The 55,963-nt window shown below is 66.7% G+C and carries 52 protein-coding genes and 1 tRNA gene (1 of these 53 running past the window's edge); 35 read left to right on the top strand and 18 right to left on the bottom strand.

Features of this window, described 5'->3' with window-relative positions; translation table 11 throughout:
• Window positions 1-169 precede the first annotated feature (169 nt).
• Complete coding sequence (gene clpB, locus ABH900_RS07495; RefSeq protein ID WP_429622254.1) at window positions 170-2,755, top strand: ATP-dependent chaperone ClpB; 2,586 nt, start codon at window positions 170-172, stop codon at window positions 2,753-2,755.
• Between the two features lie 73 nt (window positions 2,756-2,828).
• Here the strand turns inward: clpB and ABH900_RS07500 are convergent, their stop codons facing one another.
• From ABH900_RS07500 to ABH900_RS07510, 3 genes are all read right to left on the bottom strand, one after another.
• Window positions 2,829-3,629 (bottom strand): MipA/OmpV family protein, encoded by an 801-nt coding sequence (locus tag ABH900_RS07500; protein WP_429622255.1) that lies wholly within the window; start codon window positions 3,627-3,629, stop codon window positions 2,829-2,831.
• Window positions 3,630-3,769: 140 nt separating this feature from the next.
• Window positions 3,770-5,065, bottom strand: a complete 1,296-nt coding sequence (locus ABH900_RS07505; protein ID WP_429622256.1) for an ATP-binding protein — start codon at window positions 5,063-5,065, stop codon at window positions 3,770-3,772.
• Window positions 5,062-5,799, bottom strand: coding sequence for a winged helix-turn-helix domain-containing protein (locus ABH900_RS07510; RefSeq protein ID WP_429622257.1), 738 nt, complete (start codon window positions 5,797-5,799; stop codon window positions 5,062-5,064). Before ABH900_RS07510 ends, ABH900_RS07505 begins: the two co-directional genes overlap by 4 nt.
• A gap of 180 nt (window positions 5,800-5,979) precedes the next feature.
• Here ABH900_RS07510 and ABH900_RS07515 point away from each other — a divergent pair, with 180 nt between their 5' ends.
• Both ABH900_RS07515 and ABH900_RS07520 read left to right on the top strand, forming a co-directional pair.
• Window positions 5,980-7,266 (top strand): O-acetylhomoserine aminocarboxypropyltransferase/cysteine synthase family protein, encoded by a 1,287-nt coding sequence (locus tag ABH900_RS07515; RefSeq protein WP_429622258.1) that lies wholly within the window; start codon window positions 5,980-5,982, stop codon window positions 7,264-7,266.
• An 85-nt stretch (window positions 7,267-7,351) separates the two neighbouring features.
• Window positions 7,352-8,239, top strand: a complete 888-nt coding sequence (locus tag ABH900_RS07520; RefSeq protein WP_429622260.1) for an AraC family transcriptional regulator — start codon at window positions 7,352-7,354, stop codon at window positions 8,237-8,239.
• A gap of 618 nt (window positions 8,240-8,857) precedes the next feature.
• On the opposite strand, the gene ybaL is transcribed toward ABH900_RS07520, so the two are convergent.
• Entirely contained in the window at window positions 8,858-10,558 is a 1,701-nt protein-coding gene (ybaL, locus tag ABH900_RS07525; protein ID WP_429622261.1) for a YbaL family putative K(+) efflux transporter, read from the bottom strand.
• A 182-nt stretch (window positions 10,559-10,740) separates the two neighbouring features.
• Window positions 10,741-13,128 carry a TonB-dependent receptor plug domain-containing protein gene (locus ABH900_RS07530; RefSeq protein ID WP_429622262.1) on the bottom strand — a complete coding sequence of 796 codons (2,388 nt, stop codon included), beginning with the start codon at window positions 13,126-13,128 and terminating at the stop codon, window positions 10,741-10,743.
• Window positions 13,129-13,463: 335 nt separating this feature from the next.
• Between ABH900_RS07530 and ABH900_RS07535 the strand changes: the two genes are divergently transcribed.
• Window positions 13,464-15,329, top strand: a complete 1,866-nt coding sequence (locus ABH900_RS07535) for an ABC-F family ATP-binding cassette domain-containing protein (protein ID WP_429622263.1) — start codon at window positions 13,464-13,466, stop codon at window positions 15,327-15,329.
• A 95-nt stretch (window positions 15,330-15,424) separates the two neighbouring features.
• Here ABH900_RS07535 and ampR read toward each other — a convergent pair whose 3' ends face one another.
• The gene (gene ampR / locus ABH900_RS07540; protein WP_429622264.1) at window positions 15,425-16,288 is read right to left on the bottom strand and encodes a LysR family transcriptional regulator AmpR; all 864 of its coding nucleotides are present in this window, start codon (window positions 16,286-16,288) and stop codon (window positions 15,425-15,427) included.
• 175 nt (window positions 16,289-16,463) lie between these two features.
• Here ampR and blaL2 point away from each other — a divergent pair, with 175 nt between their 5' ends.
• From blaL2 to ABH900_RS07560, 4 genes are all read left to right on the top strand, one after another.
• Window positions 16,464-17,375 carry a L2 family extended-spectrum class A beta-lactamase gene (gene blaL2 / locus ABH900_RS07545; protein WP_429622265.1) on the top strand — a complete coding sequence of 304 codons (912 nt, stop codon included), beginning with the start codon at window positions 16,464-16,466 and terminating at the stop codon, window positions 17,373-17,375.
• An 86-nt stretch (window positions 17,376-17,461) separates the two neighbouring features.
• Window positions 17,462-18,691 (top strand): cation:proton antiporter, encoded by a 1,230-nt coding sequence (locus tag ABH900_RS07550; protein WP_429622266.1) that lies wholly within the window; start codon window positions 17,462-17,464, stop codon window positions 18,689-18,691.
• A 104-nt stretch (window positions 18,692-18,795) separates the two neighbouring features.
• Window positions 18,796-20,352: an ArnT family glycosyltransferase gene (locus ABH900_RS07555; RefSeq protein WP_429622267.1), complete on the top strand. Its 1,557-nt coding sequence runs from the start codon at window positions 18,796-18,798 to the stop codon at window positions 20,350-20,352.
• Window positions 20,353-20,412: 60 nt separating this feature from the next.
• The gene (locus ABH900_RS07560) at window positions 20,413-21,051 is read left to right on the top strand and encodes a hypothetical protein (protein ID WP_429622268.1); all 639 of its coding nucleotides are present in this window, start codon (window positions 20,413-20,415) and stop codon (window positions 21,049-21,051) included.
• Between the two features lie 112 nt (window positions 21,052-21,163).
• On the opposite strand, the gene ABH900_RS07565 is transcribed toward ABH900_RS07560, so the two are convergent.
• Complete coding sequence (locus ABH900_RS07565) at window positions 21,164-21,910, bottom strand: DUF3011 domain-containing protein (protein WP_429622269.1); 747 nt, start codon at window positions 21,908-21,910, stop codon at window positions 21,164-21,166.
• A gap of 159 nt (window positions 21,911-22,069) precedes the next feature.
• On the opposite strand from ABH900_RS07565, the gene aspS reads away from it, so the two are divergent.
• From aspS to queC, 18 genes are all read left to right on the top strand, one after another.
• A complete protein-coding gene (aspS, locus tag ABH900_RS07570; RefSeq protein WP_429622270.1) occupies window positions 22,070-23,821 on the top strand; it encodes an aspartate--tRNA ligase in 1,752 nt (583 codons plus the stop codon).
• A gap of 16 nt (window positions 23,822-23,837) precedes the next feature.
• Window positions 23,838-24,164 (top strand): DNA primase, encoded by a 327-nt coding sequence (locus ABH900_RS07575; protein WP_429622271.1) that lies wholly within the window; start codon window positions 23,838-23,840, stop codon window positions 24,162-24,164.
• Window positions 24,165-24,195: 31 nt separating this feature from the next.
• On the top strand, window positions 24,196-24,717 hold the full coding sequence (locus tag ABH900_RS07580; protein ID WP_429622272.1) for an N-acetyltransferase family protein: 522 nt from the start codon (window positions 24,196-24,198) through the stop codon (window positions 24,715-24,717).
• 75 nt (window positions 24,718-24,792) lie between these two features.
• Window positions 24,793-25,425 (top strand): esterase/lipase family protein, encoded by a 633-nt coding sequence (locus ABH900_RS07585; RefSeq protein ID WP_429622273.1) that lies wholly within the window; start codon window positions 24,793-24,795, stop codon window positions 25,423-25,425.
• A 216-nt stretch (window positions 25,426-25,641) separates the two neighbouring features.
• Window positions 25,642-26,373: a YebC/PmpR family DNA-binding transcriptional regulator gene (locus ABH900_RS07590; RefSeq protein WP_429622274.1), complete on the top strand. Its 732-nt coding sequence runs from the start codon at window positions 25,642-25,644 to the stop codon at window positions 26,371-26,373.
• 105 nt (window positions 26,374-26,478) lie between these two features.
• Window positions 26,479-27,000 (top strand): crossover junction endodeoxyribonuclease RuvC, encoded by a 522-nt coding sequence (gene ruvC / locus ABH900_RS07595; RefSeq protein ID WP_429622275.1) that lies wholly within the window; start codon window positions 26,479-26,481, stop codon window positions 26,998-27,000.
• Between the two features lie 13 nt (window positions 27,001-27,013).
• Window positions 27,014-27,607, top strand: a complete 594-nt coding sequence (gene ruvA / locus ABH900_RS07600; protein ID WP_429622276.1) for a Holliday junction branch migration protein RuvA — start codon at window positions 27,014-27,016, stop codon at window positions 27,605-27,607.
• A 49-nt stretch (window positions 27,608-27,656) separates the two neighbouring features.
• The gene (locus ABH900_RS07605; RefSeq protein WP_429622277.1) at window positions 27,657-29,576 is read left to right on the top strand and encodes a potassium transporter Kup; all 1,920 of its coding nucleotides are present in this window, start codon (window positions 27,657-27,659) and stop codon (window positions 29,574-29,576) included.
• A gap of 209 nt (window positions 29,577-29,785) precedes the next feature.
• Window positions 29,786-30,826: a Holliday junction branch migration DNA helicase RuvB gene (gene ruvB / locus ABH900_RS07610; protein ID WP_100440323.1), complete on the top strand. Its 1,041-nt coding sequence runs from the start codon at window positions 29,786-29,788 to the stop codon at window positions 30,824-30,826.
• Complete coding sequence (gene ybgC / locus ABH900_RS07615; protein ID WP_429622278.1) at window positions 30,816-31,247, top strand: tol-pal system-associated acyl-CoA thioesterase; 432 nt, start codon at window positions 30,816-30,818, stop codon at window positions 31,245-31,247. Before ruvB ends, ybgC begins: the two co-directional genes overlap by 11 nt.
• A 10-nt stretch (window positions 31,248-31,257) precedes the next feature.
• Window positions 31,258-32,037 carry a protein TolQ gene (gene tolQ, locus ABH900_RS07620; protein WP_429622279.1) on the top strand — a complete coding sequence of 260 codons (780 nt, stop codon included), beginning with the start codon at window positions 31,258-31,260 and terminating at the stop codon, window positions 32,035-32,037.
• A 24-nt stretch (window positions 32,038-32,061) separates the two neighbouring features.
• On the top strand, window positions 32,062-32,490 hold the full coding sequence (gene tolR / locus ABH900_RS07625; RefSeq protein ID WP_429622280.1) for a protein TolR: 429 nt from the start codon (window positions 32,062-32,064) through the stop codon (window positions 32,488-32,490).
• Complete coding sequence (tolA, locus tag ABH900_RS07630) at window positions 32,480-33,532, top strand: cell envelope integrity protein TolA (RefSeq protein WP_429622281.1); 1,053 nt, start codon at window positions 32,480-32,482, stop codon at window positions 33,530-33,532. Before tolR ends, tolA begins: the two co-directional genes overlap by 11 nt.
• Before the next feature lie 283 nt (window positions 33,533-33,815).
• Entirely contained in the window at window positions 33,816-35,135 is a 1,320-nt protein-coding gene (tolB, locus tag ABH900_RS07635) for a Tol-Pal system beta propeller repeat protein TolB (RefSeq protein ID WP_429622282.1), read from the top strand.
• A gap of 66 nt (window positions 35,136-35,201) precedes the next feature.
• Entirely contained in the window at window positions 35,202-35,720 is a 519-nt protein-coding gene (gene pal, locus ABH900_RS07640; RefSeq protein ID WP_053495572.1) for a peptidoglycan-associated lipoprotein Pal, read from the top strand.
• 3 nt (window positions 35,721-35,723) lie between these two features.
• Entirely contained in the window at window positions 35,724-36,542 is an 819-nt protein-coding gene (gene ybgF / locus ABH900_RS07645; protein WP_429622283.1) for a tol-pal system protein YbgF, read from the top strand.
• Between the two features lie 186 nt (window positions 36,543-36,728).
• Entirely contained in the window at window positions 36,729-37,430 is a 702-nt protein-coding gene (gene queE / locus ABH900_RS07650) for a 7-carboxy-7-deazaguanine synthase QueE (protein WP_429622284.1), read from the top strand.
• Between the two features lie 78 nt (window positions 37,431-37,508).
• Window positions 37,509-38,174 (top strand): 7-cyano-7-deazaguanine synthase QueC, encoded by a 666-nt coding sequence (gene queC / locus ABH900_RS07655; protein WP_429622285.1) that lies wholly within the window; start codon window positions 37,509-37,511, stop codon window positions 38,172-38,174.
• Window positions 38,175-38,237: 63 nt separating this feature from the next.
• Here queC and ABH900_RS07660 read toward each other — a convergent pair whose 3' ends face one another.
• Window positions 38,238-39,194, bottom strand: a complete 957-nt coding sequence (locus tag ABH900_RS07660) for a DUF2268 domain-containing putative Zn-dependent protease (protein WP_429622286.1) — start codon at window positions 39,192-39,194, stop codon at window positions 38,238-38,240.
• 179 nt (window positions 39,195-39,373) lie between these two features.
• On the opposite strand from ABH900_RS07660, the gene ABH900_RS07665 reads away from it, so the two are divergent.
• Window positions 39,374-39,449: transfer RNA gene (locus tag ABH900_RS07665), tRNA-Lys, on the top strand.
• 288 nt (window positions 39,450-39,737) lie between these two features.
• Here the strand turns inward: ABH900_RS07665 and ABH900_RS07670 are convergent.
• Complete coding sequence (locus tag ABH900_RS07670) at window positions 39,738-40,106, bottom strand: hypothetical protein (RefSeq protein WP_429622287.1); 369 nt, start codon at window positions 40,104-40,106, stop codon at window positions 39,738-39,740.
• On the bottom strand, window positions 40,060-40,566 hold the full coding sequence (locus ABH900_RS07675; protein WP_429622288.1) for a hypothetical protein: 507 nt from the start codon (window positions 40,564-40,566) through the stop codon (window positions 40,060-40,062). Before ABH900_RS07675 ends, ABH900_RS07670 begins: the two co-directional genes overlap by 47 nt.
• A 335-nt stretch (window positions 40,567-40,901) precedes the next feature.
• Here ABH900_RS07675 and ABH900_RS07680 point away from each other — a divergent pair, with 335 nt between their 5' ends.
• The 6 genes from ABH900_RS07680 to ABH900_RS07705 all read left to right on the top strand — a co-directional run bounded on the left by ABH900_RS07680 (window position 40,902) and on the right by ABH900_RS07705 (window position 44,595).
• Window positions 40,902-41,330 (top strand): hypothetical protein, encoded by a 429-nt coding sequence (locus ABH900_RS07680; protein WP_429622289.1) that lies wholly within the window; start codon window positions 40,902-40,904, stop codon window positions 41,328-41,330.
• Window positions 41,331-41,456: 126 nt separating this feature from the next.
• The gene (locus ABH900_RS07685) at window positions 41,457-41,654 is read left to right on the top strand and encodes a hypothetical protein (protein WP_429622290.1); all 198 of its coding nucleotides are present in this window, start codon (window positions 41,457-41,459) and stop codon (window positions 41,652-41,654) included.
• Entirely contained in the window at window positions 41,651-42,187 is a 537-nt protein-coding gene (locus ABH900_RS07690) for a glycoside hydrolase family protein (RefSeq protein WP_429622291.1), read from the top strand. Before ABH900_RS07685 ends, ABH900_RS07690 begins: the two co-directional genes overlap by 4 nt.
• 3 nt (window positions 42,188-42,190) lie before the next feature.
• Window positions 42,191-42,655: a lysozyme gene (locus tag ABH900_RS07695; RefSeq protein WP_429622292.1), complete on the top strand. Its 465-nt coding sequence runs from the start codon at window positions 42,191-42,193 to the stop codon at window positions 42,653-42,655.
• Window positions 42,656-42,705: 50 nt separating this feature from the next.
• Complete coding sequence (locus tag ABH900_RS07700; protein WP_429622293.1) at window positions 42,706-43,569, top strand: alpha/beta hydrolase; 864 nt, start codon at window positions 42,706-42,708, stop codon at window positions 43,567-43,569.
• Between the two features lie 87 nt (window positions 43,570-43,656).
• A complete protein-coding gene (locus ABH900_RS07705) occupies window positions 43,657-44,595 on the top strand; it encodes an alpha/beta hydrolase (RefSeq protein WP_429622294.1) in 939 nt (312 codons plus the stop codon).
• A gap of 123 nt (window positions 44,596-44,718) precedes the next feature.
• Here ABH900_RS07705 and ABH900_RS07710 read toward each other — a convergent pair whose 3' ends face one another.
• Window positions 44,719-45,144: a response regulator gene (locus tag ABH900_RS07710; protein WP_010481704.1), complete on the bottom strand. Its 426-nt coding sequence runs from the start codon at window positions 45,142-45,144 to the stop codon at window positions 44,719-44,721.
• A gap of 94 nt (window positions 45,145-45,238) precedes the next feature.
• Window positions 45,239-46,006 carry a CPBP family glutamic-type intramembrane protease gene (locus tag ABH900_RS07715; RefSeq protein WP_429622295.1) on the bottom strand — a complete coding sequence of 256 codons (768 nt, stop codon included), beginning with the start codon at window positions 46,004-46,006 and terminating at the stop codon, window positions 45,239-45,241.
• Window positions 46,007-46,155: 149 nt separating this feature from the next.
• On the opposite strand from ABH900_RS07715, the gene ABH900_RS07720 reads away from it, so the two are divergent.
• Entirely contained in the window at window positions 46,156-46,470 is a 315-nt protein-coding gene (locus ABH900_RS07720; protein WP_429622296.1) for a zf-TFIIB domain-containing protein, read from the top strand.
• A 6-nt stretch (window positions 46,471-46,476) separates the two neighbouring features.
• Here the strand turns inward: ABH900_RS07720 and ABH900_RS07725 are convergent, their stop codons facing one another.
• From ABH900_RS07725 to ABH900_RS07750, 6 genes are all read right to left on the bottom strand, one after another.
• Complete coding sequence (locus ABH900_RS07725) at window positions 46,477-46,989, bottom strand: N-acetyltransferase family protein (protein ID WP_429622297.1); 513 nt, start codon at window positions 46,987-46,989, stop codon at window positions 46,477-46,479.
• 81 nt (window positions 46,990-47,070) lie between these two features.
• On the bottom strand, window positions 47,071-48,081 hold the full coding sequence (locus tag ABH900_RS07730; protein WP_429622298.1) for a copper resistance protein B: 1,011 nt from the start codon (window positions 48,079-48,081) through the stop codon (window positions 47,071-47,073).
• Window positions 48,078-49,904, bottom strand: a complete 1,827-nt coding sequence (locus tag ABH900_RS07735; protein ID WP_429622299.1) for a copper resistance system multicopper oxidase — start codon at window positions 49,902-49,904, stop codon at window positions 48,078-48,080. The genes ABH900_RS07730 and ABH900_RS07735 overlap by 4 nt, the downstream gene beginning before the upstream one ends.
• A 75-nt stretch (window positions 49,905-49,979) precedes the next feature.
• Complete coding sequence (locus ABH900_RS07740) at window positions 49,980-50,363, bottom strand: CopL family metal-binding regulatory protein (protein WP_429622300.1); 384 nt, start codon at window positions 50,361-50,363, stop codon at window positions 49,980-49,982.
• Window positions 50,364-50,463: 100 nt separating this feature from the next.
• The gene (recQ, locus tag ABH900_RS07745; RefSeq protein ID WP_429622301.1) at window positions 50,464-52,269 is read right to left on the bottom strand and encodes a DNA helicase RecQ; all 1,806 of its coding nucleotides are present in this window, start codon (window positions 52,267-52,269) and stop codon (window positions 50,464-50,466) included.
• A 551-nt stretch (window positions 52,270-52,820) separates the two neighbouring features.
• Entirely contained in the window at window positions 52,821-53,369 is a 549-nt protein-coding gene (locus tag ABH900_RS07750; RefSeq protein WP_006439098.1) for a Dps family protein, read from the bottom strand.
• 86 nt (window positions 53,370-53,455) lie between these two features.
• Between ABH900_RS07750 and hrpA the strand changes: the two genes are divergently transcribed.
• A protein-coding gene (gene hrpA, locus ABH900_RS07755; protein WP_429622302.1) for an ATP-dependent RNA helicase HrpA crosses the window boundary here: on the top strand, window positions 53,456-55,963 show its 5' portion. It continues 1,575 nt past the right edge of the window; only the first 2,508 of its 4,083 coding nucleotides appear in the window; it begins with the start codon at window positions 53,456-53,458; its stop codon lies beyond the right edge, outside the window.

A 55,963-nucleotide genomic window follows, 5' to 3' on the forward strand; every position in this document is an offset into this window, starting at 1 on the left:
CGCGGAACTGATCGGGATCAACGCGCTGACCACACCCGCTCCGGCATGCTGGCCGCAGGCTGACTGGCCTGGGGGTGCAGTCGCAGCCACCCTTGAAACCGGGTGGGGCAACCGCATCTTTCCAGCATCGCCGGCGCGGGCCGGCCCTGATGACCGATGAGGATTCGCAATGCGGATGGACAAGCTCACTTCGCGTTTCCAGCAGGCGCTGGCAGACGCACAGTCGCTGGCCGTGGGCCGCGACAACAGCATCATCGAACCGGTTCACCTGTTCACTGCGCTGCTGGACCAGCAGGGCGGCAGCACGCGCCCGCTGCTGGCCCAGGCCGGGGTGAACGTGCCGGTGCTGCGCGAGCGCCTGACCGAGGCGCTGGATGCACTGCCCAAGGTGTCCGGCCAGGCCGGTAATGTTTCGATGGGCAATGACCTGGGCCGGCTGCTGAACCAGACCGACAAGCTGGCCCAGCAGCACGGTGATGCCTTCATCGCCAGCGAGTGGTTCGTGCTCGCCGCGCTGGATGATGGCGGCACGCTGGGCATGGCGCTGCGCGCCGCCGGTGCCGACAAGACCCGCCTGCAGGCCGCGATCGACACGCTGCGTGGCGGCGAGAACGTGCAATCGGAGAACGCCGAGGAGCAGCGGCAGGCGCTGGAGAAATACACCATCGACCTGACCGCGCGCGCCGAAAGCGGCAAGCTCGATCCGGTGATCGGCCGCGATGAAGAGATCCGCCGCACCATCCAGGTGCTGCAGCGCCGGACCAAGAACAACCCGGTGCTGATCGGCGAACCCGGCGTGGGCAAGACCGCGATCGTGGAGGGCCTGGCCCAGCGCATCATCAACGACGAAGTGCCTGAAGGCCTCCGCGGCAAGCGCGTGCTGTCGCTGGACATGGGCGCGCTGATCGCCGGCGCCAAGTTCCGTGGTGAATTCGAGGAGCGCCTGAAGGGCGTGCTCAACGATCTGGCCAAGAGCGAAGGGCAGATCATCCTGTTCATCGACGAGCTGCACACGATGGTCGGTGCCGGCAAGGCCGATGGTGCGATGGACGCGGGCAACATGCTGAAGCCGGCGCTCGCCCGCGGCGAACTGCATTGCGTCGGTGCCACCACGCTGGACGAGTACCGCAAGTACATCGAGAAGGATGCCGCACTGGAACGCCGCTTCCAGAAGGTGTTCGTGGGCGAGCCGTCGGTGGAGGACACCATCGCGATCCTGCGCGGCCTGAAAGAGAAGTACGCGGTGCACCACGGGGTGGAGATCACCGATCCGGCCATCGTCGCCGCAGCCACGCTGTCCAATCGCTACATCACCGACCGTCAGCTGCCGGACAAGGCCATCGACCTGATGGACGAGGCCGCCTCGCGCCTGCGCATGGAGATCGACTCCAAGCCGGAGGAGCTGGACCGGCTGGAACGCCGGGTGATCCAGCTGAAGATCCAGCGCGAGATGCTGAAGAAGGAAAAGGACGAGGCCTCGCGCCAGCGCCTTGCCGACCTGGAGAACGACATCGAGGCGCTGGAGCGCGAGTTCTCCGACCTCAATGAAATCTGGAAGTCGGAGAAGGCCGCGCTGCAGGGCGCAACCAAGATCAAGGAGCAGGTCGAGCAGGCCAAGCTGGAACTGGAAGCCGCGCAGCGTCGCCAGGATTTCGCCCGCATGAGCGAGATTCAATATGGCGTTCTGCCGCAGCTGGAAAAGCAGCTGGCGGCTGCCCAGGAAGTGGAGAACCACGACTTCAAGCTGGTGCAGGACCGGGTGACCGACGAGGAAATCGCCGAGGTCGTTTCGCGCTGGACCGGTATTCCCGTCAACAAGATGCTTGAAGGCGAGCGTGACAAGCTGCTGCGCATGGAAGACGTGCTGCACAACCGCGTGGTCGGCCAGGAAGAGGCGATCAAGGTGGTGTCCGACGCGGTGCGCCGTTCGCGTGCGGGTCTGTCCGATCCGAATCGCCCGGCCGGTTCGTTCCTGTTCCTCGGCCCGACCGGTGTCGGCAAGACCGAGCTGTGCAAGTCGCTCGCCGAATTCCTGTTCGACAGTGCCGACGCAATGATCCGCATCGACATGAGCGAGTTCATGGAGAAGCACAGCGTCGCCCGCCTGATCGGTGCGCCTCCGGGCTATGTCGGTTACGAGGAAGGCGGCTACCTGACCGAGGCGGTGCGTCGTCGCCCGTATTCGCTGATCCTGCTCGATGAGGTGGAGAAGGCACACCCGGATGTGTTCAATATCCTGCTGCAGGTGCTGGACGATGGCCGCCTGACCGATGGCCAGGGCCGCACCGTGGACTTCCGCAACACCGTCATCGTGATGACCTCCAACCTGGGCTCACACCAGATCCAGGACATGAGTGGCGATGACAGCCCGGAGGCCTACACGCAGATGAAGGCGGCGGTGATGGGCGTGGTGCAGGCGCACTTCCGCCCGGAATTCATCAACCGGCTGGACGACATCGTCGTGTTCCACCCGCTGGACAAGCAGCAGATCAAGCAGATCGCACGCATCCAGATGCGTGGGTTGGAAAAGCGCCTGGCCGAGCGGGGCCTGAAGCTGGTGGTGTCCGATGCGGCATTCGATCTGCTCGGCAACGTGGGTTTCGATCCGGTCTACGGCGCGCGTCCGTTGAAGCGGGCGATCCAGGCACAGCTGGAAAACCCGCTGGCGCAGAAGATCCTGTCTGGCGCCTTCGTCAACGGCGACGTCATCGAAGTCGGCAACGACGGCGGTCACCTGGTGTTTGCCAAGGCGTGAATCACGGCGGGGCACTGCCTGGGCGCAGTGCCCCGTTTCCCGCGGGTAGCGCCGGGCCATGCCCGGCGACCCTTCAGAAGCGGTGCGTGTAACCGCTCATCAGCCCGAACTGGTTCGGCTTCTGCACGATCGGGCTGTCGGCGGCATCGCCAAGCAGGCGCGTGCCTTCGGCCGAGATGTACCAGCTGCCGTTGCGGCCCACGCGCTGGCTCCACTTCAGGCCGACGCCGGCACTGACCAGGCCGGCCTTCGGTTTGTGCTCAGCAAAGCCGGTACGCGTGGCCTGCTCCGGGCTGACGCCGTACCAGGTCTGCATGTAGCCGCGGTTGCCGTAGTCGGTGGAGACACTGCCACTGACCACGCCGCCGGCGAGGTCGAACAGCGGCATCATCAGGCTCAGGTGCATCTGCTGCGTGGCCAGGCCGTTGTCGCCCTTGTCTTCATCCTTGCGGGTGAACTGCCAGGTGCCACTCAGCACGGCCTCGCCCAGCGTATATCCAGCCGAGATGCCGACCAGGGGACGGGTATCGATATCACCCATGCCGCGCAGGAAGTCCGAACCACCCAGCAGCGAGTCCTTGTCCTTGCGGATGCCGCTGGCACCGACATACGCCCGCACGCGTGTATGGTCGCCGATGGCGGTGCCCCAGCCGATGCCACTGGTGCCCAGAAACCAGCCCCCCGGCGAGGTGACATCGAAGGACAGCGACGGCGTCGCACGGTACTCCTCGCTGCCGCTGTAGCGCGGCGTTACGCCACCACCGGCGGCGACTTCGAAGGTCCAGTGGTCATCCTTGGCATGGGCGATCGGTGCTGCAAGCAGCGGCAGCAGGGCCAGGCAGAGCAGGGCGGGGGAACGGCGAAGCTGGGACATGGAAACTCTCGGCAATGGGAGGAAAGCAGCACGCGCATCCGGCGGGTGCTGCAGGGTCGCTAGCGTGGCGATGCGCCAGCGACCGATCCGTCCGCAGTTGTGCGGGAGTTGTAAGCAACTGTAATCGCGCCCCGAGGCGTTCAGCTGGCAGCCAGTGGCCAGTGCACTTCCAGGCGTGCGCCACCGAGCGTGGCGCGGCCGATGCGCAGCTCGCCCTGATGTCGCGCAGCAATACGGCCGACGATCGCCAGGCCCAGGCCGAAGCCGCCGGTATCGCGGCTGCGGCTGTCATCAAGGCGGGTGAACGGGCGCACCACTTTTTCGCGGTCGGCCTCGGCGATGCCGGGGCCGTCGTCGTCCACCCGCAGGCAGGCTCGGTCGGCAACACCGACCAGCGACACTTCCACCTGCGCGCGCGCGTGGCGCAGTGCGTTGCCCACCAGATTGCTCAGCGCCAGCTGCAGCAGGCGCGGCTCAGCATCCACCCGTGGCAGCGCGCTGGGCTGCACGCGCAGCACCACGCCAGCGCGTTCGGCATCGCGCTGTGCGTCGGCCAGGCAGGCCTGCAGCCAGTCGTTGGCTTCGATGCGCTGCAGTGGCTCACCTTCGCTGGGGTGTTCCAGCCGCTCGTAGGCCAGCAGCTCGCTGACCAGCCGGTCGAGCTCGGCGAGGTCGCCGTGCAGGCCCTGCGCCAGGCGCGCGCGGCGCGCCGGGTCATCGCTGTCCTGCATCAGGTCCAGGCCGAAGGCCACGCGCGCGATGGGCGTGCGCAGTTCATGCGAGATCGCATGGGTCAGGTCGCGCTGGCGCTGCACCAGTTCGGCCACGCGCGCAGCCATGCGGTTGGAGTGTTCGACGATGACGCGGATCTGCGAGCGCGGTGACACCTGCGCGCGCGCCTGCAGGTCGCCGGCGCCGATGCGGTCGGCATGCACGCGCAGGGCGTCCAGATCGCGCCAGAGCAGGCGCGACCAGGCGTACAGGCACAGTCCGAACAGCGCCAGCATCACCGAGTATGCGACCAGCGTCAGGTACAGCGAGGTGGGAGGTTCACCGGGCAGATGCAGCTGCAGCCAGGGGCCGTCGGGGTGTGCAGGATCCAACGGCGCCCAGACGATCTCGAACTTCTGCCGGGCGATCATCCCGTTGCGTTGCAGCTGCTGCTGTTCTTCCGGTGTGATCGGCGGCGGTGCGGCCAGCAACGCCAACGCGATGCCGTAGTGCGGTTGCCACTGCGCCAACTGGTGTTGCTGTGCGGTTTCGTCCTTGCCCTGCAGCCCTTGACGCAGCGCGTAAAGTTGGCCGCGCACTTGTTCGGCGAAGATCTGTTGCTGGGTGGGGAGATAGATGCGGTTGAAGATCAGGTTGATCAGCAGCAGGGTAATCAGGAAGCTTGCGCCGACCAGCAGCCACAGGCGCAGGAACAGCCGCTTCATGCCGACCAGGCCGCTGGATTGAACTGGTAGCCGCGGCCCCACACGGTCTTGATCCGCCGCGGCTCGCGTGCATCGTCGCCGAGTTTGCGGCGCAGCTTGCCGATGCAGACGTCGACGCTGCGGTCCAGGCCGTCGAAGCCGATGCCACGCACCGCCTGCAGGATCTGGTCGCGCGACAGGATCTGTCCGGGTTGGCTGGCCAGCAGCCACAGGATCTCGAATTCGGTGGTGCCCAGTTCAACGGCGGCGCCGTGCAGATGTACTTCCCGCTGCATGCGGTCGATCAGCAGTTGCCCATGCATCAGCCGACAGGGCGTGCCGGTGTTGCTGCTGCCGTGGCGGCGGCGCAACAGGGCGCGCAGGCGGGCCAGCAGCAGGCGGGGCTCGACCGGCTTGTGCACGAAGTCGTCGGCGCCTGATTCCAGGCCCAGCACCTGCTCGATGTCGTCCTCGCAGGCGGTCAGCATCAGGATCGGCACGTCGGAGAAGCCGCGGATCTGCCGGCACACGTCGATGCCGCCGAGCCCGGGCAGCATCAGGTCCAGCACCACCAGTTCCGGCGCGTGCTGGCGGCAGGCGGCGCCGGCCTGATCGCCCCGGGCGACGTGCTGCACGGAAAAGCCATGCTCGTGCAGGTAGTCGCTGACCAGCTCGGCCAGGCGACGGTCGTCCTCGACCAACAGCACCGATGTGGGCGACGTGCTGGTGGTAGGGGTCCAAGGGGATGGCTGCATGCGTAGGGCCTCCGTGCCCGGGCAGGAGCGCCCGGCGGCGAAGCCTAGCAACGCCCCATGACGGCTGCCTGAATCGCGGCCAACCTGATAACCGCTGGTACGGATGTCATCGCCAGTGGCTTTCAGCGCCGGCCGCCGGCTCGCCTATGGTGGCGGTTTCCCCGGATGGAGCCTGGTGCAATGAGCGACCCGCAGTGGCAACTGGAAACCCTGGCCGTGCACGGCGGCTACCGTCCCGATCCGACCACCCGCGCGGTGGCGGTACCGATCTACCAGACGGTGGCGTATGCCTTCGATGACACCCAGCACGGGGCGGATCTGTTCGACCTGAAGGTGCCGGGCAACATCTACACGCGCATCATGAACCCCACCACCGATGTGCTGGAGCAACGCGTGGCTGCACTGGAAGGTGGCATTGGCGCACTGGCCCTGGCCTCGGGGCAGGCAGCGATCACCTATGCCATCCAGACCATTGCCGAGGCCGGCGACAACATCGTCGCTTCCAGTGCGTTGTACGGTGGCAGCCTGAATCTGCTGGCACACACGTTGCCGCAGTACGGCATCCAGGCGCGTTTTGCCGATCCGGCCGATCCTGCTGCGTTTGCCGCGCTCATCGATGACCGCACCAAGGCGGTGTTCGTCGAATCGATCGGCAACCCGCGCGGCAACGTCACCGACATTGCCGCGATCGCAGAGGTCGCGCATGCGGCAGGGGTGCCGTTGATCGTCGACAACACCGTGGCCACACCATTCCTGCTGCGCCCATTCGAGCACGGTGCCGACATCGTGGTGCATTCGCTCACCAAGTATCTGGGGGGCCACGGCACCAGTCTGGGCGGTGCCATCATCGATTCCGGCCGGTTCGACTGGGCGGCGCAGCCACAGCGCTTCGCCCGCCTCAACCAGCCCGATCCGAGCTACCACGGTGTGGTCTATACCGAAGCACTGGGCGCGGCTGCCTACATCGGTCGTGCGCGAGTGGTACCGCTGCGCAACACCGGTGCAGCGCTGTCGCCGTTCAATGCGTTCCTGATCCTGCAGGGCATCGAGACCCTGGCCCTGCGCATGGAGCGGATCAACGCCAATGCGCTGGCGGTCGCGCAGTTCCTGAAGGCACACGCGAAGGTGGCATGGGTGCGTTACGCGGGTCTGGCCGATGATCCCGAGCACGCGGGCGCGCAGCGCTACCTCGGTGGGCACGGCTCGGGGGTGCTGACTTTCGGCCTGCCCGGTGGCCGCGAGGCCGGCGCACGCTTCCTCGACGCGCTGCAGCTGTTCACCCGCCTGGTGAACCTGGGCGACGCCAAGTCGCTGGCCACCCATCCAGCGTCGACCACCCATCGCCAGCTGGACGCCGCCGAGCTGGCCAGGGCGGGGGTGAGCGAGGACACCGTACGGTTGTCGATCGGCATCGAGCACATCGGCGACCTGCGCGTGGACCTGGAGCAGGCCTTGGCCGCTGCCTGACAGGTGTGGCATCGAGCAGGATCGGTCACGCACCCCGCCATCCGATCAGGCACGATCGCAGCCATGTCCTTGAAGGGAGATGGTCATGAATCGGCTTGCGGGACTGCGCCAGGCGCAGGGAATCGAACGGGTCATCGACCACCTGCAGGGCTGCCTGCGCGCACAGCAGACGCTTCCGGACGTGGCGGCGCTGGCGTCGATCGCGCATCAGTCGCCGTACCATTTCCAGCGGCTGTACCGGGCGCTGACCGGTGAGAGCCCGGGCCAGACGCTGGATCGCCTGCGCCTGCTCAGTGCGCTGCAGGCACTGCAGCAGCCCGGGGCCAGCATCACCGATGCAGCGCTGGCGGCCGGCTACGAAAGCGCGCAGGCGCTGGCGCGGCGCTGCCGGCAGCGACTGGCGGCCACCCCCCGCACCCTGCGCGCAGATGCAGGACTGCGGCAACACTGGCAGCGGGTGCTGGCGCAGCCACCGGCCGACGACAATGAGGACAAGGCCACGCCGCTGAAGGTGGAAGTCCGGGCCCTGCAGCCGTTCGAGGTGGTGCTGCTGCGTGCACAGGGGGCGTTCGGTGATCTCGATGCCAGCTTCGGGCGCCTGTTCGAATGGGCGCAGACGCAGGGCCTGGCCAACGACCTGCTGCATCTGGTGGGCATCGCCATTGATGACCATCGTGACGTGCCGGCGCGCGCGCACCGCTTCGATTGCGGCATCGGATTCGCCACGGCGCTGCCATCGCTGCCGTCACCCCTGCGGCGGCAGGCGCTCGGTGCCGGCCCGCACGCCGTGGTCCGCCACGTGGGCCCTTACGAACAGCTGCAGGTGGTGAGTGATGTGCTGATGCGTGATTGGTGGCCCGGCAGTGGCCATGCACTGGCCGAGGCGCCGCTCTACTTCCATTTCCTCGACGATCCCGAACAGGTTCCGGCCGAACGCCTGCGTGCCGACGTCTGCCTGCCGCTGGCTGGCTGATAGCGCCTGGCTTGGTCGTCATCGCTACAGGCGATCACCACCGGCCGCACGATGCGCTAGGGTGGAAGTGCGTCTCCAAGGCGTGGCAACGTGGCGTTACCGATCCCCGGTCGATGCGGGTCGACCGGGGATTTTTATGGTTTCGGGGTCAGATCCGTTTTCCTGCGGGAAACAGATCTGACCTCATGCACTGATGGGCGCCATCAAACCTGGTAGATCCACGCCATGCGTGGATGGCTCACCATCGGAATCGAATATTCCGATAGTCCATCGAACAGCATCCACGCATGGCGTGGATCTACTGCAGATCGCAGAAATCCGTCGAAGGCGGGGTGGGTCCGGTTGCGGGAGTGTCCGCGGCATGGATGCCGCGGCCAAGCCCCCATGGGTGAGGGCGCTTTGCTTGCGAAGCACTGCTTCGCAAGCGCCCGAACGCACTGCCGCCAGCGGCTGGGCCGGACCGCGCAGCGGGGTTTACGGCGTCTCCCGCAACCGGACCCACCCCGCCATCCCACGGAATGCCAGCTTCTGCCGTTGCTGTTGCTGTTGAGGTTGAGGTTGCCGGCCAGCGGCCGGCACTACCGTGGGTGCAGGGCTGCAAGCCCTGCCGCATAACCCTCACACCACCGGAATGCTGTGCTGCCCCAGGTTCCGGTACGGTGGTGTGGACATGATCATTTCCGCCAGCGAGTAGGCCAGTTCGCGCTCAGCCATCACCGTGCCATCGGCACCATGTTCCAGCAGATGCTTCACTTCGGCATCGCTGTGCGCCCGCGCCAGCAGGGTCAGGTTGGGGTTGAGCGCGCGCAGCTTGGCCAGCGTCTCGCCGGCCTCCAACGGCTGTGGGATCGCCAGCACCGCGATCTTCGCGCGCTCGGGATGGGCCTCGGCCAGTACCTTGTCCGAAGCCGCGCTGCCGCGGATGCCGGGCAGTCCCGCGGCATGTGCTTCGGCCACGTGTTCCTTGTTGTCGTCGATGATCATCACCGGCACGCCACGGTCACGCAGTACCTGTGCCAGTGCGCTGCCGACGCGGCCGTAGCCGATGACGATGGCGTGGTCGTGCAGGTCCAGCGAGGGGCCTGGCGGCAGTTCCGTCTCGACCGCCGCCGGCGCGGTTTCCTTGTTCTTCAGCAGCCAGCGGTCGAGCAGGCCGAACACCAGCGGGTTGAGCATGATCGAGATCAGCGCACCGGCCAGCACCAGCGCCTGGCCGGTGGGCGGCAGGATCTTCAGGGTCACGCCAAGCCCGGCGATGATGAAGGCGAACTCACCGATCTGCGCCAGGCTGGCCGAGATGGTCAGCGCGGTGCCGGTAGGGTGGCCGAACGCGCGCACGATGAAGAACGCGGCGGCCGACTTGCCGAACATGATGATGGCCGCCGTGGCCAGCACCTGCCATGGGTGCTCGATCAGGATGCTCGGGTTGAACAGCATGCCCACCGAGACGAAGAACAGCACGGCGAATGCATCACGCAGCGGCAGTGAATCGCTGGCCGCCTTGTGGCTGAGTTCGGATTCATTGAGCAGCATGCCGGCGAAGAACGCGCCCAGTGCGAACGATACGCCGAACAGCATGGCCGAACCGAACGCCACGCCGAGCGCGATCGCCAGCACCGACAGCGTGAACAGCTCGCGCGAACCGGTACCGGCAATGCGTTCCAGGATCCATGGGATGACCCGGCGGCCGACCACCAGCATCACCGCCACGAACAGGCCCAGCTGCACGAAGGTCCAGCCGATGCTGGCCAGCACGCTGCCGATGGTGTGCTGTTCATTGGCCGCGTCCGGCCCGAACACGCCGGCCATCACCGGCATCATCACCAGTGCCAGCACGCAGGCCAGGTCTTCGACGATCAGCCAGCCGACGGCGATCTTGCCGCGCTGGGTTTCCAGCAGGCGCCGCTCTTCCATCGCGCGCAGCAGCACCACGGTACTGGCGGTGGCCAGCGCGAAGCCGAACACGATGCCGTGGATGACCGGCCAGCCCATCAACGCGGCCAGGCCCCAACCGAGCAGGGTGGCGACCAGGATCTGGCCGATGGCACCGGGGATGGCGATGGCTTTGACCGCCATCAGGTCCTTCAGCGAGAAGTGCAGGCCGACGCCGAACATCAGCAGCATCACGCCCAGTTCGGCCAGTTGGTTGGCCAGCGCCTGGTCGGCGACGAAGCCGGGGGTGAACGGTCCTACGCAGATGCCAGCAACCAGGTAACCGACCAGCGGAGACAAACGCAGCTTGTTGGCCAGCGCGCCGAAGATGAAGGCGAGCCCGAGGCCAACGGCAACGATGTTGATCAGGTCGGTGTCATGGTGCATCGGCTCTCGCAGGAAAACGGGGGGATGTCCCGATTTTCACCTAAGCGGCCTGATGCAGCAAACCCAGTGGGTGGAATGGAAGGTTGCGACGTGCAAGGAGCAGCGGGTAGTTCCTCTCCCGCAGGAGAGGAATCTGGCCCCGGAAGAAGCCGCCGGGCATCGCCCGGCGCTACCGATGTCGCTTACCAGGTGTACCTGATCCGCCCATACACATACGCGCCGTTGAAGCCGAACGGCGAGTAGTTGCTGTACGGCAGCATGCCGAAGGTGGAGTTCTGCAGGTCTTCGGTGCGGTCCGGGTACTTGTCCAGCAGGTTGTCCGCACCCACGGTCAGGGTCCAGTTGCTGCTCGGCTTGTAGCTGGCCGAGGCATCCACTACCCAGGCATCGCCATAGGTCTGGTCGCGCGCGGCGGTGGCCGAGTTGCGCACGGTGAACTTGCCGTAGCGGGTCGCGGCCAGGCCCAGTTCCCAGTGATCCGAACGCCAGGTGCCGCTCAGGATCGCCTTGTCGCGCGGGTAGCTGTCTTCGATGCGGCCGATTTCATCGCGGCCGATCAGCGACTGGTTCAGGCCCAGCGTGCCGAATACCGCCGGTGTGGCGCCGACGCGACGCACCTCGGTGTCGTTCAGGCTGTAGGCCGCGGTCAGTTCCAGGCTGCTGGCGCTGAACGGCACGGTGTAGCTGGAGACGAAATCGACACCACGGGTGCGCGTATCCAGGCCGTTGGTGAAGTACGAGAACGCCGTCACCTGCGGCAGGCCCAGGCCGGCCAACAGGGCACTGCTGGCCGCGTTGGTGGTGATGCTCGACGACAGCGCGATGCGGTCATCGATGTCGATCTGGTACGCATCGACGGTGATGTACAGGCGGTCGACCGGCTGCAGCACCAGGCCCACGCTGTAGGAGGTGGAGGTCTCGGCCTTCAGCGGCGAGGCGCCCAGCGCCTGCGCGGCCTGGCTGGTGGTCGGGAAGGTGCCGCGTTCGACGAACACGCCGTTGGTGAACTGGCTGGTCACCGCCTGGTAACCCTGCTGGGCCAGCGACGGTGCACGGAAGCCGCTGGACGCGGTTGCCCGCAGTGCGACCTTGTCGGTGAACGCATAGCGCGCCGACAGCTTGCCGGAGAAGCGGTCACCGAAGTCCGAGTAGTCTTCGTAGCGGCCGGTGATGCCAGCCGAGAACTTCTCGGTCAGATCCGCTTCCAGGCCCGCATAGACCGCGTAGTTGTGGCGGTCGGCATGCACTTCATTGGTCGGGGTGAAGCCGCCGAAGCCCTGCGCGCCGCTGCCGGTGTACGAGTTCAGCTCGCCCGGGTTCTGGTCCCACTTCTCCTTGCGGTATTCGCCACCGAAGGACAGCGTGACCGGGTAGGCCAGGCCCCAGTCCAACGACTTGGTCAGGTCGGCGTTGAAGATGTCCTGCTGGTACTTCAGCGTGCCGTCGTAGAACGAGCGCGGACTGGTGGCGCCCAGGCTGTAGTTGATGCTGTTGCGGGTGTGGAAGTCCAGGGTGTTCTCGCCGTGGTTCAGGCTCAGGTCCCAGGTCCAGCCGTTGTCGGTGCTGCCCTTGACCCCGGCTACCAGTGAACGGTCCTTGGAGTACTGGTTGATCTCCGGCACGAAGCCGTCCGGGTAGGTCTGCGCCAGCAGCGCGGTCTGCCCATTGTGGTTGCGCGACCGGTAGAACGCGAAGGAGGTGATGTCGCGGTTGCTGAGCAGCGCACTGGCATAGCCGGTCACACGGTCGCTGAAGTCGAAGCTGGCATTGACCGAGGCCGCGGTAGCGTCCACGCGCGGGTCGCCGACGATGAAGGTGGTCTGGCCGATGCTCGGGAAGTTGCCGGTGTTCGGGGTGGTGCCACGGTAAGGGCCGGCACGGTTGCTCTCGTCCTGTTGGCTGATCTGGCCGGCCACGTGCACGCGGCCCCGGCCATTGCCGAACTCGATACCGGTATCGCCGGACAGCTGGTACTTGTTGCCGTCGCCGGCCGAGTACTGGCCGTAATCCACGGCCAGACTGCCGCCACTGCCGCTGCCCTTGAGCACGATGTTGATCACGCCGGCGATGGCGTCCGAGCCGTACTGTGCCGACGCACCGTCACGCAGCACTTCCACGCGCTCGATGGCGGCGATCGGAATGGCATTGATGTCCACCGCCGATGAGCCACGCCCGATGCTGCCGTTGACGTTGATCATCGCCGAGGTGTGGCGGCGCTTGCCGTTGACCAGCACCAGCACCTGGTCCGGCGACAGGCCACGCAGCTGTGCCGGGCGCACGCCGCTGGTGCCGTCGGTCAGCGCCGGGCGCGGGAAGTTCAGCGAGGGCAGGGCGCGTGACAACGCGGTGGCCAGCTCGCTGGTGCCGGTGGACTGCAGGGCTTCGGGGGTGATGATGTCGATCGGCGACTGCGATTCGGCGACCGTGCGGTCGGCCACGCGGGTACCGGTGACGATCACCGTGTCCAGGGTATTGGCGGCGGTGCCGGTCTGCTGGGCAGTGGCGACGAACGGAGAGCCACCGAGTGCGACGGCGATGGCGGCGGCGATCAGGCGGGTCTTGCGGGTCATCGGGATGAGGCTCCGGTTGGCGGGGGTGGCACCGGAATCGACATCACGGGCGTGAGGCGGACGGCGGTTGTTGCGGTGCGCAATACAGGAATTAACGGGATATTCAGTGCCTGTCAAATGCCGGTCATCAGAAAAAACGTTGCAGCAGCAACCATTTAGCCTGGATCGGCACTTGCGGGGAGGGGGCCCGGGACGCGCGCGGACAGGACGTGGGAGAGAGGAACGCCGGCCGCTGCGCATCCCGGGGCGCGTCAAGTATTCGTTAACGCTAGAATTGCGTCGCAGGAACAGTGCTCACCAGCACATTCCATTCGGTTATATGGACCCCTCCCCCGATGATCTCCCTTCGTAATTTCGCCTTGCGCCGCGGCGAGCGGCTGCTGTTGTCCAATGTCGACCTGACCCTGCATGCCGGTTACCGGGTGGGTGTGGTCGGCCGCAACGGTGCTGGCAAGTCCAGCCTGTTCGCGGCAGTGAAGGGTGAACTGGAGGCCGACAAGGGTGACGTCGACCTGCCCGGCAAGATCCGCATTGCCAGCGTCGCCCAGGAAACACCGTCGCTGCCCGACCCCGCGCTGAGCTTCGTGCTGGGCGGCGACATCGAGGTGGCGGCAGTGCTGGCGGCCGAGGCCGAGGCCACCGCCCGCGAAGATTGGGAAGCGGTGGCCGAAGCCCACACGCGCATGGCCGAGCTCAATGCCTACGACGCCGAAGCGCGTGCCGGCAAGCTGCTGCACGGCCTTGGCTTCCCTGCGGAAACGCACCACCGCGCCGTGTCCTCGTTCTCCGGCGGCTGGCGCGTGCGCCTGAACCTGGCCCGCGCGCTGATGATGCCCAGCGACCTGCTGCTGCTCGACGAACCGACCAACCACCTGGATCTGGACGCGGTGTACTGGCTCGAACAGTGGCTGCTGAAGTACCCGGGCACCCTGCTGCTGATCTCGCATGACCGCGAGTTTCTCGACAACGTGGCCACCCACACCCTGCACCTGCACGGTGGCGGTGCCAAACTCTATCCGGGCGGCTACACCGACTTCGAGCGCCAGCGCGCCGAACAGCTGCGCCAGCAGCAGATCGCGCACGAGAAGGAGCAGGCCGAGCGCGCCCACCTGCAGAGCTTCATCGACCGCTTCAAGGCCCAGGCCAGCAAGGCCGCGCAGGCGCAGAGCCGGATGAAGCGCCTGGCCAAGCTGGCCGGTACCGAAGCGGTGCGCGCCGAGCGCGAGTTCCGCATCGAGTTCGCGCCGCCGGCCAAGCTGCCGTTCTCGCTGATCCGCCTGAACCACGTCGAGGCCGGCTATGGCAACGATTCGGTGATCCTGCACAACGTGGGCTTCGGCCTGGAAGCAGGTCAGCGCATCGGCCTGCTGGGCCCCAACGGTGCGGGTAAGACCACCCTGGTGAAGACCCTGGTGGGCGAGCTGGCACCGATCGCCGGCGAACGCGCCGCGCACCCGGACCTGCGCATTGGCTACTTCGCCCAGCACACGGTCGAATCGCTGCATGAAGGGCAGTCGCCGATGGAGCACTTCCGCGAAATCGCCCCGGACGCGCCGAACCAGTCGTTCCGCGATTTCCTCGGCAAGTGGAATTTCCCCGGCGACCGTGCCTTCGAGCCGGTCGATGGCTTCTCCGGTGGCGAGCGTGCCCGCCTGGCACTGGCGTTGATCGCCTGGCAGCAGCCGAACGTGCTGCTGCTGGACGAACCGACCAACCACCTTGACCTGGAAATGCGCGAGGCGCTGGCTGAAGCGCTGGCGGATTTCGACGGCGCGATCGTGATGGTCTCGCATGACCGCCATCTGATCGGTCTGGTCTGCGACACCTTCTGGCGCGTGGCCGATGGTGTGGTCGAGCCGTTCGACGGCGATCTCGATGCCTACGCCGCGTGGCTGCGTACCCGTCCGCAGGCACAGGGCACCAAGGCGCGCATGGAACAAGTCGAAGAGCCGGTGGTGGTCAAGACCACGCCGGTGGCGCAGGTGGTGCAGAAGAAGCCGGTGAACCCGCACAAGCTGGCCTCCGCCGAAGCCAGGGTGGCCGAACTGGAGGGCGCGCTGGCCGAACTGGACCGCCAGCTGGCCGACCCGGCCAACTATGCCGATGCCACCCGCATGGCCGTGCTCGGCCGCGACCGCGAGACCACCGCCGCGCAGCTGGAAAAGGCCGAAGCGGCCTGGATGGAACTGCTGGAGTCCTGACCGGTAGCGCCGGCCGCTGGCCGGCAACCGAAAAGGGGACGGAGGGGATTAAGTCGTTTGTGCCACCAACGACTTAATCCCCTCCGTCCCCTTTTTTATGCCTGCGCCTGCAGCCACTCGCGGAAACGCTTTGCTGGTTCACGCTCGGGGCGTGAGCGCAGCCGCGTCAGCCAATAACGCCCCAGCTCCAGCGTGGTGCTGAACGGTTGAAGCAAACGGCCCTCGGCCAGCTCCTGCTCGAACATGCGTAGCGGCAGCAACGCCACCCCGGCACCGCCGGCGGCAGCCATCGCCACCGTCAACGACGAATCGAACACTGGCCCGCGCGCTTCCACGCCGTTGATGCCGGCTGTCTGCAGCCAGCGCGGCCATTCGTCGCTGCGGTAGGAGCGCAGCAATGGCACCGCGCCCAGGTCCCGTGGCTGTTTCAACCGCCGCGCCAGAGCCGGTGCGCACAGTGGCGCGAACGGCGCATCGAGGATCGCCGTGCAGGACTGGCCCTGCCAGTCGCCGTCACCGAAGCGGATCGCCAGGTCCAGGCCTTCGCCGGCCAGATCGATGCGGTTGTTGTGGGTCTGCAGGCGCAGCTCGATGTCCGGGTGTGCGGCCTCGAACGCGGCCAGCCGTGGCAGCAGCCAACCCGTGGCGAACGTGCCAACCACACCCAGCGTCAGCACCTCGCGTGCCGGGCCGCCGGTGTAGCGCGCGATGCTGGCCGAGATGCGCTCGAACGATTCATTGAGCACCGGGTACAGCGCAGCACCTTCATCGGTGAGGGCGACACCGCGCGGCAGGCGGTGGAACAGGCGGATCCCGAGGCGGTCTTCCAGGCCTCGGATCTGATGACTCAGCGCGGCCTGGCTGACGCACAGCTCCAATGCGGCGCGGGTGAAGTTCTGGTGGCGGGCAGCCGCCTCGAAAGCGCGTAGCGCGTTCAGCGGCAGGGTAGGGTGCAGCATCGGAAAGCCGTGAGCCAGGGTGATGACTGATCCTACCTGTTTGACGGGGTATTCGCCTTGAATCGGGCGTTTGAATGCTCAAGGCATGAGAATAATTGATGGCTGTCGCTGAAATTTCGCGCTGGTCGCCTCCGCAGGGGGCGCCAATAATCGGGCGGTTCCCAGGAGAACCCGCATGCTTGCCCGACGCCGATTCCTGCAGTTCAGTGGTGCTGCCGTTGCTTCCTCGCTGGTCCTGCCGTCGTTGACGCGCGCGGCGGGTGTGAAGACCGCCACCTCCCCGACCGATGCCACCATCAACGCCGCTACCGACTTCGCCGCGCTGGAAAAGGCGTGCGCCGGCCGTTTGGGCGTGACCCTGCTCGACACCGCCAGCGGTCGCCGCGTCGGCCATCGCCAGAAGGAGCGTTTCCCGATGTGCAGCACCTTCAAGAGCATGCTGGCCGCCACCGTGCTCAGCCAGGCCGAACGCACGCCCACGTTGCTGGACAAGCGCGTGCCGGTACGCACCGCCGATCTGCTCTCGCATGCACCGGTGACCCGCCGCCACGCCGGCAAGGACATGACCGTGCGCGATCTGTGCCGGGCCACGATCATCACCAGTGACAACACCGCCGCCAACCTGCTGTTCGGCGTGGTCGGTGGGCCGCCGGCGGTGACGGCCTTCCTGCGTGCCAGCGGGGATGCGGTGAGCCGCAGCGATCGTCTGGAGCCGGAACTGAACAGCTTTGCCGAGGGCGATCCGCGCGACACCACAACGCCGGCAGCGATGGCGGCGAGCCTGCGGCGGGTGGTGCTGGGCGAGGTGCTGCAGCCGGCCTCGCGGCAGCAGTTGGCCGACTGGTTGATCGACAACGAAACCGGCGATGCCTGCCTGCGCGCGGGCCTGGGCAAGCGCTGGCGGGTGGGCGACAAGACCGGCAGCAACGGCGAGGACGCGCGCAACGACATTGCCGTGCTGTGGCCGGTCGCCGCAGGCACGCCATGGGTGCTCACCGCCTACCTGCAGGCCGGGGCGATCAGCAACGAACAGCGCGCGGCCGTGCTGGCACAGGTGGGTCGGATTGCCGATGGGATGATCGGATGAGGTAACCGGGAGTCATCCAGAAACGGCTTGCCGGATCGATTCGGCGCGCGCATCCTGCGCGCGTTCGAACCCCACGGAAGACCCCCATGAGTCATGAATTGATCTACCTGCTGCTGATCTTCGCGCTGCTGGTGATCCCACGTGCGCTGCAGCGTTTCAGCCTGCCTGCGCCGCTGACCTGCCTGCTGTTCGGCATCATCGGCATGCTCTGGCTGGGTGACCAGGCACACGATGCGGTGATCGGCTTGCTGGCCACGCTGGGTATCTCTTCACTGTTCCTGTTCGCCGGCCTGGAAGTTGACCTGCAGGCATTACGTCGCGGGATGTGGCCGCTGCTGGCGCACCTGGTCATCCGCAGTGCGACGTTGTTCGGGGTTGGCTGGTTGGCCTGGCGCTATGCCGGACTGCCGTGGCAGGCCGCGGGCCTGTTGGCGTTGGCACTGCTGACGCCTTCAACGGGCTTCATCATGGATTCGCTGTCGCGGCTGGGTTTGAGTGAGGATGAGCGGTTCTGGGTGACCAGCAAGGCCATTGCCGGTGAGTTGCTGGCGCTGGCAGCGTTGTTCATCGTGCTGCAGGCCGGTGATCCGGGCCATATGGCGCTGTCCAGCCTGGCCCTGCTGGCGATGATGATCGGCCTGCCGCTGCTGTTCATCGCGCTCGGCCGCTGGGTGGCGCCGCATGCGCCGGGTTCGGAGTTCTCGCTGCTGGTGATGGTGGGCATGGTGGCCGCCTACATCACCTACCTGCTGGGCGTGTACTACCTGGTCGGTGCGTTCATCGCCGGGCTGGTCGCGCGGCTGCTGCACCAGCGCATGCCGCTGCTGGCCTCGCACGAAAACCTGCACGCGCTGCGCCTGTTCGCCTCGTTCTTCGTGCCGTTCTACTTCTTCAATGCCGGCACCAAGGTGCCCAGCGAAGCGCTCAGCTTCGAGGCGCTGGGGCTGGGCATCGTGATCACCCTGGTGGTGCTGCCGCTGCGCATCGGCGTGGTCTGGCTGCAGCGCCGGGTGATGTTCGGCGAGAGCTTCCGCAGCAGCCTGCGCGTCTCGCTGGCGCTGGCCCCGACGCTGATCTTCACCCTGGTGTTGGCGGCGATCATGCGCGAGCGCTTCCAGATCCCGGCGGTGCTGTTCGGCGCATTGCTGCTGTATGCCGCGCTGACCACGCTGCTGCCGTCGCTGGTATTCCGCACACCGTTCGACGTCGATCCGGTGGAGCAGGAACCAGCGGGCGAGGGCGAGACCGCACCGGTAGCGGCCACCGAGGTCATTCACGCCGAGCCCCTGAAGGCGCCGCTGCCACCACAGGGCTGAGCCGCAGCCGCGTGCAGCGGCTTGCACTCCCGTGCGTCAAGGCAGACACTGCGCGCCCGTGAAGCGCGCCCTGTCGTGGGCGGCCACAGTCAGGAGCAACAGGCGTGACCCAGGAAAGCAACCCAGACCGCAGCCTGTTGCCGGGCAAGATCCTGTTGTGGTTCTCGGCGATCACGCTGCTGATCCTGTTGGTCTGCAGCTGGTCGATGCCACCGGTGGATGCCTCTGGTTTCCGGCAGACGCAGACCGCGCTGTCGATCGACTGGCTGCTGCGCGGCGGCCCGTGGCTGGACTACATGACCCCGGTGCTGGGTGCGCCCTGGTCGATTCCCTTCGAATTCCCGTTCTACCAATGGCTGGCGGCGCTGTTGTCCAGCATCACCGGCATGAGTGCGGACAACAGCGGGCGGCTGGTCTCCACGTTGTTCCATGCCGGCTGCATCTGGCTGGTCTATCGCACGCTGCTGGCATGGCGTCCGGATCGCACGCTGGCGCTGTGCGTGGCCGGTGCATTCGCGGTGTCGCCCTACGCGCAGTTCTGGGGGCGCTCGGTGATGATGGAGTCCAGTGCCGTGTTCTTCGGCCTGCTCTTTGTCTGGGCGATGGCACGCCTGCGCAGCCAGCCGCGCGCATGGGTGGGGCTGGTCGCGATCGTCGCGGCGGTGCTGTCGGCGGCCATCAAGGTCACGTCCTTCTTCGGCTTTGCCGCGTTCGTCGCGCTGGCGTTCCTGTGGCTGGCCGTGCGCGAGCATGGCTGGCGCCCGCAGTGGCTGCAGCAGCACTGGCGACTGATGGTCTGGGGTAGCCTTTCCGCGCTTGCCGTGCTGGCCACGCTCAGCCTGTGGCTGCAGCATGCCGACGCATTGAAGGCGCAGTCGGCACTGGGCCGGCAGATCACCTCCGATGCACTGTCCACCTGGAACTACGGCACGCTGCAGCAGCGACTGGATCCGGCCACCTGGTGGGGCACGGTGTTCAAGAAGCGCTTCTCCGGTGCGATCGGCTCCAACTGGATCTTCCTCATCTTCGTCATCGCCGGGCTGTGGCAGAAGCGCACGCGCACGGCGGTGGGGGTGTTGCTGCTGGCCTACCTGGCGCCGATCCTGGTCTTCACCAACCTGCACATTGCCCATCCCTACTACCAGGCGGCCAACATCGTGTTCGCCACCTCGGTCATCGGTCTGGTGCTGTGGTCGACGGTGCTGGCGGCAGAGGCTGCCGGCAAGCCGCGTCGCGGCGTAGCGCTGGCGATCGTCCTGTGCGTGCTGTCTGTGGGGTTTGGTCTGGTGAAGTCCTTGAAGGACATCAAGGAAGCGCGTGCGTCGACGCCGGTCTCGCAGATCGCCTCGGCCATCCGTACCGGCACGATGGAGCAGGGCGTGGTCGTCGCCTTCGGCCAGGACTGGTCCTCCGAGCTGCCTTATTTCTCTGGTCGCCGCGCGGTGATGATTCCGGACTGGGCGTCGGATGAGGCGCTCGCCTCGCTGGCCGCTGATGATGCTGCGTTGGGCGGGCTGCCGGCGGCCGCGCTGGTCGACTGCCCCAACCAGATCGGCAGCACGCCCGAGCGCGCGCGCTGGCTGGCCGACATCAGCCGTCGCCATGCGGCCGGGGGGCAGAAGCAGGACATTGGTGGCTGCCAGGTCTGGCTGCACCGCTGATGTGCTGTGGCCGGACCGTGCGGTTTGCGCGCGCCGGCCAGGGTCGCTAGGGTTGGGGGCATGAGACCGCTCACCGTCATTGCCGCTTCCGCCCTCCTGCTCGGACTGGCTGCCTGTTCGCAGCCCGCCGAGACGGTCACCCATGATCTGGCCACCGCACCGGCCGACGCCTTCATGGCGGCGATCGCCGCCCATTGCGGCCAGGCGTATGAGGGCAAGGTGGTGCAGGACACGCCGGCACCGACCGGCACGGATCCGTTCGCCGGCCAGCGCCTGGTCATGCATGTGCGGGGGTGTGCCGATCCCGCCCATGAGCTGCGGATTCCCTTCCACGTCGGCGATGACCACTCGCGGACCTGGGTGCTGACCCGTACCAGCGCCGGCCTGCGCCTGAAGCACGACCATCGGCATGCTGATGGAAGCCCGGATGCGATCACCCTGTACGGTGGCGACAGCACCCCGCCGGGCAGCGCCGAGCGCCAGCAGTTTCCGGCCGATACCGACTCAGTGGCGATGTTCCGCAGGGCCGACATGCTGGCTTCGACCCACAACACTTGGGCGATGGAGATCGAACCGGACCAGCGTTTCGTCTATGAGCTGAGCCGGCCGGGTGGCCGCCTGTTCCGCGTGCAGTTCGACCTGTCCAAGCCAGTGGACCTGCCGCCACCGCCGTGGGGCGACGAGAAGGCCCCCCAGTAGATCCACGCCATGCGTGGATGAGGCCTCTGCGGTAGATCCACGCCATGCGTGGGTGCGAGATGCCTGACCGGGGTCAAAGCCCTGGCCGTCGGCCAGGGCTCCGACCCTGTGCTCAGCGCACGCCGAAGCGTGCCCGGCAACCGTTGCTCACCCACACCTGGCCGCGTGAATAGCCCCAGCTGCGTCCTTCCTGGCAGGCGCTGCCGGACAATTGCTGCTGCAGCACCGGCCGGCCCTGGCGTTCATCCCAGTCGCAGTTCTGCGTGCGGTTGTTGTTGCTGCTGCAGGTAACGGAGTAGTTGCGGTCACCGCCGCCCCAGCCACCGCCGCCACCGCCGCCCCAGCCGCTGGCTTCGGCGAACTCGGCGCGGCAGCCATTGCTGACCCACACTGCGCCGTTGCGCACGCCCCAGCTGCGGCCTTCGTTGCACGGGCTTCCGGACAGCTGGCGGACCAGGCGGGCGTTGCGCCAACCGACCGGGCAGCTGCGCTCGCGGTTGTTCTCGCTCTCGCAGCGGATCGTTTCACCGGGCCGGCCGTTGTTGCCACCCCAGCCGCCGCCATTGCCGCCACCCCAGCCGCCGCGGGCTTCGACGAACTCGGCGCGGCAGCCATTGGTGACCCAGATGCTGCCGTTGCGGCTGCCCCAGGTGCGGCCCTCCTCGCAGGCCGAGCCGGACAACTGGCGCACCAGCTGCGCATTGCGCCAGCCGGTATTGCAGACCCGTTCGCGGTTGCTCTGGCTCTCGCAGCGGACCACGCCGCTCTGAGCATGGGCCGACGGAGCGGGCAGGGCCAGGCCGGCAAGGCCGCCCAGGCTCAGGGTGACGGCCAGGCTGGCCAGGGACAGCGGTTTCATGGCGGCATCCCATACGGTGGCAGGTGCCTGACTATAGGGAAGGGGGCGATCAAGCCGGCGTGACTGGCCGGATTTGCCCCGGCCGGGGCCTCGGCCGCAGAATACGAGGCTTTCCGGCCCCCATCCGGTGCCGGCGTTCTCCAGCGGAGCTTTCCCCCCATGCGTACCCACTTCTGCGGCCTGGTCGACGAGACCCTGATTGGCCAGACTGTCACCCTCGCCGGCTGGACCGACGTGGCCCGTAACCAGGGCGGCGTCTGCTTCATCGATCTCCGCGATCATGAAGGCATCGTGCAGGTGACCGTGGAGGTCGACAACGCCGAAGTGTTCGCCGTGGCCGCCTCGCTGGGCTATGAGGACGTGCTGCAGGTCGAAGGTGTGGTGCGCGCGCGCCATGCGGTGAACGACAAGATCGCCACCGGCAAGGTGGAAGTGATCGCCACCGCCATCACCGTGCTGAACAAGGCCGCGCCGCTGCCGTTCCATGCCCACGAGAACCCGGGCGAAGAAACTCGCCTGAAGTACCGCTACCTGGACCTGCGCCGCCCGGAAATGCAGCGCATGCAGCGCACCCGCATCAAGCTGGTGCAGGCGCTGCGCCGCCACCTGGACGAAAAGGGCTTCCAGGACATCGAGACCCCGATCCTGACCAAGGCTACCCCGGAAGGCGCGCGTGACTTCCTGGTGCCGGCGCGCATGCACCCGGGTGAGTTCTACGCCCTGCCGCAGAGCCCGCAGCTGTTCAAGCAGATCCTGATGGTGGCCGGCTTCGACCGCTACTACCAGATCGCGCGCTGCTTCCGCGATGAGGCCCTGCGTGCCGACCGCCAGCTGGAGTTCACCCAGCTCGACATGGAGTTCGCTTTCGTCCGCGAGCGCGATGTGCAGGACTTCGTCGAAGACATGATCCGCGCCATCTTCAAGGAAGTGGTCGACGTGCAGCTGGACGCAAGCTTCCCGCGCATGACCTGGGCCGAGGCGATGCGTCGCTACGGTTCGGACAAGCCGGACCTGCGCATCGCGCTGGAACTGGTGGACGTGGCCGAGCTGGTCAAGGACAGCGAGTTCCCGGTGTTCACCGGCCCGGCCAATGACCCCGAAGGCCGCGTGGCCGCGCTGCGCATCCCGGGCGGTGCGTCGCTGAGCCGCAAGCAGATCGACGAGTACGCCGCACACGCTGCCAAGTACGGCGCCAAGGGCCTGGCGTACATCAAGATCGCCGACAACGGCGAAGTCAGCTCGCCGATCCAGAAGTTCTTCAGCGAAGCCTCCTTCGCTGCGCTGGTCGCCCATGTCGGCGCCGGCAATGGCGACATCGTGTTCTTCGGCGCCGGTGGCTACAACAAGGTCTCCGACTTCATGGGCGCGCTGCGCCTGAAGGCCGGCAAGGACTTCGGCCTGGTCGCCGACGGCTGGGCGCCGCTGTGGGTCACTGATTTCCCGATGTTCGAGTGGGACGACGAAGCCCAGCGCTACGTCGCCCTGCATCACCCCTTCACCGCGCCGGCCGTGGACGACATCGCCGACCTGCGCGCCAATGCAAAGACCGCAGTCTCGCGCGGCTACGACATGGTGCTCAACGGCAATGAAATCGGCGGCGGTTCGATCCGTATCCACCGTCCGGACATGCAGAGCGCCGTGTTCGAACTGCTCGGCATCGGTGCCGAAGAGGCCCGGGCCAAGTTCGGCTTCCTGCTCGACGCCCTGAACTACGGCGCGCCGCCGCACGGCGGCATCGCCTTCGGCATCGACCGTATCGCCGCGCTGATGGCCGGCACCGAGTCGATCCGCGACGTCATCCCGTTCCCCAAGACCACCGGTGCACAGGATCTGATGACCGACGCGCCGTCGCCGATCGTCGACGCGCAGCTGGCCGAAGTGCACATCCAGGTTCGCCCCAAGACCAACTGATCAGGAGATCCAGGCAATGACCGAGTTCGCGTTTTCGCTGGAGTGGGAAAAGCTGGGCAATGAAGGCTCCGAGGCCAACCTGGTCACCGAGCGCGCACGTGTGTTCGGTGGTTGGCTGGTCCGCGTCGGTACCAACCCGGCGGCGATGGCCCTGACCTTCGTCGCCGACGGCGAAGGCCGTTGGGACGGTGAAGACTTCGGCGTCGAGGATTACGAGGACGACGAAGAGGAAGAGTACGACGAGGACGAGGAAGGCGAGGAAGAAGAGGACGAGGACGAAGAGGAATACGAGGAAGAGGAAGAGGAAGAGGAAGACGAAGCGGAAACGCCTGAAAAGGCTTGACCCGCTCTTCGCGCTGACGTCAACTTCCCGTATGTATTCGATCCGCCGCGCTACCGTGGACGACGCGCCGACCCTGTCGGCGCTGGCTGCCCGCACGTTCACTGAAACCTTCGGCCATCTGTATCCGCCGCAGGACCTGCAGGCCTTCCTCGAGGAGGCCTACACGGTCGAGCGCCAGCGCGTGATCCTGGCCCACCCCGATTACGCGGTGTGGCTGCTGGAACTGGACGGGGAGGCGGTCGGCCATGCCGCCGCCGGCCCGTGTGGCCTGCCGCACCCGGACGTGAAGCCCGGTGATGGCGAACTCAAGCGGCTGTACCTGATCAAGACGCAGCAGAGCTGCGGCTGGGGTAGTCGTCTGCTGGAAAGCGCATTGGCGTGGCTGGAACACGAAGGCCCGCGCACGCTGTGGCTGGGCGTGTGGTCGGAAAATTTCGGCGCGCAGCGCTTCTACGCCCGCTACGGTTTCGAGAAGGCCGGCGAGTATCTGTTCCCGGTGGGCGAAACCTACGATCTTGAATTCATCCTGCGCCGCGCACCGCGCGCGGCCTGACGTTCACCGCCGCTTGCTGCGCGCGCGTGTTCAATCACCGTATGTTCCTGCCCCGCTGACCGCCAGGCTGTCTGCATGACTCCCCCCGTACTGCTGCTGCACGGCATCTGGAATGCCCGCGCCTGGGTCGGCCCGCTGGCCTGGCGCCTGCGCGCGCGCGGTTTCCAGGTGCACGCCTTCGGATACTCCTCGGTGTTCGGTGGCCCCGATGTTGCCGTGCCGCAACTGCTGGAGCGGCTGGCCGATGCCGGTCCGCTGTCGCTGGTCGGCCACAGCCTGGGCGGATTGCTGGCCCTGGAGGCCCTGCGCCGCAATCCGCAGCTGCCGGTGCAGCGTGTGGTCTGCCTGGGCTCGCCGCTGCGCGGCAGCGGCACCGCACGCTCGTTGTCCGAGCATGGCTGGGGCCTGGCGCTGGGCCGCAGCAGCGAACTGCTGCTCGATGGCCTGCCGGACTGGCGGGGCAACGCGGAAGTCGGGCTGATCGCCGGCTCGGTGCCGCACGGGTTGGGCAGTCTTCTGGGAGCGATCGACGACGCTTCCGATGGTACCGTGGCGCTGGCCGAGACCCGCCTGCCGGGCCTGGCAGACCACTGCGTGGTCCGGACCAGCCACAGCGGCCTGGTCGTATCGCCCGACGCAGCGCGGCAGACCGCGCATTTCCTGCGCCACGGCGCCTTCGACCACAGCCGCGGCGCCGCGGCGGCATAAGGCGGTTCGCCGGGCATGGCCCGGCGCTACCGGCCTGCATCGGTGGGTGCGAACCGTTGGTTCGCACGTTCTTGGCCGGCTCATGCCCGACGGCAGTAGATCCACGCCATGCGTGGATGGCGCCATCCCGATCTCCCGTCGGCCCTAGACACGGTTTCAGCGCCCGATCAGGTAGAATCCGCGCCTTGATCCTGAAGCAGCCAGACGGTAGCACCCATGGGTAGAGGCCCCTCCATCGAAGCCCGCAAGAACGCGTCCGACGCGAAGCGTGGCAAGATTTTCACCAAGATCATCCGCGAGATCGGCGTCGCCGCGCGCGGCGGTGGAGGCGACCCCAACAACAACCCGCGCCTGCGCGTGGCGATGGACAAGGGTCTGGGCGTGAACATGTCCAAGGACGTGATCGAGCGCGCCATCAAGAAGGCCACCGGTGAACTGGAAGGCGTCGATTACGAGGAAATCCGCTACGAGGGCTACGCCCCGGGTGGCGTGGCCGTGATCGTCGACTGCCTGACCGACAACCGCGTGCGCACCGTGGCAGATGTCCGCCATGCCTTCAGCAAGTGCGGCGGCAACATGGGCACCGAAGGTTCGGTGGCTTTCATGTTCAAGCGCCTGGGCGTGCTCAGCTTTGCTCCGGGCAGCGACGAGGAAGCCATCACCGAAGCGGCCATCGAGGCCGGCGCCGATGACATCGTGGTCTACCCGGATGACGGTTCGATCGACGTGGTCACCAGCCCGGACGCGTTCAACGCGGTCAAGGACGCCATGGCCGCCGCCGGCCATGTCGCTGACCACGCCGAGATCACCTTCCGCGCGGACAACGACATCAAGGTCGAGGGCGACGTCGCCCTGCAGGTCAAGAAGCTGCTGGACATGCTCGAAGACCTGGACGACGTGCAGGACGTGTATTCCAACGCCGAACTCGGCGCCGACGCCTACGCCTGAGCCGTCATCGACGGCCTGGGCGCGGGCCGTTGAACGGTCATCGCGGACAGTCATGAGCCCATACGCCTGCCAGCGCTTCCCGTTCCGTCCCGCCAGGAGTGCGGCATGACCCGTATCCTCGGCATCGACCCCGGTTCGCAGCGGACCGGGGTCGGCATCATCGATGTCGATGCCGCCGGTCGCCTCAGTCACGTGCACCACCAGCCGCTGGTGCTGCTTGGCGCCGACGACTTCCCGCAGCGCATGAAGCTGCTGGTGCTCGGCCTGGCCGAGCTGTGCCGCGAGTACCAGCCGCAGGAAGTGGCCATCGAGAAGGTGTTCATGGCCCGCAACCCCGATTCGGCGCTGAAGCTGGGCCAGGCCCGCGGCGCGGCGATTTCCGCCGTGGTGCTGCGCGACCTCCCGGTGCACGAATATGCCGCCAGCGAGATCAAGCTGGCCGTGGTCGGCCGCGGTGGCGCAGAAAAGCAACAGGTTCAACACATGGTCGGGCTCATGCTCAACCTGAAAACCAAGCTGCAGGCCGACGCGGCCGACGCGTTGGCGGTGGCGATCACCCATGCCCACGTAAGGGCAACGGCCAACCGCCTGGGGCTCAGTGCCCGCCAGGCGTGGGGTCGCAAATGAGGAGCTGCACGCAATGATCGGTCGACTGCGCGGCATCGTCGCCTACAAGGCGCCGCCGTGGCTGGTGGTGGACGTGAACGGAGTGGGCTACGAACTGGAGGCGCCGATGAGCACCTTCTATGACCTGCCCGAGCTCGGCCGCGAGGTCACCCTGTATACCCATTACTCGCAGAAGGAAGACAGCGTCTCGCTGTACGGCTTCCTGCGCGAGGGTGAGCGGCGCCTGTTCCGCGATGTGCAGAAGGTCAGCGGCATCGGCGCGAAGATCGCGCTGGCCGTGCTGTCCGGCGTCACCGTGGAAGAGTTCGCACGCATGGTCCAGGCCGGCGACATCACCGCGCTGACCCGCATCCCGGGCATCGGCAAGAAGACCGCCGAGCGCATGGTGCTGGAGCTGCGCGACCGCGCCGCCCAGTTTGGCGCCGGTGGCGCGCTGCCCACCGGCAGCGGTCCGGCCCCGGCCGATCCGCTGTCCGATGCCACCGTGGCCCTGCAGCAGCTGGGCTACAAGCCGGCCGAAGCCGCGCGCATGGCCCGCGAAGCCTTCAACGAAGGCGACGAAGTGGCCAGCGTGATCCGCAAGGCCCTGCAGTCGGCGCTGCGCTGAGCCGCGTCCTTTCCCCACATCCCATCGCCTGAGCTTCGCCAGGAGTCCCATGTCCAGCAGTCAAACCCCGCACACAACCGCCCCGGGCGGTCACGGTCACGCCCCCCCGGCCGGGGGACTGGCGCTGATCATCGGTGCGATCGGCGTGGTCTTCGGCGATATCGGCACCAGTCCGCTGTACACCCTGAAGGAGGCGTTCTCGCCGCACTACGGGCTCACCAGCGACCATGACACCGTGCTGGGCGTACTGTCGCTGGCGTTCTGGGCGCTGAACATCGTGGTCACCCTGAAGTACGTGACCATCATCATGCGTGCCGACAACGATGGCGAAGGCGGCATCATGGCACTGATGGCGCTGACCCAGCGGACTCTGCGCAACGGGTCGCGCTCTGCCTACGTGGTGGGCATCCTGGGCATCTTCGGTGCGTCGTTGTTCTTCGGCGATGGTGTGATCACGCCGGCGATATCGGTGCTGGGTGCCGTTGAAGGCCTGGAGGTCGCCGCCCCCGGGCTGCACGCCTTCATCGTGCCGATCACCGTGGTGGTGCTGCTGGCGGTGTTTGCCGTACAGCGTTTCGGCACCGCGAAGATCGGCAAGCTGTTCGGGCCGATCACCTCGATCTGGTTCATTTCGCTGGCGGCGATCGGCATCTACAACATTGTTGATGCGCCGGAAGTGTTGAAAGCCTTCAACCCGTGGTGGGCGATCCGTTTCTTCATGGAGCATGGCTGGCACAGCATCTTCATCCTCGGTGCGGTGGTGCTGGCGGTGACCGGCGGTGAGGCGCTGTACGCCGACATGGGCCACTTCGGCGCCAAGCCGATCCGTCACGCCTGGTACTTCTTCGTGCTGCCGTGCCTGGTGCTGAATTACCTGGGGCAGGGCGCGCTGGTGCTCAACCACCCCGAAGCGGTGAAGAACCCGTTCTTCGAGGCGGTGCCGTCGTGGGCGCTGTACCCGATGATCATCCTGGCCACGATGGCGGCGGTGATCGCCTCGCAGTCGGTCATCACCGGTGCGTTCTCGGTCTCGCGCCAGGCAATGCAGCTGGGTTACATCCCGCGCATGCGCATCAAGCACACCTCGCACGACACCATCGGCCAGATCTACATCCCGGGCATCAACTGGGGCATCGCGGTGATGGTGATCGGCCTGGTGCTGGCCTTCCGTAGCTCGTCCAACTTGGCCGTGGCCTACGGCATCTCGGTATCGGCGACGATGCTGATCGACACCCTGTTGCTGGCCCTGGTCGCACGCTCGCTGTGGCCGAAGGCGCGTAACTGGATCCTGCCGCTGTGCGTGGTGTTCTTCATCATCGACCTCGGCTTCGTCATCGCCAACGGCGCCAAGCTGCTGCAGGGCGCCTGGTTCCCGGTGGTGCTGGGCATCTTCCTGTTCACCATGATGCGCACCTGGCGTCGTGGCCGCGAGCTGCTGCGTGATGAGATCCGCAAGGACGGCATCCGCCTGGATACCTTCCTGCCGGGCCTGATGCTGGCGCCGCCGGTACGCGTGCCCGGCACCGCGGTGTTCCTCACCGCCGACCCGACCGTGGCCCCGCACGCACTGATGCATAACCTCAAGCACAACAAGGTGCTGCACGAGCGCAACGTGTTCCTGCACGTGGTGACCCTGCCGGTTCCCTATGCGCCGGAGGGGCAACGGCTGAAGATCGAATCGGTGGGTGACGAGTTCTACCGCGTCTACGTGCGCTTCGGCTTCATGGAGACCCCGGACGTACCGCTGGCGCTGATGCGTTCGTGCGATCACGGCGGCATCTACTTCGACCCGATGGACACCACCTTCTTCGCCAGCCGCGAGACCATCGTGGCCACCGCCAACCGCGGCATGCCGATCTGGCGCGACAAGCTGTTCGCGCTGATGCATCGCAACGCCGCTCCAGCCACGGGCTTCTTCCGCATTCCCGGCAACCGCTTGGTAGAGCTGGGCGCGCAGGTGGAGATCTGACGCGCGCGGGGTCGGATCCCTTTTCCACAGGAAAAGGGCTCTGACCCCATGCTTCGCGCATCAGAGAGTGGGGTCAGAGCCGTTTCCCGTTGGAAAACGGATCCGACCCTGTGTCGACCCCGTGTCGACCAAGGTCGACACCCACCGGCAGATTGCGGGTGCCGGGCGCAGCCCGGCCGAAACCCGCGCTTTTGCCGCATAATCAGCACATGACCGACGACCGCATCATCGGCGCCGGCGCCACCCGCGAGGATGACGCCGCCGACGCCAGCATCCGCCCCAAACGCCTGGCCGACTATCTTGGCCAGGCCCCGGTGCGCGAGCAGCTGGAGATCTACATCGAAGCGGCCAAGGCCCGTGGCGATGCGCTCGACCATGTGCTGATCTTCGGCCCGCCGGGGCTGGGCAAGACCACTCTCAGCCACGTCATCGCCAACGAGCTGGGTGTGGCGCTGCGGGTGACCTCCGGCCCGGTGATCGAAAAGGCCGGCGACCTCGCCGCGCTGCTGACCAACCTGCAGCCGCACGATGTGCTGTTCATCGACGAGATCCATCGCTTGTCGCCGGTGGTCGAGGAAGTGCTGTACCCGGCGATGGAAGACTTCCAGATCGACATCATGATCGGCGAGGGCCCTGCGGCCCGCTCGATCAAGATCGATCTGCCGCCGTTCACCCTGATCGGCGCCACCACCCGCGCCGGCCTGCTGACCGCACCGCTGCGCGACCGCTTTGGCATCGTCCAGCGCCTGGAGTTCTACAGCGTCGAGGAACTGACCCGGATCGTGCGCCGCTCGGCCACCATCCTCGGCATCGACTGCACCGCCGATGGCGCCGGGGAAATCGCGCGCCGCGCGCGTGGCACCCCGCGTATCGCCAACCGCCTGCTGCGCCGCGTGCGCGACTATGCCCAGGTCAAGGCCGGTGGGCACATCGACGAGCCCGTGGCCCAGGCCGCCATGAAGATGCTCAAGGTCGACCCGGAAGGCTTCGACGAGCTCGACCGGCGTCTGCTCAAGACCATGGTGGACTACTTCGACGGTGGTCCGGTCGGCATCGAATCGCTGGCCGCGGCGTTGTCCGAAGAGCGCGGCACGCTGGAAGATGTGGTCGAACCGTACCTGATCCAGCAGGGCTTCCTGGTGCGCACCGCGCGCGGCCGCATGGCCACCCACAAGGCCTATCGGCACATGGGCCTGAAACCGAAGAACCCGCCGCAGGACCTGTTTGCGGAGGTTCCCGATGTCGGTTGAGCCCCGATTCAGTTGGCCGACACGCATTTACTGGGAAGATACCGACGCAGGTGGCGTGGTTTACCACGCCCGTTACGTGGCCTTCATGGAACGGGCCCGGACCGAATGGATGCGTGCGCTGGGCTATGGCCAGGAGCGCATGCGCGCCGAGCACGGGATGATCTTCGCGGTGCGTTCGATGCAGATGGATTTCATCAAGCCGGCGCGGCTGGATGACACCCTGCAGGTGAGCGCCCGCCTGGTGCAGCTGAAGAAGGCCAGCATGGTCTTCAACCAGCAGGTCCTGCGCGACGGCGAACTGCTGCTGTCGGCGCAGGTCCGCATCGCCGCACTGGAAGCGGCCAGTTTCCGCCCGCGTGGCATGGACGAAACCGTCCTCGCCGTGCTGCAACCCCACCTCCACCCCGAATCCGAACACTGAGGAACAACGGATGATCGCAACGCTCCTGGCCCTGCTGGCCACGGTCACCGAGGCATTGCCGGCCGATGTCAGCAACGCCGCGACCCAGACCCTTGCCCAGGCCGCCACCGGCGGCGGCATCAATTACCTCGAACTGATGGCCAAGGCCAGCCTGCCGGTGAAGCTCATCGTGCTGCTGCTGCTGGTCGGCTCGTTCGTCAGCTGGGTGATCATTTTCCGCAAGGCCCGCGTGTTCAAACAGGCCACCCGCGAAGCCGACGAATTCGAGAACCGCTTCTGGTCGGGTGCCGACCTGGGCAAGCTGTACAGCTCGGCCACCGACCGCAGCCGTAATGTCGGCGGCCTGGAAGCGATTTTCGAAGCGGGTTTCCGCGAGTACAGCCGCCTGCGTGACAAGCGCCGGCTGGACGGCCGCGCGCAGCTGGAAGGTGCCCAGCGCGCGATGCGCACCACCTACACCCGCGAAGTCGATCAGCTCGAGCGCAACCTGGAACTGCTGGCCAACATCGGCTCGACTGCCCCCTACGTGGGCCTGGTCGGTACTGTGTTCGGCATCATGGTGACCATGCACGACATGATCAGCAGCGGTGCGCAGGCTGGTATCGCCGCCGTAGCGCCGGGTATTTCCGAGGCGCTGTTCGCAACCGCCATCGGCCTGTTCGTGGCGATCCCGGCGGTGTGGGCCTACAACCGGTTCACCACCCGCGTGGAGCGCATGTCGGTGCGGTTCGAGACCTTCGCCGAAGAGTTCAGCTCCATCCTGCAGCGCCAGAGCGCTGGCGACGAGTAAGCGCCTGACCCGGGAGTCCAAGCCATGTCCGCTGCCATCGGTCGCCGCAAGCGCCGCAAGCTGAAATCGGAAATCAACGTCGTTCCCTACATCGACGTCATGCTGGTGCTGCTGATCATCTTCATGGTCACGGCGCCGCTGCTCACCCTGAGCTTCGACGTCGACCTGCCCCAGTCCAACGCCAAGGCGCTGGAAAGCAAGCAGGACCCGGTGATCGTCTCGGTGCGCCAGGACGGCCAGCTCAGCCTGAAGCTGCCCGACGCCAAGGAACCGGCCGCCGTGTCGGCCGAGGAGCTGGAAGGGCGCCTGGCCGGCATCGTCGCCCAGGACAAGGGCGTGCGCGTGATCGTCGCCGCCGACCGTGCCGTGGCCTATGAAAAGGTCATTGCCGCGATGGATGTGATCAAGCGCGCCAAGGTAGACAAGGTAGGCCTGGCCACCGATGCACGCTGACGCCCTGCCACCTCCGCAGCAGCGCGAACCCGGCTGGGGCCTGCCCCTGGCGCTGGCGGTGCTGGTGCATCTGCTGGTCGCGCTGATCTTCATCGGCGCCTGGCTGTGGTCGCCCGAACGCAACACCGATGCCGCCGCCGGCGATCCGTCGGTCGAGGCCAGCCTGGCGCTGTCCGCGTCCGAGGCCGCTGCCGCGCGCCAGGCGCTGCGCCAGTCGGAGAAACTGGAAGACCTGCCGCCGCCGGTCGCCGAGCCGATCCCGGTGCCGGAAGACACCGTGCCGCCGCCGCAGCCGATTCCCGAACCGCGCCCGCAGGACGCCCCGACGCCGCAGCAGCAACAGGCGCAGGAGCGTGTCGCGCAGCCGGACACCAAGGACCAGGAAGCGGCGAGCGCGCTGGCCATCTCGCAGGAGAAGGCCAAGCAGGAGCAGGAAGCCAAGCGCCGCCAGGAGCAGATCGATCTGACCGAGCGCAAGCGCCAGGAAGAAGCGGAGCAGAAGCTGCGCCTGGCCAAGCAGCAGGAAGAGGACGCCAAGAAGAAGCTGGCTGACCAGGCGCGCCAGGCCGCAGACAAGGCCGAGGCCGAGAAGCAGAAGAAAATCGCCGAGATCCGTGCCCGGCGCGAGCAGGCCGAGAAGGAAGCCAAGCTGGCCGAACAGAAGCTGCGTCAGGTGGCTGCTGCGCGCAATGCGGCGGGTACGGCCGCTGCCGGTGCCAGTGGTGCTGCGCAGCCGGCGGCCGGTGGCGGTGGCAACAGCAATGATCTGACGGCCAAGTACGCTGCGGCGATCCAGGCCAAGGTGCGTGACACCTGGACCCGCCCGGACAGCGTGCCGCTGGGCCAGCGCTGCCAGGTCACCATCACCCAGATCCCGGGCGGCCAGGTGCTGCAGGCCAAGGTGGGCGCCAACTGCCCCTACGACGAGGCCGGCAAGCGCTCGATCGAGGCGGCGGTGCTCAATGCCCAGCCGTTGCCATACCGCGGCTTCGAGTCGGTGTTCAATCGCACGCTCAACCTGACCTTCACTGCGCAGGATTGATCGGGCAGGGCAGGGCGGCCATCAGGCCGCCCGCGCCAACGTTTGTCGTTCTTGCCTCTGGTGGGGCCGGTCTCGGGCGGGCACGCTGGGGGCTGCTGTCGAACGCCGCTCTGTCAGGGGGCGTGACCGGGGCCGGCGGGCGCGATGTTAGCCACGACGTTAACGATGCGTGAGAAGACGGGCTGGAACTGACCCGGAATTCACGTACCCTTGGTTCATGATTGCGAAGTGGTTCACTTCCGCTTTGCTATCCCTTGTCCGGTTTCCCCCTATTGAGCGCTCCATGAAAAAGATGCCTCGCTGGCTTGCCGTGTTTGCGGCCCTGTTGTTGCCCTTCGCTGCCGTCGCGCAGCAGAAGGGGCTGGATATCGACATCATCGGCGGCAATGCCTCCGCGCTGCCGATCACCATCGTGCCGATGCCCTACCAGGGTTCGTCGGCGGCTCCGCAGACCGATGTCGCCGGAGTGGTCCGCGCCGATCTGGAGCGCTCGGGCCAGTTCCGCACGCTGCCGGAAGCGCAGATCGTCGAAAAGCCGGTGCGCGGCGGCGACATCCAGTTCGCCACCTGGCGCGCGCTGAAGCAGAACTACATCGTGGTCGGCCGGGTGCTCGACGCCGGTGCCGGCGCCTACCGCGTCGAGTACGAGCTGTTCGATGTGCCCAAGGGCGAGCGCCTGCTCGGCCTGGCGATGACCGCCCGTGGCAATGCCATGCGCGACGTCGCCCACCAGATGGCTGACGCCATCTACGAGAAGATCACCGGTGTCCGCGGCGCCTTCTGGACCCGCATCGCCTACGTGACCGCCAGCGGCAAGGGTGATGCCATGCGCTATGCGCTGATGGTTGCCGACTCCGATGGCTACAACCCGCAGACCATCGTGCGTTCGGCCGAACCGCTGCTGTCGCCGTCGTGGAGCCCGGATGGCAGCAAGCTGGCCTATGTCAGCTTCGAGCGTGGCAATTCGGCGATCTACATCCAGAACATCGGTACCGGCGCGCGTGAGTTGATCACCAGCTTCCGCGGCATCAACAGCGCTCCGGCGTTCTCGCCGGATGGCCGCAAGCTGGCCCTGACCCTGTCGCGTTCGGGCAACCCCGAAATCTACGTGATGGACCTGGGCAGCAAGCAGCTGACCCAGCTGACCAACCACTTCGCCATCGATACCGAGCCGACCTGGGCACCGGACGGCAGCGCGGTGTACTTCACCTCCGATCGTGGCGGTCGCCCGCAGGTCTACAAGGTGGGCGCGGGCGGTGGCAGCGCCGAGCGCGTGACTTTCCAGGGCAACTACAACGCCAAGCCCTCGGTGTCCTACGACGGCAAGAAGATCGCCGTCGCCCAGGGCTCGGGCAACAGCTACAAGATCGCGATGATGGACAGCTCGCTGGGTTCGCCCCGCTGGAGCACGCTGTCGCCGGGGTCCCTGGATGAATCTCCCAGCTTTGCGCCCAACGCAAGCATGGTGTTGTACGCCGCCCGCGAGGGTGGCCGTGGTGTGCTGTACGCCGTTTCGGCCGATGCGCGCGTACGCCAGCGCCTGGTACTGGCTGACGGAGATGTGCGCGAACCGGCATGGTCCCCATACCGTACCCAGCGCTAAAAGAGTGTTAACATTTTGCTGTCTTGAACCCCTCATCATCGGCCTAGGAGCCACAAAGGTATCGCCATGAACAAGTCCACCCGCGTTCTGCTTGTTTCCCTGCTGTCTGTGGCCGTCCTGGCCGGTTGCTCGAAGAAGGTCAAGGAAGAAGTGCCGGCTTCGGTCGACACCGGCACCTCGACCACCACCCCGACCGGTCCGTCCACCTCCGGCCTGTACGGCCCGGGCGATCTGGACACCGACGCTTGCCTGCGCCAGCGCGTTGTCTACTTCGACCTGGACAAGGAAGACGTGAAGCCGGAATTCCAGGCCATCATGGCTTGCCACGCCAAGTACCTGCGTGACCGTCCGTCCTCGCGCATCACCCTCCAGGGCCACACCGACGAGCGCGGTTCGCGCGCGTACAACCAGGCCCTGGGCGAGCGTCGTGGCAACGGCGTCAACTCGGCCCTGCAGGCCAACGGTGGCTCGGCTTCGCAGCTGACCGTCGTGTCCTACGGTGAAGAGCGTCCGGTCTGCACCGAGTCGAACGAGTCCTGCTGGTCGCAGAACCGTCGCGTCGAAATCGTCTACACCGCGCAGTAATCCATGCGCATTGGCATCACATTGATGCTGGTCGTTGCGGCAGCCCTCGCGGCTGCCGCACCGGCGCATGCACAGCGACAGAGCCTGGCCGATCGTGTCGGCGCGCTCGAGCAGCAGATGTACAACAACAGTGCCAACCAGGACCTGTTGAACCAGATCAACCAGCTGCGGCAGCAGGTGACCAGCCTGCAGGCCTCGATCGAGCAGTTGCAGCACGACAACGCCCAGCTCAAGCAGTCCGCCCAGGATCAGTACCTGGATCTGGACAGCCGCCTGAACCGGTTGGAAGGGGGCAATGCCGCCCCGGCCCTGCCGCCCGTTCCGGCGAGCGCGCCCAAGGCCGCTCCGGCCCCGGCGAAACCGGCAGCGGCGGCCACTTCCGAGCGGCCGCCTTCCGTCCATGGTGACGCCGGCAGCCTTGCCGCCACCGGCGACGAGCGCACCTCCTACAACGTCGCCTTCGATTCGCTGAAGGCCGGCAAGTACGACGATTCGGCGCAGCTGTTCCTGAGCTTCCTGCAGCTGTACCCGAACGGCGTCTATGCGCCGAACGCGCTGTACTGGCTGGGCGAGAGCTACTACGCCACCCGCAATTTCCCGATGGCCGAGACCCAGTTCCGTGAACTGCTCTCGCGTTATCCGACCCACGACAAGGCCGCTGGCGGCCTGCTCAAGGTTGGCCTCTCGCAGTACGGCGAGGGCAAGGTCGACCAGGCCCAGCAGACGCTGGAGACCGTCGTGGCGCAGTACCCCGGCTCGGACGCCGCCCGCACTGCACAGGATCGGCTGCAGTCGATCCGCCTCGGCAAGCAGATCCGCTGATCCGCTGACCGGGCGTACAATGGCAGCCCCGTAGAGCCGAGCCCACGCTCGGCTGCTTTCGTTTCCGGATCGGCCATCCCGGGCCACGCCCCCCGGCTTTTCCTGTAGAGCCGAGCCATGCTCGGCTGCAATCGTTACCGGCCACGGTAGCCCTTCCGCCACCTGCCCCAGCAAGACGTACCCGCCATGACCGCCGTTACCCCGTCCAATGCCGTCGCCACGCCCAGCGACATCGTGCAATCGCCCCTGCCGCGCCTGAAGATCACTGAGATCTTCACCTCGCTGCAGGGTGAAGCCGATACCGCCGGCTGGCCGACCGTGTTCGTGCGCCTGACCGGTTGCCCGCTGCGCTGCCAGTACTGCGACACGGCTTATGCCTTCCATGGCGGTACCTGGTGGGACATCGACGATATCGTGGCCGAGGTGCTGGCCCAGGGCGTGCGCCACGTCTGCGTGACAGGCGGCGAGCCTTTGGCGCAGAAGCGCTGCCTGGTGCTGCTGGAGAAGCTGTGCGATGCCGGGATGGATGTTTCGCTGGAAACCTCCGGCGCACTGGACGTCAGCGCGGTGGACCCGCGCGTGTCGCGCGTGGTCGACATCAAGACGCCGGGTTCGGCCGAAGCGGCACGCAACCGACTGGAAAACCTGCCGCTGCTGACCGCGCGCGACCAGATCAAGTTCGTCGTCTGCAGCCGCGAGGATTACGACTGGGCCAAGGCCATGGTCGCCGAACACGACCTGGTGAAGCGTTGCACTGTGTTCTTCTCGCCCAGCAAGGGTGAGATCACCGCGCGCCAGCTGGCCGACTGGATCGTTGAAGATCGGCTGCCGGTGCGTTTCCAGATGCAGTTGCATAAAATCCTGTGGAACGACGAGCCCGGCCGATGACCCGGCGCGACGTTCCCTGATGTAGCTCCGGCGCGGGACAGCGTGCTGGCTTTCCCCTCCCAACCGGATGTTCTACCCATGAAGAAGGCAGTCGTGCTTCTCTCCGGCGGCATGGATTCAGCCGCCGTCATCGCCATGGCCCAGGAACAGGGCTTCGCCGTGCATGCCCTGAGCGTGCGCTATGGCCAGCGCCATACCTCCGAACTGGATGCCGCCGCCCGCGTGGCCAAGGCCCAGGGCGTGGTCACGCACAAGACCGTGGACGTGGACCTACGCAGCATCGGTGGTTCGGCACTGACCGACGATATCGACGTGCCCGAGGCCGGCGGTGCCGGCATCCCGGTCACTTATGTGCCGGCACGCAACACCATCATGCTGTCGCTGGCCCTGGGCTGGGCCGAAGTACTCGGCGCCAACGACATCTTCTGTGGCGTCAATGCCGTGGACTATTCCGGTTACCCGGATTGCCGTCCCGAGTTCGTGGCCGCGTTCCAGGCGCTGGCCAACCTGGCCACCAAGTCGGGCGTGGAGGGTGCGGGCATCAAGGTGCACGCCCCCTTGCAGTTCCTCAGCAAGGGCCAGATCGTCAGCGAGGGTGTACGCCTGGGTGTGGACTTCGGGCTGACCGTGTCGTGCTACAACGCCGACGCCAACGGCGCCGCCTGCGGCCATTGCGATGCCTGCCGCCTGCGCGCGCAGGGCTTCACCGAAGCCGGCGTGGCCGACCCGACGCTGTACGCCTGACTACACCCCGGTGGGTGCGAACCGTTGGTTCGCACTCCCTGACCCGCCGGGCATGGCCCGGCGCTACCGCTGCTGCAACCATCCCGATGCCCCGATGAAGGCGCGCACCGCTGCGGGATCGTCGTAATCCAGCTCGATCATGCGTGCGATCGCCGCCTTGTCGTCCGGCTGCTGGCGCATGTACTCCTGCGCGATGCGGTAGCCGGCGTAGTAACCCAGATCGCTCACGCCAAACGGATTGCGGGCGCTGTTGTACAGCCAGTTGCCCAGATCATTGCCGTCCATTTCGCTGATGAAGCGCGTGCGGATCTCGGCCTCGTGCGCTGGGCCGTAGGTGTACAGCGGCAATGCCGGGCGACGCCCACTGAGGCGCTCGGCGACGTACTCGGCCACGCCCTCGCGCACCGCGTACTGGGCCAGGGTGCCGGTGGTCTCGCGCTGCTGGGTATGCACGTACTCGTGCAGGTTGTTCTGCGCGTTGTTCGCACCGGGCCTGCTGTCGTAGAAGATCCGCAGACGGCTGCGCATCGGCTCGGGCAGCTCGCTGACGTCCACACGCTCATCGCCCAGCGCCATTTCCGCGCCGATCAGCACCTTGTCGCCCAGCGTGGTGCCGCCGGTGCGCAGCACGCCCACCGCGTAGGTGATGGTGGCCGGACGCAGCGCCGGATAGAGTGCGCGGAACGCAACCAGGTCGCGCTCCAGCGTGGCGCTGGCCTGCTGCGCGTTGGCGGTCAGCGGCCGCACCGAGGCCCAGAAACGCGGCCACGCCTGCATGGCGTCGGCGTATTCGCGCGCGCTGTAGTTGCGCACCTGCATCAGCGCATGCAGCCCGGGGCTGCCTGGATCGATGTAGCGCTGCTGGACCAGTGTCACCCGGCGCTCCGCATCGGACTCGGCACGTACTGCATCGTAGGTGGCCCAGAAGCGGGCGATGTCGTCGGTGACGACCTGCGATGGGGCGGCAAGTGCCGTGCAGGGCAGTGCAAGGGCGAGGATCAGGCTGAAGGACAGGCGCATGCAGGGTTCCGCGATGGGATCGCAGATGGGATGCGGCGTTGGGCAGGAAGGTTTAAGGCCGCTGCGCAGCTCGGGGTAGTGCCGGTCGCTGGCCGGCATCCGCGACACGCCGGGAATTCACGCGAACCGGCAAAGTAGGGTAGAATGCCCACCCCGCCGAAAGGCCGGGGCAGTGCAATGGGCCGTTAGCTCAGTCGGTAGAGCAGAAGACTTTTAATCTTTTGGTCGAAGGTTCGAATCCTTCACGGCCCACCATTGCATCGATGATCAAGGCGCCCTCCGGGCGCCTTTTTTTTGCCTCCTCGAATGCATTCCTGCAACGCCTTGACGTGCGGCAGCGGCGATGCGGTGTCGATGCCCGCGCGATGGCCGTGCAGGCTGGCAGATTGCAGGGGCGGAGCAGGAGTCGCGCAGGTTCGATTCCGGAGAGCCGGGATCGCATCGGTGGCACCAATCTAGTAACCATTAAGGTAATTAAATTGGTAATTTTAGGTAATTGAATCGTGGTCAAAACCGGCCGTTTCCAGCCGGTCAGAGACTGCATCAGCCGTAATGCGCGCGCAGAAGCCCGGCGTCGTGGAAGGAAATGCCCTCGCGGATGCACTCCTCGGCGCGTTCCATGTCCTTGTGCAGCTGGATCAGGGCGTCGTCGGCGAGCTGCTCGATGTTGACCACACCGCAGCATGCCTGGTCGATCACATGCTGCATGGGTTCGCCCCAGCGCCGACGTACGTTGCGGATCATGCGGCAATGCCACTCGCGCATGATCGCGTCCATGCGCCTCTCCGCGCGGCCCACGTGTGCGTCTCCCGCCACCACCCGCAATGCCGGGGCCGGGCTGCGCTCACCGCGCAGTTCCTGGGTCCTAGCGGCCAACCGCTGTGCGAGCTCCTCGAGTCGCGTGTGAGTCATCCTTTGCCTCCCTGATCCGTCTTGCCAGAAGCTTCGTCAGGTCGAGCACATTGTCCGGTGCCGACGGCTGACCGAACTCGTCCACGACCATGAATGCGGTCTCCAGCAGCACAGGATCGTAGATCCATTCCGGTGGATCGCCGACCAGCTCCAGGTAGTGCGAAAGCACCTTGACCGCAGCGCTCATCTTCTCGAAATCCAGTCCCGTAGATTGAGACTGAAGCGACATCTCTGCGTCCTGATCGACCCGATCCAGCGTTCCATGTGGAAGCTGCATCACTGATTCAAGATCGCGCGCAAGACGATGGCCGATGCTCTTCGGGTTGCTCTCCGAGATCCACTGGCTGACCTGGGGTTGCGCCCAGCGGGTGCCACCGAACAGGCGGGCCCATTCGGCAGGGCCGCCGGCAGCGGCCACGCGGAGGCGCATGTTGAGGGTGCGAGCGGTACTGGCGTCCATCTGTAGATGGTGCTCTGCATTACCAATCCAGCAAATGACCAAAACGGTATTGACTTGTCATTACCGGCACGGTAATGTGTGCGCCATGAACCTCATCGACTACGCCATCTCCCAGGGGGGCTACGGCACCCCCAGCTGCCCCGTGATGCGCCGCCTGGCCCACCAGACCGGTTGTGCGCTGCGGACCCTCTACCTGATCGCACGCGGCCACAAGTTGCCGGGCGCACGTCTATGCCGCCGCATCGAGCTGGCTACCGCTGGCGCTGTTCGCCGTGAATCCCTGCGCCCGGATGTGTTTGGCCCGGCGCCATCGTCCCCCCAAGGAGAAGTCCGTCATGCAGATTGATACGTTCGGTGAGTACGTGCGCGGTCGCCTGGAACACTGGGGGAGCGAATATGCGCTGCATCGCGACTGCGAGTACCTCGGTTTCCAGTCGCGCAACCTGCTGGCGGTGCTGATCGAGCATCGCGGCGACATGCCCGGTCGTGCGCAGGGCTACAAGCCGCTGGAAACAGATCAGCTGGCGCAGCAGATCGAGGACCTGATCACCGCCGTTGCGCGCGACAACGTAGCGATGGCCTGTGCGCTGCGTGGCTACTACTGTGGCCGCGGGCGGCGCAAGGTCGAGCGCTTCGAGACGGCCAATCTGCTGCTGGCCAACTGCGGGCAGCGGCCGGTGTCCAACCGGCATTACCTCAACCTGGTTGAACTCGGTTTCCAGCGCGTGCGCGGCTGGATGGAGGGTATCGCCCAGGCTGCATGAGCAGCGGGACCGATCTTCCGCCCGCCTCCAGACCGGAACAACCCTCGTGTCCAGCCGGCAGCGGGGCGGGCACTTCTTCGGGCCACGTCGATGCGACGCGACCTGCATTCCTTTCCAGGACCCCTCATGAACCAAGAAATCATCAGCACGGCTGGTGCGGCTGCCATCAAGTCGGCGCCGCCGGTCACCGTCGCCGGCGCGCTTGCAGCCGGCATTACCCTGGACCGCCTGGTCGTGGTCCTGACCATCATCTACCTGGCCGCGCAGATCGCCTATCTGGGCTGGCGCTGGCTGCGCGAGTGGCGCCGCAGGGAGCGCGAATGAGCCGGCCGGGCAGCACATTGCCGGTGCGCAGCCTGGCTGCCGCGCTGGTGCTCAGCGCGGCGGGCCTGATCGCCATCGTCGAGCGCGAGGGCTATACCGATGCAGCGGTGGTGCCCACGCGCAACGATCGACCGACCTATGGCTTCGGCTCGACGGTTCGCGAGGACGGCACGCCGGTGCAGATGGGCGACCGCACCACGCCGGTACGCGCGCTGCATACCGTGCAGGCGCATCTGGCGAGGGAAGAAGGACAGTTCCGTGCGTCCTTGCCCGGCGTGGCGCTGAGCCAAGGAGAGTACGACGTCTATGTCGATTTCCTCTATCAGTACGGCATCGGCAACTGGCGCGCGTCTTCGATGCGTCGGCATCTGCTGCAGGGCGAGTACCGTCAGGCCTGCGATGCGCTGCTGCTGTGGAAGCGGGCAGGAGGCTACGACTGTTCGAGCCGGGTCGATGGCCGCCCCAACACGGTGTGCTGGGGTGTCTGGGAGCGTCAGCAGCAGCGTCACGCGCGTTGCCTGGCGGAGCAGTGACGCATGTCTCGTACCTCGATCGCGTTGGCGCTGCTGGTGCTGTGGTCGTCGCTGATGTTCGCAGCGGGGTGGCGCTGGCGTGGAGATCGCGGTGACCTTGCAACCGCACGGGCCGGGATGGAACGGCATGCCGAGACGGCGCTGTCCGAGCGCAGGCTCCGGCAACAACAGGACGCACGAAGCCAGGCGATGGCCTCATTGGGAGAACAACATGAACATGATCGTGAGCGCGCGATGGACGTGGACGCCGACGTGGTGGCTGCTTTGCGTGCTGGCACTCTCCGCCTGCGCGACGACCTCGCTGCCTGCCATACCGGCCGCCTGTCCGAAGCCGCCGCCCGCACCGGCGAACGTGATGCGGGCGCCCAGTTACGAGCAGAGGTTGCGGCAACGCTTGTTCGAATCGGACGCGATGCCGACGACCAGCTCCGGGCCTGCCAGGCCGTGATTGCATTGGATCGCCGCTGAAGGCGTGCGGGCCGCTATGCTGGCCACCATTCTTGGAAATGGATGTTCGCATGCGCGTTGCTCCCCTGATTGTGATGTTGTCGCTGGCTATCGCGGGGCCTGTTCTTGCTGCCGGTCCTGACGCGAAGACAACCCCCCCTGCGCAGGCCGCGGCGGCCTCGCCGCTGGTGATCGGCGAGACCTTCACCGTGCAGTCGAAGGCGCTGGGTGAGACGCGCCGCATCAACGTCTACCGCCCGCAGCCTTGGGGCCTGGACCCGAAGACGCCGCTGCCGGTGATCTACATGCCCGATGGCGGCATCGCTGAGGACTTCCTGCATGTCGCCGGGCTGGTGCAGGTGCTGAGCGGCAATGGCAGCATGCGTCCGTTTCTGCTGGTCGGCATCGAGAACACCGAACGCCGCCGCGACATGACCGGCCCCAGCACCGACCGGCAGGACCAGAAGATCGCGCCGCGTATCGGCGGCTCGGCGGCTTACCGCAGCTTCCTGCGCGATGAACTGATGCCGCAGGTGCGCCAACGCTACCCCACCACCGACGAGCGGGCGCTGATTGGCGAGTCGCTGGCCGGCCTGTTCGTGGTCGAGACGCTGCTGCAGGAACCGACGCTGTTCAACAGCTACATCGCGCTGGACCCGAGTCTGTGGTGGAACCGGGGCACGATGCTGGCCGCTGCGGCCAAGCAGCTGCCGGCGGTGGCGCGCGCACGGCCGCAGGTATTCCTGGCCAGCAGCGGGCAGCCGCAACTGGCCGCGACCACCGCGCAGCTGGCAGCATTGCTGCAGCAGGCCTCGCCGTCGCCGCTGGTGAAATACCTGCCGTTGCCGGAGGAAACCCACGCCACGATCTATCACCCGGCCGCCTTGCAGGCATTGCGCACATTGTTCCCGGCGCCGCCGCCGGCCTCGCCGTAAGCCGAAGATCTGGCGTGCACCCGCACGGCATGTGAGGATGCGGCAGCGGCGCCATCGGTGCGCGCCGCCCGCAACGGGAGAGTGTGGATGCAGCGTGTGCGTGGATGGAGTGTGGCGGCCTGCTTGGCCATGAGTGGCTGCGCGATGTCGGTGGCACCACCGGCAACGCAGAGTGAAACGAAGGACAGCGCGGCCGCCGCTGCGCCGGGTGTGGTGCTGCCGGATACCGAGGCGCTGCGCGTGCACGATCCGATCGGCCGTGATTATCCGATCTGGGTGGCGCTGCCCACCGACTATGCCGCGCATCCTGAAAAGCGCTACCCGGTGCTGTACGTGACCGATGCGCTGTACAGCTTCCCGCTGGTGCGCAGCGTGCGCAACCTGGTGGGGCAACAGGGCGTCAACATCGAGAACTTCATCCTGGTCGGGCTCCCACCGCAGGAGGGCTTGACCTCCAAGCAGAGCCGCTCGCGCGATTACACGCCCAGTAACCCGGCGCGCACCGACGATGGCTACTACAGCGATGATGTTACCTACGGCGGTGCCGCGCACTACCGCGACTTTGTGGCTGCGCAGGTGTTGCCGATGGTCGATGCGCGTTATCGCACCGATCCCGCCCGGCGCGTGTTCGCGGGTCATTCCTATGGTGCTCTGTTCGGCGCCTACGTGCTGACGACCCAGCCGGACATGTTCAGTACCTACATCCTGTCCAGCCCGTCGCTGTGGTTCGACCAGCGTCTGTTGCCGCGGATGCAGGATGCCGCCGTCATCCCGGCGCAGCCCATCCGCGTTCTGCTGTCCGTAGGCAGCTACGAGACGGTCAAGGAAGGGCCGCGCTACTCCACCGGTAATGACATGCTGCGGCAGGCCGCGGACTTCACCGCCCAGCTTGAACGCAGTGGCCGCAAGCTTCAGGTGGACAACGTGGTGATCGACGGTGAGGACCATCTCACTGTCTACCCACGCGTGATCACCCGTGCATTGCTGGAGGTGATGCCGGGGGAAGGGCCGTATACCGGCGGCTGACAGCGGGTTCCATCCACGCATGGCGTGGATCTACTGTTTCCATCCACCCATGCTTGGATCTACGGCGTCGGGTTCCGGCCGGGAGCAGAATCAGTAGATCCACGCCATGCGTGGATGGATGCCTCAGGCCGCGCTGGCCTGCGGCGGTGGCATCAGCGCGGCGTCGGCGGCGTGGCGGAAACACAGGCGGATGGCGTCGAGCAGCTCACTCATGCTGTACGGCTTGGGCAGGAAGTGGATGCCGGCGCGCAGCTGCGGCAGCACGCGGTGCTGGTCCATGCCGGAGGTGACCAGGATCGGGAGCTGCGGCAGGTGCTCGCGCACGCGGTTGGCGGTTTCGATGCCGCTGATGCCGCCCAGGCACACATCGGTGAACAGCAGATCGAACGGTTCACCGGCGTTGAGCAGGCCGAGCGCGGCTTCGGCACTGCTGACCGCGGTGACCTGGCAAGCCTGGCTTTCCAGTGCGAGGCGACTGAGTTCCTGGGTTTCTTCAGCGTCCTCGATCAGCAGGACACGCGGTTCGACAAAGCGCTTGGACAGCAGCATGACACGGCAACTCCGGACAGCAGGGGGAGCAAAAGGCGCGCAAGTATGCGCAAGCCGGTAGTGAGCCCGGCGTGCACGCAAGGCTAAGTGGGCGTTACAGCCTGTTGTGGCGCGCGCGGCGCCGATGCCAGGCCAGTACCGCGACCGCCAGCAGGGCGGTGCCGATGCGCAGGCTGGTGGCCTGCCAGCCGAGCGCGACGGCGTCGTCGAGGCTGAATGCATTCCAGGCCAGGTTCATCGAAACGTGCAGCACCAGGCCGCACCATAGGGTGTCGCCGTCCAGATGGTCCAGCCAGGCGAAGATGAAACCACCCAGCGCGATCACTGCGCCGACGAACAGCGCGGTGCCGCCACCGTCGAAGCCGCCGAAGCCCAGCCAGTGCACCCAGCCGAACAGCAGCGCCTGCGGCAGCGCGAGCAGGGGCCATGGGCCGCGTACGAGCTTCACCAGCAGCACGAAGCCAAGGCCACGGAACAGCACTTCCTCGGCCAATGGAAAAAGGACGGCCAGCATCGTGGCATCCAGCAGAGTCAGCGCCGTGTTGGGTATGCCGATCAGTGACAGGCCCAGCCAGCACACCAGGCTGGCAAGCAGTACCCGCCACGGGCCGGCCCATCCGTTGCCACGCAGGCCGAGGCTGGCCAGCACGTTCACGCCCCGGGGCCGCAGCAGCATGGCCAGCAGCAGTGCCAGCAGCACCGCCAGCGCGTTGTCGAGCAGGCTGCCGCCGTAAGCCATCGGCAGGGCCGGAATCGGTGCGCCGATGGCCGCGGCGATATCGCGCAGGTTCAGGCCGAGGGCGACGCCCAGCAGGACAAGCAGCAGCCGCGCTGCAGCGGGCAGGCGGGATAACAGTGTCATATGCGCACTCCCAGCTGGGCATGGCGGCAGTGTGCTGCGGGGCAGGGCGGTGGGCACGCGCCGGAAGTCCCTGTGCCATCGGTCACGTGTTGCCGCACAGTCATCGCGGGGCAGGTAGAGTCGGTGATAGACCCTCAGGAGCGACGCCCATGCTGTGCCCCGTGTGCAAGACCCAGACCCTGCAGATGGCCGAGCGCCATGGCATCGAGATCGATTATTGCCCGGGGTGCCGTGGTGTATGGCTGGACCGTGGCGAGCTGGACAAGATCATCGAGCGTGCGGGCTCGGGTGCTGCCGCACCGCCGCCTGCGCAGGTGCAGCCGGCTGCCGCGCCGCCGCCGGTGATGCATCGCGATACCCGTCATCTGGGGCAGCGCTATGAGGACAACCGTGGCCAGCAGCACAGCCACGGCTACAAGAAAAAGAAGAAGGACAGTTTTCTGTCGGAGTTGTTCGATTTCTGACGGCGGTCAGGGCCGGCGCAGGATGAATTCGCGGTCGTGCGTATCACCGACCACGAAATCGTATTCGCCGGCCTTGCTGCAGCCATAGCGTGCGTAGAAGCGCTGCGCACCGAAGTTCTCCTCCCACACGCCCACCCATAGCGTGCGGCGATGCGGCTGGTCCAGCCAGGCCATGAACGCGTCCATCAGGCGTGCGCCATGGCCGCCGTTCTGGTGCGCGGCCAGGATATAGAAGCGCTTCAGTTCGATGTCGCCTTTGCGGGCCTCGGCATGTGGCAGGGTGTTGGCACCGGCGGCCAGGTAGCCGACCACGCTGTCGCCGTCCATCAGCAGCCAGACCGCACTGCGCGGATCGGACAGCTCGGCACGCTGGGGTTCGCTGCTGTAGTGCGCCTGCAGGAAATCGTGCAGCTCCTGCGCTGGATACGAATCCCCCCAGGTTTCGTTGTAGGTGGTGATCGCGATCGCTGACAGCGCTTCGGCGTCGGCGAGGGTGGCGCGGCGGATCTGCAACGGCATGGCGGGGCCTGCACTGGAACGTGGCGCAGTGTAGCCGGCCCCGGCGGCTGCCGGGGCTGGCCACTGCTCACCTTCCGCTGCTCAGAACCACATGCGCACGCCGGCGACCCAGCGTGTGTCGCGCGCGTGGTCACCGGCATAGTCGGCGGTGTCGCCAAACGTGCGTTCGTGGCTGATGCCGATGTACGGTGCGAAGCGACGGCTGAACTCATAGCGCAGGCGCAACCCGGCTTCGACCTTGTTCAGGCCGCGGCCGATGCCGTATTCCGGTTCATCCCTGGCCGCCACCGTGGCTTCCAGCAACGGTTGCAGGATCAGGCGGTTGGTCAGCAGCACGTCGTACTCGACTTCGGCCTTGGCCAGCACCTGGCCGCCGGAGCCCATGTACAGCGTCGCCGAGCTTTCGAACTTGTACGGTGCCAGGCCCTGGATACCGACCGCTGCCCAGGTGCGCGAGTCGGCCGGCCGGAAGTCCTGGCGCACGCCGACCAGCACATCCCACCACGGCGACACGCTGCGGCCATACAGGGCTTCCAGCGAGGATGACTCGGTGCGGCCACGGCTGCGTTCACCATCGGTGCGCAGCCACAGGCGGTTGACGTTGCCGCCGATCCAGCCGGTAGCCTCCCAGGCCTGGCCGTTGCTGCTCTTGCCGTCCCAGTGTTCGAGGCGGTCGATCAGCAGCAGGCTGTTGATCTCCGGCGCGTGCTCCATCGCGCCATGCGCGATCGGCGGGAAGGCGGCGGCGCGGTCGGCATCGGTCGGGATCGGGATCGGCTCGCGCGGTTCTGTCGGCGCGGGCGTGCCGTGGCCCATCGCCGCGTGGTCCATCGCCGCCGGCTCCATCGTGGCATGGTCCATCGTCGAGTGGTCCATGCCGGCCTGATCTGCCGTACTCATGTCCATCTTCGAATGATCCATCTTCGAGTGATCCATCTTCGAATGATCGATCGGTTCGGCCGCCGCTTTCGCAGTCTTCGCGGGCGGCTCCATTGCTGCCATGTCATGGCCGGCGTGCGACTGCGCGAACACCGGCAGCGCCGTGGCCAGGCCCAGTGCCAGCAGGCTGGGGGAAAGCAGTGAGCGGCTCATTCTTCGATCCTCACTTCGCGCATCATGCCCGCTTCCATGTGGTACAGCAGATGGCAGTGATAGGCCCAGCGGCCGAGCGCATCGGCGCGCACGCGGTAGCTGCGGCGGGTGCCTGGCGGCATGTCGATGGTGTGCTTGCGCAGCTGGAACTCGCCCTGGGCGTTTTCCAGATCGCTCCATACGCCGTGCAGATGGATCGGGTGCTGCATCATGGTGTCGTTGACCAGCACGATGCGCATGCGCTCGCCATAGTTCAGCCGTAGCGGTTCGGCGCTGGCGAACGGGACGCCATCGAACGACCAGGAGAATTTCTCCATGTGGCCGGTCAGGTGCAGTTCGATCTCACGGCTCGGCTCGCGGCCATCGGGATCCTCGAACAGGCTGCGCATCGCGCCGTAGGTCAGTACCTGGCGGCCATTGTCACGCAGGCCGATGCCAGGGTCGTCCAGCTTCGGTTCGGTGGCCGAACTCTGCATGTCCACCAGCGGGTTGTTGCGTTCAGTTGCCGGGTGCTTCGGTGCCTTGCTGGCCGCATCACCCGCATCACCCGCACCGTGCGCGCCGTGGGCCATGCTGGCGCCGCAGCCTCCCTCCATGCTTTTCATTGCGGCCATGTCGTGGCCGCCGCCGCCCATGTCATGCCCTGACATGCCATGCCCCATGTCGGCCATGGTCAGCAGCACGCGCGGATCGCGTCCGGGGATCGGGGCCTGCAGGCCATGGCGCACCGCCAGTGTGCCTGCGGCGTAGCCGGTGCGGCCCATGTCCTGGCAGAAAATGGTGAACGCGTCCTGCCCGGTTGGCTCCACCAGCACATCGTAGGTCTCGGCCGGCGCGATGCGGAACTCGTCGATGCTGACCGGATGGATGTACTGGCCGTCGGCGGCGACCACGGTCATCTTCAGGCCGGGAATGCGCACGTCGAAGTAGGTCATCGACCCGCCATTGATGAAGCGCAGCAGGACCTTCTCGCCGCTGCGGAACAGGCCGGTCCAGTTGCCTGCCGGCGCAGTGCCGTTCATCAGGTAGGTGTAGGTGTTCGCGTTGACGTCGGACAGGTCCGTCGGGGTCATCCGCATCCGTCCCCACATGCCGCGGTCGGACAGCGCCGCCGACCAGCCGTCGCGCTTCGCATCGCGCAGGAAGTCCGGCAGCGTGCGCATGTAGTAGTTGTCGTAGGCCGCCAGTTTCTTCATGCGCCGGAACAGCGCGCCGGGATCCATGTCGGTCCAGTCCGACAGCATGATCACATGCTCGCGGTCGTAGTGGTACGGCGCCGGTTCGGCCGGGTCGATGATCAGCGCGCCGTACAGGCCGGCCTGCTCCTGGAACATCGAGTGGCTGTGGTACCAGTAGGTGCCGGACTGCTTGAGCTGGAAGTGGTAATGGTAGGTCTCGCCGGGGCCGATGCCATTGAAGCTCAGCCCCGGCACACCATCCATGTTGGCCGGCAGCAGGATGCCGTGCCAATGGATCGAGGTGGGGTGGCGTTCCAGCGTGTTGCGCACGAACAGGTCTACGGTCTGCCCTTCGCGCCAGCGCAGGATCGGTGCCGGCAGCGAGCCGTTGACGGTGATGGCCGGACGGGTGCGGCCGGTGAAGTTGGCCAGCGATTCGCCGATGGCCAGTTCCACGCGGGTTTCGCTGAGGACGGCGGGAGCGCCGGCCAGTCGGGGCGTGGCGCGGGCGGCTGCAAGCGCGCGCTGCGGCACGCCGACGGCGGCAATGCCGGCAACCACGCCGCCGGCGGCCAGGCCCTGCACGAACAGGCGGCGCGACGGCAGGGGCGGGGCGCCCGGACCGGGGGGAATGCGGGTATTCATGGTGGTGACTCCAGACACGATGGGATGCCGGCAGAACGCCGGCCTGTGTGCGCAGGGCGCACGGTGTGTGTGGAATCAGCTGATGGGAGGGCGTGAGATCGGCGGCAGCGGCGGTGCTGGGCGGCCGTTGGCCGGCATCGGTTGCGGCGCCAGCGACAGGCCCGGGCCAGCCAGGTAGGGCAGGGGCTGCACCACCAGCAGCGGGTGCTGGGCACAGCTGCGCACGCAGTCCTTGATCTGGCAGTGGGCGTCGTGGGCAGGGGCCTTGGCCTGCGGGGCGTCGTCGGCCTGGAGGCCGGCGTGATGGTGGCAGTCGGCATCACCATCGTCGACGGCGGCCGCCACGGCATGGGCCATCCGACCCATTTCCTCGTGACCGCTGGCCATGGCCGCGTTCAGCCCGTTGAGCAACAGGCTGAGCATGAGCACGACGCGGAGCAGGGTCGAGGCCAGGGACATGACGCCAATTTAGCCGCAAGCGGGCCCGGATGCACTTCTTGCTGAATGGCGTGTTCAAGGTTGGAGCAGCACCAATCTAGAACCCGGCCCACGCTCGGCGCTACCCCTCTTCGCGCACGATCTCCACCAGGCGTGGGCCGTAGCGGCTCAGCTTGGTGCCACCGATGCCGCCGACCCGGGCCAGTTCGTCCAGGCTGGTCGGGCGCTGCTCGGCGATGTTGCGCAGGGTGCTGTCGTGGAAGATCACGAACGCCGGCACGTTCTGTTCGCGTGCCAGCTCGGCGCGCAGCCCGCGCAGGGCGTTGAACAGGGCCAGGTCCTGCGGCAGCACCGACAGGCCGGTGCGCTGCGCGCTGCGCTCGCGCCCACTTGTGCTGCTGGCAGGATCGCGGCGCATGCTGATCTGGCGCCGGCCGGTCAGCACGTCGCGGCTGGCGTCGGTCAGGCGCAGGCCGCCGTGGCCCTCGCTGTCCACTTCCAGCAGGCTGGCGGCCACCAGCTGGCGGAACACGCTGCGCCAGGTGCGCGCATCAAGGTCGCGGCCGATCGCATACGTGCTCAGCTTGTCGTGACCCTGCTGCTTCACCTTCTCGTTCTCGCTGCCGCGCAGGATGTCGATCAGGTGGCCGACGCCGAAGCGCTGGCCGCTGCGGTAGACGCAGCTCAGTGCCTTCTGCGCCGGAATCGTGGCATCCCAGGACGCCGGCGGGGTCAGGCAGTTGTCGCAGTTGCCGCAGGGCTGGGGATAGGTCTCGCCGAAGCCGGCCAGCAGCACCTGGCGGCGGCATTGCATGGATTCGCAGTAGCCCAGCAGGTGGTCGAGCTTGGCCCGCTCCAGCTGCTTGCGCTCTTCGCCGGCCTCGGACTGCTCGATCATCTGCTTGAGCAGCACCACATCGCCCAGGCCGTAACAGAGCCAGGCTTCGGCGGCTTCGCCATCACGGCCGGCGCGACCGGTTTCCTGGTAGTAGCCCTCCATCGACTTGGGCAGGTCGGTATGCGCGACGAAGCGCACGTCCGGCTTGTCGATGCCCATGCCGAAGGCGATGGTGGCGCACATCACGATGCCGTCTTCGCGCAGGAAGCGGCGCTGGTTGTTGGCGCGCACCTCTGGCGGCAGGCCGGCGTGATAGGGCAGGGCATTGAAACCCTGGCCGCACAGGAATTCGGCGGTCTCCTCGACCTTGCGCCGCGACATGCAGTAGACGATGCCGGCCTCACCACGGTGGCCGCGCAGGAAATCGGTCAGCTGCTTGCGGGCGTTGTCCTTCTGCACCACGGTGTAGCGGATGTTGGGCCGGTCGAACGAGCTGACGAAGTGGCGCGCCTGCGTCAGGTCGAGGCGTTCGGCGATCTCGCGCTGGGTAGGCGGGTCGGCGGTGGCGGTCAGTGCGATCCGCGGGATCTGCGGCCAGCGCTCGTGCAGCACGGTCAGCTGGCGGTATTCGGGCCGGAAGTCGTGGCCCCACTGCGAGACGCAGTGCGCCTCGTCGATGGCGAACAGGGCGATCTGGCTGCGCGACAACAGTGACAGGAAGCGGCCGGTCAGCAGCCGCTCGGGTGCGACATAGAGCATGTCCAGCTCGCCGGCGAGCAGTTCGCGCTCGACGCGGCTGGCGGTTTCGGCATCCAGGGTCGAGTTCAGGTACTCGGCGCGCACGCCCAGCTGGCGCAGGGCTTCGACCTGGTCCTGCATCAGCGCGATCAGCGGCGAGATGACGATGCCACATCCGTCACGCAGCAGGGCCGGGACCTGGTAGCACAGCGACTTGCCGCCACCAGTGGGCATCAGCACCAGGGCATCGTGACCGGCAGCCACATGCTCCACGATGTCCTGCTGCGGACCACGGAAATCGTCGTAACCAAAGACGCGTTGGAGCAGGTCGTGCGCGGGACGGGAAGCCATCCGGCTAGTTTACCCCGGCGGGGGAGTCGGCAGGGCTGCGCCCTGCACCTGCTGGAGGCTGAGGCAACGTCAAAGGCAACGTCAAAAGCGGCTTTCCTGGGGATGGCGGGGCGGTGTCGGATTGCGGGGACGCCGCAAGTACGTCCCTGTAGGCTTGGCAGCCGCATCCATGCGGCTGACACCCCGCAATCCGACACCGCCCCACCTTCGACAGTTTCCCGCGGCCGTTGGTGGGTGGCGACCTTGGTCGACACATCTGTCAGACATCGACAATCAAGATGGGGTCAGATCCGTTTTCCTGCGGAAAACGGATCCGACCCCAATGGCTTTGCTGACAGATCGCGGAAATCTGTCGAAGGCGGGGTGGGTCCGGTGGCAGGGGTGTGAGCCGCATGGATGCGGCGACCAAGCCCCCACGGATGGGTTTACGGCGTCCCCTGCCACCGGACCCACCCCGCCAACTCCCAGGAACCCCGCTTTTGACGCTGACGTTGCTCTTGCTTTAAAGCCTCGGCAGGCGCAGGGCGCAGCCCTGCCGAGAACCCCAACCCTTACTGCAGCAGGGAACGCAGCATCCAGGCGTACTTCTCGTGCGTCTGCAGCCGCTGGGTCATCAGATCCTCGGTCGGGGCGTCGTCCCCCTTGGCCGCCACGTCCAGCACTTCACGTGCCGTACGGCAGACCGCTTCGTTGGCGACCACCAACTGGCGTACCATTTCACGCCAGTCCGCACTGTCGGTCAGGCCCGGTTCCTCGGCGATCGAGGTCAGCGCAGCGAATTCCCGGTAGGAGCCCGGGGCATTGAAGCCCAGCGCGCGGATGCGCTCGGCCACGTCGTCCAGTGCCGCCCACTGCTCGGTGTACTGCGTTTCGAACATGGTGTGCAGCGAGTTGAACATCGACCCGGTCACGTTCCAGTGGAAGTTGTGCGTCTTCAGGTAGAGCGTGAACGCATCGGCCTGGAAGCGCGACAGACCGTCGGCGATCTTCTTGCGATCACCCTGGGTGATCCCGATATCGATGTTGGGCGCCGACGGTGCCGCCGCTGCAAGCTTCTGCTTGCCGGTCTTGGCCTTGGTCGTGCTCTTGGTCTTCGCCATGGGGTTCCTCCTTGTGGAATCGTTGGCCTTCACAATAAATCAGTCGTGATGACTGGTCGCTTTCAAAGTTTTGAACGAACCGATTGATGAACTCTATCGATAAAAATCCATCGCCCCGCCTGCGCCAACAGCGCGCCGCCATCGACGGCGCCATGAGCCGCGACCGGGGCCGTTTGCTGGGGATGCTCTCGCGATGCCAGGCCAAGCCACAGGATGCGGCGCTGGCCGCCACCTTCGAGCAGGCCTTGCAGGCGTCGGTGCAGCGCCGACAGGTACGGGCGCTGCAGCAGCCGTCCATCACTCTGGACCCCCAGCTGCCGATTGCGCGTGAAGCCGACGCGATCATCAAGCTGATCCGCGACCACCAGGTCGTGGTGATCGCTGGTGAAACCGGCTCGGGCAAGACCACCCAGTTGCCGAAGTTGTGCCTGGCCGCCGGCCGTGGCCAGGCCGGCATGATCGGTTGCACCCAGCCGCGACGGATTGCCGCACGTGCGGTGGCCAGCCGTGTTGCGCAGGAACTGCAGAGCGAGCTGGGCCAGCTGGTCGGCTACCAGGTGCGCTTCAATGACAAGGTCGGCGAAGACACCCGCATCAAGTTCATGACCGATGGCATCCTGCTGGCGGAGATCGCCAGTGACCGCTGGTTGTCGAACTACGACACGATCATCGTCGACGAAGCGCACGAGCGCAGCCTCAACATCGACTTCCTGCTGGGTTATCTCAAGCAGCTGCTGCGCAAGCGCCCGGACCTGAAGCTGATCGTCACCTCGGCCACCATCGATACCGGGCGCTTTGCCCAGCATTTCGACGAGGCGCCGGTGATCAGCGTCGAGGGTCGCACCTACCCGGTGGAGGTGCGCTATCGCGCACTGGAAGGCGAGGGCGAACAGGAGGGCGAGCGCACCGTCAACGATGCCATCGTGTCGGCCATCGACGAAATCACCCGCCTGGATGCGCGTGGCGATGTGCTGATCTTCCTGCCCGGCGAGCGCGAGATCCGCGATGCGCACCAGTCACTGGAGCGGCGCAAGTACCGCAATACCGAGGTGCTGCCGCTGTACGCGCGGCTGTCCAACCAGGACCAGGACCGGGTGTTCAACCCCGGCCCGAACCGGCGCATCGTGCTGGCCACGAATGTGGCCGAAACCTCGCTGACGGTGCCGCGCATCCGCTATGTGGTCGATCCGGGCTTCGCCCGCGTCAAGCGCTACAGCCCACGCAACAAGCTCGATCGCCTGCACATCGAGCCGATCTCGCAGGCCAGCGCCAACCAGCGCAAGGGTCGCTGCGGTCGTATCGCCGAGGGCATCTGTTACCGCCTGTACGCCGAAGCCGATTTCCAGGCGCGGCCGGAGTTCACCGATCCGGAAATCCGCCGCTCCAGCCTGGCTGGGGTGATCCTGCGCATGCTGCAGCTGGGCCTGGGCCGCATCGAAGAATTTCCCTTCCTGGAAGCGCCGGATGAGCGCGCCGTGGCCGATGGCTGGCAGCAGCTGACTGAACTGGGCGCGATCGACGCCGAGCGGCGCATGACCACCATCGGCAAGCAGATGGCGCGCCTGCCGGTTGACGTGAAGCTGGCGCGCATGCTGGTCGCCGCGCAGGCCGCCGGCTGCCTGCGGCCTATGCTGGTGATCGCCTCGTTCCTGGGTATCCAGGACCCGCGCGAACGCCCGCCCGAAGCACGCGGTGCAGCCGACAGCGCGCATGCACAGTTCGCCGATGGCCGCTCCGAGTTCGTCGGTGTGCTGCGCCTGTGGGATGCCTACCGGCAGGCCCACGAAGATCTGACCCAGTCCAAGCTGCGTGATTGGTGCGGTCGTCATTTTCTCGGTTTCCTGCGCATGCGCGAGTGGCGCGAGCTGCACCGCCAGCTGCGGCTGCAGTGCGAGGAGCTGGGCTGGAAGGAAGAAGCCGGCGAAGCGGCGATGGCACCGTTGCTGGCCGGCAGCAGCGCGCCCGCTGCCGCGCGCGACGATGCCACTGCGGTGAAGGCCACCCGTGGGCAGCTGCACCGCGCCGCGCGCCTGGCCCGTGAAGGCAAGACGGAGGCGGCACCGGCGCCGGTGGCCGTGCGCGCGCAGCAGGAACAGGCCCCGCTGGGCGGTGGCTTCAGTGAGCGCATACGCGCCAGCGCCTACCAGACGCTGCACCGCGCGCTGATCGCCGGCCTGCCGACGCAGATCGGCCATCGCACCGAGAAGGGCGAATTCCAGGCACCGCGGCAGCGCCGTTTCCTGCCCTTTCCGGGCTCGGCGCTGTCCAAGCGGCCGCCGCCGTGGCTGCTGGTGGCCAATCTGCTGGATACGCAGAAGGTCTGGGGCATGACCCTGGCAGCGATCGAGCCGGACTGGGTGATCGCCGAGCTGCCGCATCTGCTGCTGCGCAAACACTTCGACCCGCACTGGTCGCGCGCGCAGGGCCAGGTGTTGGCGTCGGAGCAGATCAGCCTGTTCGGGCTGGTGCTGGCACCGAAGAAGCCGGTGCATTACGGGCGCATCGAACCGGTCGAAGCACACGACATCTTCGTGCGCCAGGCGCTGGTGACCGGCGAGATCAACACCCGCGCCAGTTTCGTGGCTGACAACCAG

Source organism: Stenotrophomonas sp. AN71, from assembly GCF_050435725.1.
Classification (GTDB): Bacteria; Pseudomonadota; Gammaproteobacteria; order Xanthomonadales; family Xanthomonadaceae; genus Stenotrophomonas.

Coding starts and splice junctions, on each gene's coding strand:
- clpB (WP_429622254.1), top strand. CDS start 170: ATGCGGATGGACAAGCTCACTTCGCGTTTCCAGCAGGCGCTGGCAGAC.
- ABH900_RS07500 (WP_429622255.1), bottom strand. CDS start 3,629: ATGTCCCAGCTTCGCCGTTCCCCCGCCCTGCTCTGCCTGGCCCTGCTG.
- ABH900_RS07505 (WP_429622256.1), bottom strand. CDS start 5,065: ATGAAGCGGCTGTTCCTGCGCCTGTGGCTGCTGGTCGGCGCAAGCTTC.
- ABH900_RS07510 (WP_429622257.1), bottom strand. CDS start 5,799: ATGCAGCCATCCCCTTGGACCCCTACCACCAGCACGTCGCCCACATCG.
- ABH900_RS07515 (WP_429622258.1), top strand. CDS start 5,980: ATGAGCGACCCGCAGTGGCAACTGGAAACCCTGGCCGTGCACGGCGGC.
- ABH900_RS07520 (WP_429622260.1), top strand. CDS start 7,352: ATGAATCGGCTTGCGGGACTGCGCCAGGCGCAGGGAATCGAACGGGTC.
- ybaL (WP_429622261.1), bottom strand. CDS start 10,558: ATGCACCATGACACCGACCTGATCAACATCGTTGCCGTTGGCCTCGGG.
- ABH900_RS07530 (WP_429622262.1), bottom strand. CDS start 13,128: ATGACCCGCAAGACCCGCCTGATCGCCGCCGCCATCGCCGTCGCACTC.
- ABH900_RS07535 (WP_429622263.1), top strand. CDS start 13,464: ATGATCTCCCTTCGTAATTTCGCCTTGCGCCGCGGCGAGCGGCTGCTG.
- ampR (WP_429622264.1), bottom strand. CDS start 16,288: ATGCTGCACCCTACCCTGCCGCTGAACGCGCTACGCGCTTTCGAGGCG.
- blaL2 (WP_429622265.1), top strand. CDS start 16,464: ATGCTTGCCCGACGCCGATTCCTGCAGTTCAGTGGTGCTGCCGTTGCT.
- ABH900_RS07550 (WP_429622266.1), top strand. CDS start 17,462: ATGAGTCATGAATTGATCTACCTGCTGCTGATCTTCGCGCTGCTGGTG.
- ABH900_RS07560 (WP_429622268.1), top strand. CDS start 20,413: ATGAGACCGCTCACCGTCATTGCCGCTTCCGCCCTCCTGCTCGGACTG.
- ABH900_RS07565 (WP_429622269.1), bottom strand. CDS start 21,910: ATGAAACCGCTGTCCCTGGCCAGCCTGGCCGTCACCCTGAGCCTGGGC.
- aspS (WP_429622270.1), top strand. CDS start 22,070: ATGCGTACCCACTTCTGCGGCCTGGTCGACGAGACCCTGATTGGCCAG.
- ABH900_RS07575 (WP_429622271.1), top strand. CDS start 23,838: ATGACCGAGTTCGCGTTTTCGCTGGAGTGGGAAAAGCTGGGCAATGAA.
- ABH900_RS07580 (WP_429622272.1), top strand. CDS start 24,196: ATGTATTCGATCCGCCGCGCTACCGTGGACGACGCGCCGACCCTGTCG.
- ABH900_RS07585 (WP_429622273.1), top strand. CDS start 24,793: ATGACTCCCCCCGTACTGCTGCTGCACGGCATCTGGAATGCCCGCGCC.
- ABH900_RS07590 (WP_429622274.1), top strand. CDS start 25,642: ATGGGTAGAGGCCCCTCCATCGAAGCCCGCAAGAACGCGTCCGACGCG.
- ruvC (WP_429622275.1), top strand. CDS start 26,479: ATGACCCGTATCCTCGGCATCGACCCCGGTTCGCAGCGGACCGGGGTC.
- ruvA (WP_429622276.1), top strand. CDS start 27,014: ATGATCGGTCGACTGCGCGGCATCGTCGCCTACAAGGCGCCGCCGTGG.
- ABH900_RS07605 (WP_429622277.1), top strand. CDS start 27,657: ATGTCCAGCAGTCAAACCCCGCACACAACCGCCCCGGGCGGTCACGGT.
- ruvB (WP_100440323.1), top strand. CDS start 29,786: ATGACCGACGACCGCATCATCGGCGCCGGCGCCACCCGCGAGGATGAC.
- ybgC (WP_429622278.1), top strand. CDS start 30,816: ATGTCGGTTGAGCCCCGATTCAGTTGGCCGACACGCATTTACTGGGAA.
- tolQ (WP_429622279.1), top strand. CDS start 31,258: ATGATCGCAACGCTCCTGGCCCTGCTGGCCACGGTCACCGAGGCATTG.
- tolR (WP_429622280.1), top strand. CDS start 32,062: ATGTCCGCTGCCATCGGTCGCCGCAAGCGCCGCAAGCTGAAATCGGAA.
- tolA (WP_429622281.1), top strand. CDS start 32,480: ATGCACGCTGACGCCCTGCCACCTCCGCAGCAGCGCGAACCCGGCTGG.
- tolB (WP_429622282.1), top strand. CDS start 33,816: ATGAAAAAGATGCCTCGCTGGCTTGCCGTGTTTGCGGCCCTGTTGTTG.
- pal (WP_053495572.1), top strand. CDS start 35,202: ATGAACAAGTCCACCCGCGTTCTGCTTGTTTCCCTGCTGTCTGTGGCC.
- ybgF (WP_429622283.1), top strand. CDS start 35,724: ATGCGCATTGGCATCACATTGATGCTGGTCGTTGCGGCAGCCCTCGCG.
- queE (WP_429622284.1), top strand. CDS start 36,729: ATGACCGCCGTTACCCCGTCCAATGCCGTCGCCACGCCCAGCGACATC.
- queC (WP_429622285.1), top strand. CDS start 37,509: ATGAAGAAGGCAGTCGTGCTTCTCTCCGGCGGCATGGATTCAGCCGCC.
- ABH900_RS07660 (WP_429622286.1), bottom strand. CDS start 39,194: ATGCGCCTGTCCTTCAGCCTGATCCTCGCCCTTGCACTGCCCTGCACG.
- ABH900_RS07670 (WP_429622287.1), bottom strand. CDS start 40,106: ATGACTCACACGCGACTCGAGGAGCTCGCACAGCGGTTGGCCGCTAGG.
- ABH900_RS07675 (WP_429622288.1), bottom strand. CDS start 40,566: ATGGACGCCAGTACCGCTCGCACCCTCAACATGCGCCTCCGCGTGGCC.
- ABH900_RS07680 (WP_429622289.1), top strand. CDS start 40,902: ATGCAGATTGATACGTTCGGTGAGTACGTGCGCGGTCGCCTGGAACAC.
- ABH900_RS07685 (WP_429622290.1), top strand. CDS start 41,457: ATGAACCAAGAAATCATCAGCACGGCTGGTGCGGCTGCCATCAAGTCG.
- ABH900_RS07690 (WP_429622291.1), top strand. CDS start 41,651: ATGAGCCGGCCGGGCAGCACATTGCCGGTGCGCAGCCTGGCTGCCGCG.
- ABH900_RS07695 (WP_429622292.1), top strand. CDS start 42,191: ATGTCTCGTACCTCGATCGCGTTGGCGCTGCTGGTGCTGTGGTCGTCG.
- ABH900_RS07700 (WP_429622293.1), top strand. CDS start 42,706: ATGCGCGTTGCTCCCCTGATTGTGATGTTGTCGCTGGCTATCGCGGGG.
- ABH900_RS07705 (WP_429622294.1), top strand. CDS start 43,657: ATGCAGCGTGTGCGTGGATGGAGTGTGGCGGCCTGCTTGGCCATGAGT.
- ABH900_RS07710 (WP_010481704.1), bottom strand. CDS start 45,144: ATGCTGCTGTCCAAGCGCTTTGTCGAACCGCGTGTCCTGCTGATCGAG.
- ABH900_RS07715 (WP_429622295.1), bottom strand. CDS start 46,006: ATGACACTGTTATCCCGCCTGCCCGCTGCAGCGCGGCTGCTGCTTGTC.
- ABH900_RS07720 (WP_429622296.1), top strand. CDS start 46,156: ATGCTGTGCCCCGTGTGCAAGACCCAGACCCTGCAGATGGCCGAGCGC.
- ABH900_RS07725 (WP_429622297.1), bottom strand. CDS start 46,989: ATGCCGTTGCAGATCCGCCGCGCCACCCTCGCCGACGCCGAAGCGCTG.
- ABH900_RS07730 (WP_429622298.1), bottom strand. CDS start 48,081: ATGAGCCGCTCACTGCTTTCCCCCAGCCTGCTGGCACTGGGCCTGGCC.
- ABH900_RS07735 (WP_429622299.1), bottom strand. CDS start 49,904: ATGAATACCCGCATTCCCCCCGGTCCGGGCGCCCCGCCCCTGCCGTCG.
- ABH900_RS07740 (WP_429622300.1), bottom strand. CDS start 50,363: ATGTCCCTGGCCTCGACCCTGCTCCGCGTCGTGCTCATGCTCAGCCTG.
- recQ (WP_429622301.1), bottom strand. CDS start 52,269: ATGGCTTCCCGTCCCGCGCACGACCTGCTCCAACGCGTCTTTGGTTAC.
- ABH900_RS07750 (WP_006439098.1), bottom strand. CDS start 53,369: ATGGCGAAGACCAAGAGCACGACCAAGGCCAAGACCGGCAAGCAGAAG.